The sequence below is a fragment of the Streptomyces sp. JLSY215 genome (assembly GCF_059682825.1).
This window is the reverse complement of sequence record NZ_CM185022.1, coordinates 5,211,430-5,269,100: the sequence shown is the minus strand read 5'-3', so window position 1 is coordinate 5,269,100 and position 57,671 is coordinate 5,211,430. Positions and strand designations below refer to the sequence as shown.

General features: G+C 72.6%; 48 protein-coding genes and 1 pseudogene (2 of these 49 only partly in view). 21 read left to right on the top strand and 28 right to left on the bottom strand.

Going from position 1 to position 57,671, the window contains the following annotated elements:
* On the top strand, window positions 1-572 hold the final stretch of the coding sequence (locus AC5677_RS23735) for a PspC domain-containing protein (RefSeq protein ID WP_497189936.1). The gene continues 865 nt to the left of window position 1, outside the view; only the last 572 of its 1,437 coding nucleotides appear in the window; the start codon falls outside the window, past its left edge; its stop codon occupies window positions 570-572.
* Entirely contained in the window at window positions 569-775 is a 207-nt protein-coding gene (locus tag AC5677_RS23730; RefSeq protein ID WP_497189935.1) for a hypothetical protein, read from the top strand. The genes AC5677_RS23735 and AC5677_RS23730 overlap by 4 nt, the downstream gene beginning before the upstream one ends.
* Before the next feature lie 68 nt (window positions 776-843).
* On the opposite strand, the gene AC5677_RS23725 is transcribed toward AC5677_RS23730, so the two are convergent.
* Entirely contained in the window at window positions 844-1,389 is a 546-nt protein-coding gene (locus AC5677_RS23725; RefSeq protein ID WP_497189934.1) for a TQO small subunit DoxD, read from the bottom strand.
* Between the two features lie 205 nt (window positions 1,390-1,594).
* Window positions 1,595-2,875 (bottom strand): hypothetical protein, encoded by a 1,281-nt coding sequence (locus AC5677_RS23720; RefSeq protein WP_497189933.1) that lies wholly within the window; start codon window positions 2,873-2,875, stop codon window positions 1,595-1,597.
* A gap of 298 nt (window positions 2,876-3,173) precedes the next feature.
* On the opposite strand from AC5677_RS23720, the gene AC5677_RS23715 reads away from it, so the two are divergent.
* Together AC5677_RS23715 and AC5677_RS23710 are read left to right on the top strand one after the other, a co-directional pair.
* Window positions 3,174-3,791: a hypothetical protein gene (locus AC5677_RS23715; RefSeq protein ID WP_497189932.1), complete on the top strand. Its 618-nt coding sequence runs from the start codon at window positions 3,174-3,176 to the stop codon at window positions 3,789-3,791.
* Window positions 3,792-3,800: 9 nt separating this feature from the next.
* Window positions 3,801-4,559 (top strand): bestrophin-like domain, encoded by a 759-nt coding sequence (locus AC5677_RS23710; RefSeq protein ID WP_497189931.1) that lies wholly within the window; start codon window positions 3,801-3,803, stop codon window positions 4,557-4,559.
* Window positions 4,560-4,695: 136 nt separating this feature from the next.
* Here AC5677_RS23710 and AC5677_RS23705 read toward each other — a convergent pair whose 3' ends face one another.
* Window positions 4,696-5,481, bottom strand: coding sequence for a class II aldolase/adducin family protein (locus AC5677_RS23705; RefSeq protein ID WP_497189930.1), 786 nt, complete (start codon window positions 5,479-5,481; stop codon window positions 4,696-4,698).
* A gap of 159 nt (window positions 5,482-5,640) precedes the next feature.
* Here AC5677_RS23705 and AC5677_RS23700 point away from each other — a divergent pair, with 159 nt between their 5' ends.
* Window positions 5,641-6,102 carry an SRPBCC family protein gene (locus AC5677_RS23700; protein ID WP_497189929.1) on the top strand — a complete coding sequence of 154 codons (462 nt, stop codon included), beginning with the start codon at window positions 5,641-5,643 and terminating at the stop codon, window positions 6,100-6,102.
* A gap of 12 nt (window positions 6,103-6,114) precedes the next feature.
* Here AC5677_RS23700 and AC5677_RS23695 read toward each other — a convergent pair whose 3' ends face one another.
* The 3 genes from AC5677_RS23695 to guaA form a co-directional block, all read right to left on the bottom strand.
* Window positions 6,115-7,023, bottom strand: a complete 909-nt coding sequence (locus AC5677_RS23695; protein ID WP_497189928.1) for a 2-hydroxy-3-oxopropionate reductase — start codon at window positions 7,021-7,023, stop codon at window positions 6,115-6,117.
* A gap of 70 nt (window positions 7,024-7,093) precedes the next feature.
* Complete coding sequence (locus AC5677_RS23690) at window positions 7,094-7,714, bottom strand: Uma2 family endonuclease (RefSeq protein ID WP_497189927.1); 621 nt, start codon at window positions 7,712-7,714, stop codon at window positions 7,094-7,096.
* Window positions 7,715-7,823: 109 nt separating this feature from the next.
* Window positions 7,824-9,407, bottom strand: a complete 1,584-nt coding sequence (gene guaA / locus AC5677_RS23685) for a glutamine-hydrolyzing GMP synthase (RefSeq protein WP_497189926.1) — start codon at window positions 9,405-9,407, stop codon at window positions 7,824-7,826.
* A gap of 243 nt (window positions 9,408-9,650) precedes the next feature.
* Here guaA and AC5677_RS23680 point away from each other — a divergent pair, with 243 nt between their 5' ends.
* Both AC5677_RS23680 and AC5677_RS23675 read left to right on the top strand, forming a co-directional pair.
* Window positions 9,651-9,956 (top strand): chorismate mutase, encoded by a 306-nt coding sequence (locus tag AC5677_RS23680; protein ID WP_497189925.1) that lies wholly within the window; start codon window positions 9,651-9,653, stop codon window positions 9,954-9,956.
* Window positions 9,957-10,886: 930 nt separating this feature from the next.
* Complete coding sequence (locus AC5677_RS23675; protein ID WP_497189924.1) at window positions 10,887-11,972, top strand: LAETG motif-containing sortase-dependent surface protein; 1,086 nt, start codon at window positions 10,887-10,889, stop codon at window positions 11,970-11,972.
* Window positions 11,973-12,060: 88 nt separating this feature from the next.
* Here AC5677_RS23675 and AC5677_RS23670 read toward each other — a convergent pair whose 3' ends face one another.
* The 3 genes from AC5677_RS23670 to AC5677_RS23660 all read right to left on the bottom strand — a co-directional run bounded on the left by AC5677_RS23670 (window position 12,061) and on the right by AC5677_RS23660 (window position 17,679).
* On the bottom strand, window positions 12,061-13,887 hold the full coding sequence (locus tag AC5677_RS23670) for a GMC oxidoreductase (protein ID WP_497189923.1): 1,827 nt from the start codon (window positions 13,885-13,887) through the stop codon (window positions 12,061-12,063).
* A 66-nt stretch (window positions 13,888-13,953) separates the two neighbouring features.
* Window positions 13,954-15,591: a succinic semialdehyde dehydrogenase gene (locus AC5677_RS23665; protein WP_497189922.1), complete on the bottom strand. Its 1,638-nt coding sequence runs from the start codon at window positions 15,589-15,591 to the stop codon at window positions 13,954-13,956.
* Window positions 15,592-15,762: 171 nt separating this feature from the next.
* Complete coding sequence (locus AC5677_RS23660; RefSeq protein ID WP_497189921.1) at window positions 15,763-17,679, bottom strand: serine/threonine-protein kinase; 1,917 nt, start codon at window positions 17,677-17,679, stop codon at window positions 15,763-15,765.
* 122 nt (window positions 17,680-17,801) lie between these two features.
* Here AC5677_RS23660 and kilB point away from each other — a divergent pair, with 122 nt between their 5' ends.
* The 4 genes from kilB (at window position 17,802) to AC5677_RS23640 (ending at window position 21,747) form a co-directional block, all read left to right on the top strand.
* On the top strand, window positions 17,802-18,272 hold the full coding sequence (gene kilB, locus AC5677_RS23655; protein WP_497189920.1) for a plasmid transfer protein KilB: 471 nt from the start codon (window positions 17,802-17,804) through the stop codon (window positions 18,270-18,272).
* A 169-nt stretch (window positions 18,273-18,441) separates the two neighbouring features.
* Window positions 18,442-19,473 carry a hypothetical protein gene (locus tag AC5677_RS23650; RefSeq protein ID WP_497189919.1) on the top strand — a complete coding sequence of 344 codons (1,032 nt, stop codon included), beginning with the start codon at window positions 18,442-18,444 and terminating at the stop codon, window positions 19,471-19,473.
* 403 nt (window positions 19,474-19,876) lie between these two features.
* Window positions 19,877-20,539, top strand: a complete 663-nt coding sequence (locus AC5677_RS23645) for a response regulator (protein ID WP_497189918.1) — start codon at window positions 19,877-19,879, stop codon at window positions 20,537-20,539.
* A gap of 35 nt (window positions 20,540-20,574) precedes the next feature.
* Window positions 20,575-21,747, top strand: a complete 1,173-nt coding sequence (locus AC5677_RS23640; RefSeq protein ID WP_497196730.1) for a sensor histidine kinase — start codon at window positions 20,575-20,577, stop codon at window positions 21,745-21,747.
* Window positions 21,748-21,795: 48 nt separating this feature from the next.
* Here AC5677_RS23640 and AC5677_RS23635 read toward each other — a convergent pair whose 3' ends face one another.
* Window positions 21,796-22,170, bottom strand: a complete 375-nt coding sequence (locus AC5677_RS23635) for an STAS domain-containing protein (RefSeq protein ID WP_030067429.1) — start codon at window positions 22,168-22,170, stop codon at window positions 21,796-21,798.
* 496 nt (window positions 22,171-22,666) lie between these two features.
* Here AC5677_RS23635 and AC5677_RS23630 point away from each other — a divergent pair.
* Together AC5677_RS23630 and AC5677_RS23625 are read left to right on the top strand one after the other, a co-directional pair.
* Window positions 22,667-23,203 (top strand): annotated as a pseudogene (locus AC5677_RS23630) (sigma-70 family RNA polymerase sigma factor); the annotation flags it as partial.
* Window positions 23,204-23,382: 179 nt separating this feature from the next.
* Window positions 23,383-24,723 (top strand): zf-HC2 domain-containing protein, encoded by a 1,341-nt coding sequence (locus AC5677_RS23625; RefSeq protein WP_497189917.1) that lies wholly within the window; start codon window positions 23,383-23,385, stop codon window positions 24,721-24,723.
* 28 nt (window positions 24,724-24,751) lie between these two features.
* On the opposite strand, the gene purU is transcribed toward AC5677_RS23625, so the two are convergent.
* On the bottom strand, window positions 24,752-25,645 hold the full coding sequence (gene purU / locus AC5677_RS23620) for a formyltetrahydrofolate deformylase (protein ID WP_497189916.1): 894 nt from the start codon (window positions 25,643-25,645) through the stop codon (window positions 24,752-24,754).
* A 32-nt stretch (window positions 25,646-25,677) separates the two neighbouring features.
* The gene (locus AC5677_RS23615) at window positions 25,678-26,136 is read right to left on the bottom strand and encodes an SCO4402 family protein (protein ID WP_497189915.1); all 459 of its coding nucleotides are present in this window, start codon (window positions 26,134-26,136) and stop codon (window positions 25,678-25,680) included.
* Window positions 26,137-26,307: 171 nt separating this feature from the next.
* On the opposite strand from AC5677_RS23615, the gene AC5677_RS23610 reads away from it, so the two are divergent.
* A complete protein-coding gene (locus AC5677_RS23610; RefSeq protein ID WP_497189914.1) occupies window positions 26,308-27,666 on the top strand; it encodes an ABC transporter substrate-binding protein in 1,359 nt (452 codons plus the stop codon).
* 65 nt (window positions 27,667-27,731) lie between these two features.
* Here the strand turns inward: AC5677_RS23610 and AC5677_RS23605 are convergent, their stop codons facing one another.
* Window positions 27,732-29,495, bottom strand: a complete 1,764-nt coding sequence (locus AC5677_RS23605; protein WP_497189913.1) for a hypothetical protein — start codon at window positions 29,493-29,495, stop codon at window positions 27,732-27,734.
* A 289-nt stretch (window positions 29,496-29,784) separates the two neighbouring features.
* Complete coding sequence (locus tag AC5677_RS23600; RefSeq protein ID WP_497189912.1) at window positions 29,785-31,179, bottom strand: NsdA family TPR-like regulatory protein; 1,395 nt, start codon at window positions 31,177-31,179, stop codon at window positions 29,785-29,787.
* A gap of 447 nt (window positions 31,180-31,626) precedes the next feature.
* Here AC5677_RS23600 and AC5677_RS23595 point away from each other — a divergent pair, with 447 nt between their 5' ends.
* The 3 genes from AC5677_RS23595 (at window position 31,627) to AC5677_RS23585 (ending at window position 34,979) form a co-directional block, all read left to right on the top strand.
* Entirely contained in the window at window positions 31,627-32,298 is a 672-nt protein-coding gene (locus AC5677_RS23595; RefSeq protein ID WP_497189911.1) for a bifunctional DNA primase/polymerase, read from the top strand.
* Between the two features lie 177 nt (window positions 32,299-32,475).
* Entirely contained in the window at window positions 32,476-33,345 is an 870-nt protein-coding gene (locus tag AC5677_RS23590) for an ABC transporter ATP-binding protein (protein WP_497189910.1), read from the top strand.
* A complete protein-coding gene (locus tag AC5677_RS23585; RefSeq protein ID WP_497189909.1) occupies window positions 33,342-34,979 on the top strand; it encodes a transporter in 1,638 nt (545 codons plus the stop codon). The genes AC5677_RS23590 and AC5677_RS23585 overlap by 4 nt, the downstream gene beginning before the upstream one ends.
* 61 nt (window positions 34,980-35,040) lie before the next feature.
* On the opposite strand, the gene AC5677_RS23580 is transcribed toward AC5677_RS23585, so the two are convergent.
* A complete protein-coding gene (locus AC5677_RS23580) occupies window positions 35,041-35,568 on the bottom strand; it encodes an LppU/SCO3897 family protein (RefSeq protein ID WP_497189908.1) in 528 nt (175 codons plus the stop codon).
* A gap of 346 nt (window positions 35,569-35,914) precedes the next feature.
* Here AC5677_RS23580 and AC5677_RS23575 point away from each other — a divergent pair, with 346 nt between their 5' ends.
* Together AC5677_RS23575 and AC5677_RS23570 are read left to right on the top strand one after the other, a co-directional pair.
* A complete protein-coding gene (locus tag AC5677_RS23575; RefSeq protein WP_497189907.1) occupies window positions 35,915-37,912 on the top strand; it encodes a hypothetical protein in 1,998 nt (665 codons plus the stop codon).
* Window positions 37,902-39,146, top strand: coding sequence for a hypothetical protein (locus AC5677_RS23570; RefSeq protein WP_497189906.1), 1,245 nt, complete (start codon window positions 37,902-37,904; stop codon window positions 39,144-39,146). Before AC5677_RS23575 ends, AC5677_RS23570 begins: the two co-directional genes overlap by 11 nt.
* 125 nt (window positions 39,147-39,271) lie before the next feature.
* On the opposite strand, the gene AC5677_RS23565 is transcribed toward AC5677_RS23570, so the two are convergent.
* The 3 genes from AC5677_RS23565 to AC5677_RS23555 form a co-directional block, all read right to left on the bottom strand.
* Window positions 39,272-41,722 (bottom strand): serine/threonine-protein kinase, encoded by a 2,451-nt coding sequence (locus tag AC5677_RS23565; protein ID WP_497189905.1) that lies wholly within the window; start codon window positions 41,720-41,722, stop codon window positions 39,272-39,274.
* 399 nt (window positions 41,723-42,121) lie between these two features.
* Window positions 42,122-42,994: an alpha/beta fold hydrolase gene (locus AC5677_RS23560; protein ID WP_497189904.1), complete on the bottom strand. Its 873-nt coding sequence runs from the start codon at window positions 42,992-42,994 to the stop codon at window positions 42,122-42,124.
* Window positions 42,995-43,549: 555 nt separating this feature from the next.
* Window positions 43,550-44,242 carry an iron-dependent transcriptional repressor DtxR gene (locus AC5677_RS23555; RefSeq protein ID WP_497189903.1) on the bottom strand — a complete coding sequence of 231 codons (693 nt, stop codon included), beginning with the start codon at window positions 44,240-44,242 and terminating at the stop codon, window positions 43,550-43,552.
* 200 nt (window positions 44,243-44,442) lie between these two features.
* On the opposite strand from AC5677_RS23555, the gene AC5677_RS23550 reads away from it, so the two are divergent.
* Window positions 44,443-45,210 carry an SIS domain-containing protein gene (locus AC5677_RS23550; protein ID WP_497189902.1) on the top strand — a complete coding sequence of 256 codons (768 nt, stop codon included), beginning with the start codon at window positions 44,443-44,445 and terminating at the stop codon, window positions 45,208-45,210.
* Window positions 45,211-45,274: 64 nt separating this feature from the next.
* Here AC5677_RS23550 and AC5677_RS23545 read toward each other — a convergent pair whose 3' ends face one another.
* The gene (locus tag AC5677_RS23545) at window positions 45,275-46,786 is read right to left on the bottom strand and encodes a PAS domain-containing protein (RefSeq protein ID WP_497189901.1); all 1,512 of its coding nucleotides are present in this window, start codon (window positions 46,784-46,786) and stop codon (window positions 45,275-45,277) included.
* 498 nt (window positions 46,787-47,284) lie between these two features.
* Window positions 47,285-47,980: a pyridoxamine 5'-phosphate oxidase gene (gene pdxH / locus AC5677_RS23540; protein ID WP_497189900.1), complete on the bottom strand. Its 696-nt coding sequence runs from the start codon at window positions 47,978-47,980 to the stop codon at window positions 47,285-47,287.
* Between the two features lie 460 nt (window positions 47,981-48,440).
* On the opposite strand from pdxH, the gene AC5677_RS23535 reads away from it, so the two are divergent.
* Window positions 48,441-49,541 (top strand): citrate synthase 2, encoded by a 1,101-nt coding sequence (locus AC5677_RS23535; RefSeq protein WP_497189899.1) that lies wholly within the window; start codon window positions 48,441-48,443, stop codon window positions 49,539-49,541.
* A 30-nt stretch (window positions 49,542-49,571) separates the two neighbouring features.
* Here the strand turns inward: AC5677_RS23535 and AC5677_RS23530 are convergent, their stop codons facing one another.
* The 8 genes from AC5677_RS23530 to AC5677_RS23495 all read right to left on the bottom strand — a co-directional run.
* Entirely contained in the window at window positions 49,572-50,168 is a 597-nt protein-coding gene (locus AC5677_RS23530; protein ID WP_497189898.1) for a hypothetical protein, read from the bottom strand.
* 172 nt (window positions 50,169-50,340) lie between these two features.
* Window positions 50,341-50,844, bottom strand: coding sequence for a hypothetical protein (locus AC5677_RS23525; protein ID WP_497189897.1), 504 nt, complete (start codon window positions 50,842-50,844; stop codon window positions 50,341-50,343).
* A gap of 235 nt (window positions 50,845-51,079) precedes the next feature.
* The gene (locus AC5677_RS23520) at window positions 51,080-51,703 is read right to left on the bottom strand and encodes a TetR/AcrR family transcriptional regulator (RefSeq protein WP_497189896.1); all 624 of its coding nucleotides are present in this window, start codon (window positions 51,701-51,703) and stop codon (window positions 51,080-51,082) included.
* A complete protein-coding gene (locus AC5677_RS23515) occupies window positions 51,691-52,473 on the bottom strand; it encodes an enoyl-CoA hydratase family protein (protein WP_497189895.1) in 783 nt (260 codons plus the stop codon). Before AC5677_RS23515 ends, AC5677_RS23520 begins: the two co-directional genes overlap by 13 nt.
* Window positions 52,474-52,576: 103 nt before the next feature.
* The gene (locus AC5677_RS23510; RefSeq protein ID WP_497189894.1) at window positions 52,577-53,752 is read right to left on the bottom strand and encodes an acyl-CoA dehydrogenase family protein; all 1,176 of its coding nucleotides are present in this window, start codon (window positions 53,750-53,752) and stop codon (window positions 52,577-52,579) included.
* A gap of 78 nt (window positions 53,753-53,830) precedes the next feature.
* The gene (locus tag AC5677_RS23505; RefSeq protein WP_497189893.1) at window positions 53,831-55,726 is read right to left on the bottom strand and encodes an acetyl/propionyl/methylcrotonyl-CoA carboxylase subunit alpha; all 1,896 of its coding nucleotides are present in this window, start codon (window positions 55,724-55,726) and stop codon (window positions 53,831-53,833) included.
* A 21-nt stretch (window positions 55,727-55,747) separates the two neighbouring features.
* Window positions 55,748-57,346: an acyl-CoA carboxylase subunit beta gene (locus AC5677_RS23500; RefSeq protein ID WP_497189892.1), complete on the bottom strand. Its 1,599-nt coding sequence runs from the start codon at window positions 57,344-57,346 to the stop codon at window positions 55,748-55,750.
* On the bottom strand, window positions 57,343-57,671 hold the 3' portion of the coding sequence (locus AC5677_RS23495) for an acyclic terpene utilization AtuA family protein (RefSeq protein WP_497189891.1). Its footprint extends 1,495 nt past the window's final position; only the last 329 of its 1,824 coding nucleotides appear in the window; the start codon falls outside the window, past its right edge; its stop codon occupies window positions 57,343-57,345. The genes AC5677_RS23500 and AC5677_RS23495 overlap by 4 nt, the downstream gene beginning before the upstream one ends.

Sequence of the window (57,671 nt, the reverse complement as noted above, 5' to 3'; positions counted from 1 at the left end):
TGGTCTTCGGGCTGGGGCTGGTGGCCAGCGCCTGGCTGGGCCGGACGGGCGGCGGCACGGTCTTCATGGTCGTCCTGACGTCCGCGCTGCTGGCGGGTGCCACCGTCCTGCCCGACACCATCACCGCCAACTGGCAGCACCGCACCTGGTCCCCCACCAGCCTCTCCGCCCTCCGGCCGCATTACGCGCTCGGCTCCGGCGACGGTGTGCTGGACCTCGGCGGGCTGCCGCTCAAGGACGGGCGTACGGTCCGCACCGGCGCGGAGGTCGGCGCCGGCCGCCTCCAGGTGACGCTGCCACAGGGCGTCACCACCACCGTCCATGTCTCACTCGGCATAGGCGATCTCCAGCTGCCCGGCGACGCGCCCAACGACGTGGACATCTCCGCCGCCGGCCAGGACCGGACGGTCACCCTGCCCGCCACCGGCCTGAAGAAGGGCGAGAAGCCGCGCGGCACACTGGATCTGACGCTCGAGGTCGGCGCCGGCCAGGTCGACATCCGCACCGCCCCGGCCAGCACACCGGCCGCCACCCCGCCGCCCGCGCCCACCCCCCAGGGAGCCGCCTCATGACGCGTCACCCCTTCGAACCCGCCCGTCTGATCGCGGGCGTGACCGCGATCGTCGTGGGCGCCGGCTACGGCCTCGACGCCGTCGGCGTCTGGCACGCTCCCGGCCCCTGGCTCTTCCTCGCCGTCCCCGCGGGCCTGTTCCTCTCCGGCGTCACCGCCGCCGTCTGGGCAACCACCCGCCGCCACAAGGCGGACAGCTCCTGACCCGGCGGCACTCGCCGGGTCACCGGCCCGGCGAGTGCCCTCCACGGCCATCCGGCCGCCGGCCCGGCTCAGCCGAACAACTGCGCCCCATGCCGGTTGCGCCGGTTCCGCAGCACCGCGTCCAGGGAGTACCGCGGCGCGCCCGCCATCACGAGCGGGATCCAGGCCATCAGATAGGCGAGGTCATTGCCGTAGTAGTAGGGGGTGGCCGACCAGCTCACCGTGAGCCACAGCGACAGCGATATCAGCGCGCCGCCGAACGCCGCCAGCCGCCCCAGCAGCCCGAAAAGCGTCCCGAGCCCCACCGCCAGCTCGCCGACGGCGATGGCATAGCCGAAGCCGACCGGGCTCTTCTGCGCCAGGTCCACCAGCACCGGCAGCGCCGCCGTGTCATGGACCTGGCTCAGCATCGCGCCGAGCGAGCCGGCCCCCCGGGCCGCCAGAAACCCGGAGTCCAGCAGCTTGTCGATCCCCGCATAGACGAAGGTGATGCCCAGGAAGAGCCGCAACGGGAGCAGCGCATGGCGGGCGAGCCGCCCCCGCACCCCGGTGGCGGGACCTCCTAGGCCCGTCCCCGCCAAATCGGCACCGACCGTACGATTCGCGTGCACCATGCCGTCCGCCTCTCCGTTGCCACCGGGCGCTGACGATTGTGCCCGCGCCCGCGCCTCATGGGGAGGTACGTACGCACCTTCGTATCGGGTTCAACCAGTCGACGTCCGTCCGACGGCCGGGCGACGTCCGTCCGACGGCCGGGCGACGCCCCACGCCCCGTCCCCCGTCCGCCCGAAGACCGCCCAAGGGCCGCCCGAAGGCCGCCTACTCCTGAACGTCGATCGGATACCCGGCCGTCTCCACGCCCGCGGCCGTGACCACCCGGACCTCCACCCGCCCCGGCTCCACGTCGACCGGTACCGGCACGGTCAGCACGCCGTCCGTCGGATTGGCGAACCCGCCGGCCACCGGCACCAGGGGCACCGGGACATGCACCGCGCCGATCCGTACGACGGTGCGGGCCAGCCGGTCCGGCGTCCCGGCGCCCGGCGGCACGAAGCCGGTGCCGCGGATCTCGATGTCATCGCCGGTACGGATCGGCGCGGCGAGATCGCCCAGCTCCCGGGACCGGACGACCGACAGGATGACCGGACGACCGCCGCTCACCGCGTTCCCGGCCAGATACGTGACCGCGGAGAGCAGGATCAGCCCCACCAGACCCCAGGGCAGATCCGGCAGTTGAGCGGGCCGCCGGGCCAGGCACACCAGCGCGTATCCGATCGCGACCCCGTTCACCAGCACGTACTGCGCATCGGGGAAGCTGCCGCGCCCCGCGTCGTCCGCCAGCAGATCGGCGGCCCGCGGCCGTTCCGCGGGAACCTTCTGCAGCCGCCCCGCCCGGACCCGTACGGTCACCAGGGCGTGCGCCAGCACCGCCACCGCGCAGCCGACGCACAGCGCCGCCAGCAGGGCGCCGGAGCGGGGCAGCCCAAGACCGTCGAGGAGGTGCCGCCGCCCACGGGAGCCCGCCGCCGCCAGCTGGACGGCCGCCATCAACACCCCGTACAGGACGACGGCCACCCACCCCGCCGCGACCGCCCGCGAGGTGGACAGCCGCCGGTCCGCGCCGATCAGCGGGGCCAGTGCGCCGCCCTGCGCGCGGTGCCACCAGGCCGCCGCGGTGAGGGCGAGCGCCAACGCGAGGGCCGCGATCAGCCCCGCCGTACGGGCCAGGGTCCAGCCCGTCCCGACGGCGGTCAGCGCCTGCCCGAGGAGCAGCGCCGCCACCGCGGCCCACACCACCAGCAGGGTCCGCCGCTGTACGGCCGCGAGCCAGGCGATGCCTTCGGCGGTGGCGCGCTCGGCCAGCTGCCGGGCGGAGAGGGTGAGTTCATCGGAGACCCACTGCCGGGCGGCCCCGGCGGAGTGGGCGAGCCCGGACGGTACGCCCCGCCCGGCGGCGAAGTCCTCGCGCAGCGCGACGAACGCGGCGACCGCCTGCCGATGCCCCACGCGGGCGCCGTGCGGGCACCGTCCGCACTGACAGGCGCCGCCGCCCTCCGGCTCGCCCGTTCCGGCCACCCTGCCCGCCGCCTCAACAGACACGTCCGCTACCGCCCCGCACCCTCGTCACCGTCATGGCCCCGGCCACGCCTCGCGCAAGCCATGGCCATCCTCAACTTGTCATTCCTGGACGGGAATTGTGCCCCGATGGCGGGGCAACCCGCCAAACGGCCAGTTGGCGCGGGGGACGTGGCCCGCCTCGAGGTTGACGCCGGTCGCACGGCGCCCCGATGGCACACTCGATCGCCAAGTACGCCCGCAAATGCGGCACTTACCACCTTCGGGGGAAACGACGCGGGATGACGGCTGATCCGCGCCCCGCCTGTGCAAGCTCTCCGGCGTGCGGGAAATAGAGAGATCACACCGGATCGCGGCGTGCCTGGCAGCCGCCGCCTTCACCGTGCCCGCCGGATTCGCCGTACTGGCGCTCCCGGCCCCCTCAGCCATCGCCCACGACCGCCCCACTCACCACAGCAACATCACCGGCCATCCCGGCTACCGCGAGGGCGACAACTGCGCCTACGCCGGGACGAGCCCGCCCGTCGACGTCCCGACCGGATTCCCGATGCCGCGCGGCTGGCACTTCCCCTGTACGTCGGCCACCCCGACGCCCCGGCCGCGTCCTCCGGCACCGGCCCCCCGGCCGCGCAGCACACCGCCGAAGCCGACGCCACCACCTCCGCCCCCACCACCGCCTTCGCCTCCGCCACCGCCTCCGCCGCCGCCCCGGCACATCGACCCGCCGTCCCCGAAGCCGACCCCCCGGAAGGCCCCGGTGCCTCCCCCGCCCCGGGTCGCCCTCCCCCACAGCCGCCCCCCGGTGACCCACAAGCCGCGCGCCGGACGCTCCCTGGTGACCAGGACCCTGCTGGTCACCGCCCCGGCCGTGCTGGCGGGTGCCGCTCTCCGTCCCCGTTCCAGCTCCTCGTCCGGTTCCGCCGGGCGCCGTTCCTCGTAGGAGGTTTCCATGTCGCAATGGCTGGTGCTGACCATCGCCATGGCCGCTGCCTGCGGCGTCGTCCTGGCCATCACGGTGCTGAGGCAGCGCCGGATCGGCGAGGACGACGACCCGTCCGAGACGCCCGATGTCATCGAGTACATGACGATGATGGTGGGGGTGGTCTATGCGATCGTCCTGGGTCTGGCCATCGCCGGTGTCTGGGAGGCCCGCAGCGCCGCCGAGGACACCGTACGGACCGAGGCGCAGGCCCTCCACGAGGTCAGCGCGCGGGCGGCGGCGTACCCGGCGCCGGTGCGGGACCGCATCCGCTCGGACGTCGACGCCTACGTCGGCTATGTCGTCCACAAGGAATGGCCGGTCATGGCCGAGCAGCAGCAGCTCACCTCGCGTGGTACGGCTCTGCTGGCGAAGGTCCGTGCCGATGTCATCGACTACCACCCCCGTGACGACTACGAGGGGCAGTCCTACCAGCCGCTCGTCGATCAGGTCGGGGTGGCCGACGACGCCCGCAACAGCCGTGCGGACGCCGCCGATTCGACGCTGCCGGGCGTGGTGTGGTTCGGGCTGATCGCCGGCGCGGCCATCACCATCGGTCTCATCTTCACGCTGCAGATCCGGCGTTCGACGCGTGAGCTGCTGATGGCCGGGCTCTTCAGCGCGCTGATCGCCTTCCTGCTGTTCCTCGTCTGGGACTTCGACGCCCCGTTCAGCCGGGGCATCTCCGCCGGGTCCCAGGCCTTCACCGACCTGTTCCCCCACCTGTGAGCCGCGGCCACCACCCCTAGCCGCCGCCCCTGAGCCGGGGGGGCCACCCTGACCCGCTGCCGCCCTCGTTCCGGTGCCCTACGAGCCGCTCCCCCGGCCCGTAGGGCACCCGCAGCGGCGGGCCGTGCCGGTCCGGCTAGTTGAAGAGGTCCGGCTCGCTCCGCGCGATCTGCTGATAGAGCGGCTGGTAGTTGATCCACGCCACCAGATCGTTGCCGAGCTGCTCGCGGGTGTGCACCGCGTTGTCGTGGTCGATCGGCACGGGCTTGCCGGCCGCCTTTGCGGTCAGCTGGACCTGGCAGGACCGCTCCATGGTGATGAACCACCAGGCCGCCGCGTCCACCGAGTCGCCGACCGTCAGCAGCCCGTGGTTGCGCAGGATGACGGCCTTGTGCGGCCCGAGCGCGGCCGCGATCCGGCGGCCCTCCTCCTCGTCCACCACGACGCCCGTGTAGTCGTCGAAGAGGGCATGGTCCTCGTAGAAGGCGCAGACGTCCTGGGTGATCGGCTCCAGCAGCTCACCGAGCGAGGACAGCGCCCGGCCGTACGTGGAGTGGCTGTGGGCCGCGGCGACCACGTCCGGGCGGGCCTGATGGACCTGGGAATGGATCGCGAACGCCGCCTGGTTGACGTGATAGCGGCCCTCGACGACCTTGCCCTCGTGGTTGACCAGAATCAGATCGCTCACGGTGATGTGCTTGAAGGACATCCCGAAGGGATTGACCCAGAAACAGTCGGTGAACTCCGGGTCCCGGGCGGTGATATGGCCCGCCACGCCCTCCTCGAAGCCGAAGCGCCCGAACAGGCGCAGCGCCGCGACCAAACGCTCCTTGCGGTACCGCCGCTCGTCGTCGACGCTCTCGTGCGTCGGCGGCATCGCGAACTGCAACATCTCGGTGGGTATGGGCATCGGTTCCGGCATCGCGGCTCTCCTCTGACGTACGGCTCACAGCACTCCCCCAAGGGCGGAAGCTACCCTCCGGTACGACAGAGGGCCAGGGCTGCGACGGGCATCCGCGCCCGGACGCGCAGGATGGCCGGCCGTACCGGAAGAGGAACATCCGCCACCGGAGGGGACACCATGAGGTCCATATCCATCAGCAGAGACATCGCCGCCACCCCGCAACGGCTCTTCGCCCTGCTCCGGGACCCGGCCCGGCATGCCGAACTGGACGGTTCCGGCATGCTGCGCGGCCGGCCCGACGGCCCGTCACCGCTGGGCGCCGGGGACCGGTTCAGCATGGCGATGCGGCAGAACGGGATCGCGTACCGCTCGGTGAACGTGGTGGTGGAGTACGAGACGGACCGGCTGATCGCCTGGGAGACATGGGGGGAGTTCCGCGGCCGGCGGGTCATCGGCGGCCAGCGCTGGCGGTACGAGCTGACGCCCGGCGACGCCGTCACCCATGTCACGCACACCTACGACTGGTCCCGCGCCCGTCTCCCCCGCCTGGTCATCGAACTCCCCGGCCTTCCCCGGCGGATGGGCCCGGCGATGGGCAGGACGCTGGACCGGCTGGCCGCCGCCGTGGAGCCGCGGTGACGGCCCGGTGGCTCAGTCCCGCCCGTAGCCGCTGAGCAGCTCCACGCCGCGCAGCAGCGCCGAGTGGTCGAGGCCGCCGTCGCCGCGGGCCACGGCGGAGGCGATGAGCTGGGCGGCGACGACACCGACCGGGAGCGGGGCGCCGACGGTGCGGGCGGCGTCGAGGGCGTTGCCCATGTCCTTGTGGTGCAGTTCCAGCTTGAAGCCCGGGGTGAATTCGCGGGCGAGGAGGTTGCCCTTCTTGCGGGCCAGGACGGTGGAACCGGCCAGTCCGCCGCCCAGCACCTCCAGCGCGGCGGCGAGGTCGACGCCGGACTTCTCCAGGAAGACGACGGCCTCGGCGAGCGCCTGCAGATTGACGGCGACGATCAGTTGGTTGGCGGCCTTGACGGTCTGCCCGGCTCCGTGCGGTCCGCAGTGCACCACGGTGTTGCCGACGGCCTCGAGGACCGGCAGGGCGGCATCGAAGTCGGCCCGGTCGCCGCCCACCATGATCGACAGCACGCCCTCGACGGCGCCCGCCTCGCCGCCCGACACGGGGGCGTCCAGCACCCGGATGCCCTTGTCGGCGGCGGCCTTGGCCAGATCGATGGAGGTCTGCGGGGTGATGGAGGAGTTGTCGATCAGCAGCGTGCCGGGCCGGGCGTTCTCCAGAATGCCGTCGGGCCCGTACGCGACGGCCTCGACCTGCGGGGACGCCGGAACCATGGTGACGACGACATCCGCGTCGCGCACCGCCTCCGCGATGGACGCCGCCTCCTTGCCACCGGCCGCGATCAGCGCGTCCGCCTTGCCGGGGCTGCGGTTCCAGCCGAGCACGGTGTGTCCGGCCCTGGCGAGGTTCACCGCCATCGGGCTGCCCATGATGCCGAGGCCGATGAAGCCGATGGTGCTCATTGCGCGCCTCACTGTCTTCCGCATGGCGGACTCAATCTGCCGTGATACGGAATCCATCCTCCGTCGCGGGGCGCATACCGTCAACCGGCGCCGGTCAGCGGCGCCGGTTGATCGCGGTGAGGTCGATGTCGATGGGGAAGGGGACGGGGACCTTGATGCGGTTGTGATGGATACCTGTCGGTGTGTACGCGTGAGTGGCTGGGTCAAGTTCGTAGACGTATACGACGGGGAGGCCGTTGTCGTTCTCCACCCTCCAGAAGTGGGGAACACCGGCGGAGGCGTACTTGCGAGGTTTGACGTCGCGGTCCCGCGCTTCGGAATCTTCCGACACGACCTCTACCGCCAGGATGACGTCCTCGGGCCGGAGCCAGGTCTCCTTCGGTCCGGTGTCCGCATCGAGTGGCACCACCAGGACATCGGGCTCCGGTCGATTGCGCTCGTCCAGCTTCACCGTGAACTCCCGGAAGACATCGAGTTCGTCCGGCGCCTGCTCCAGTAGCGCGGTCTCCAGTAGTCGCATGGCTCGCACGTGAAATTTGGTCTGCGGGCTCCTAAAGACGAGACTCCCGTCGATCAGCTCTGTGTGCGGAGGAAGGTCCGGAAGCCGGTCGAGGTCGTCCGCGGTCCAGCCGCCCGGCGGCGGGACGGGGTAGGTGTACCGCTCACCCTGCTCGTCAAGGTCGTACTCAGGTGCGGCGCCCACAATTGCTCCCATATGCCGGAGTCTCGCCTGTGCGGCCAGCGTACCCAGCGCAAACGACAACGCCGCCGCTCAAACGAATGAGCGACGGCGTTGTCATGGACATCAGCGGGAGATCAGACGATCACTCCCACTCGATCGTCCCCGGCGGCTTGCTGGTCACATCCAGCACCACGCGGTTCACGTCCGCGACCTCGTTCGTGATCCGGGTCGAGATGCGCGCCAGGACGTCGTACGGCATCCGCGTCCAGTCCGCCGTCATCGCGTCCTCCGAGGAGACCGGGCGCAGCACGATCGGGTGGCCATAGGTGCGGCCGTCACCCTGGACGCCGACCGAGCGGACGTCGGCGAGCAGGACCACCGGGCACTGCCAGATCTCGCGGTCGAGGCCGGCCGCGGTGAGCTCCTCGCGGGCGATGGCGTCGGCCTCGCGCAGCAGGTCCAGGCGGTCCTTGGTGACCTCGCCGACGATGCGGATGCCCAGGCCGGGGCCGGGGAACGGCTGGCGGTGGACGATCTCGTCGGGCAGGCCCAGCTCGGAGCCGACCATCCGGACCTCGTCCTTGAACAGCTGCCGCAGCGGCTCGACGAGCTCGAACTCGATGTCGTCCGGCAGGCCGCCGACGTTGTGGTGCGACTTGATGTTGGCCGTGCCCGTGCCGCCGCCGGACTCGACGATGTCCGGGTAGAGCGTGCCCTGGACCAGGAACGCGACCGGGTGGTCGTTCGGGGCCTCGGCGACGATCTCGGCCTGGGCCTGCTCGAAGACGCGGATGAACTCGCGGCCGATGATCTTCCGCTTGGTCTCGGGGTCGGAGACCCCGGCCAGCGCGTTCAGGAACCGCTCCTGGGCGTCGACGACCTTCAGCTGGACGCCGGTGGCGGCCACGAAGTCCTTCTCGACCTGCTCGGACTCGCCCTTGCGCATCAGACCGTGGTCGACGTAGACGCAGGTCAGCTGGTCGCCGATGGCCTTCTGCACGAGCGCCGCGGCCACCGCGGAGTCCACGCCGCCGGACAGCCCGCAGATCGCCCGCTTGCTGCCGACCTGCTCGCGGATGGCGGCGACCTGCTCCTCGACCACGTTGGTGGTGGTCCAGCTCGGTTCGATGCCCGCGCCGCGGTAGAGGAAGTGCTCCAGGACCTGCTGGCCGTGCGTGGAGTGCAGCACCTCGGGGTGGTACTGGACGCCGTAGAGCTTCTTCTCGTCGTTCTCGAAGGCGGCGACCGGGACCACGTCCGTGGACGCGGTGACCGTGAAGCCCTCGGGGGCGGCGGAGCAGGCGTCGCCGTGCGACATCCAGACGGACTGCTCGGCCGGGGTGCCCTCGAAGAGGGTCGAGCCGGGCTTGGAGACGGTCAGCGGGGTGCGGCCGTACTCGCGGGCACCGTTGTCGTCGACGGTGCCGCCGAGGGTGGTGGCCATCAGCTGGAAGCCGTAGCACATGCCGAAGACCGGGACACCGGATTCGAACAGCGAGCGGTCGAGGCTGGGGGCGCCTTCCGCGTAGACCGACGAGGGACCGCCGGAGAGGATGATCGCCTTCGGGTTCTTGGCGAGCATCTCGGCCACCGGCATGGTGGACGGCACGATCTCGCTGTAGACCCTGGCCTCGCGGACACGGCGGGCGATGAGCTGGGCGTACTGAGCGCCGAAGTCGACCACGAGGACGACGTCCGGGGCGGCGGCAGGGGGTCCTGATGACACTTCGCGGCCTTCCGGCGGTGGAACGAGGGGTTGGACTTTCGATTCTAACGGGCTCATACTTGGCGCCATGTCCAAGCAGCTGACCTTCGTCTTTACCTATGGCACCGGCCCGTCCGGCTGCCATGGTCGTGCTGCTTGATCGACTGACAAGCAACTTCCCAGGCGCCCCGGGCCGACAAGGCCCGGGGCGTCTGCGTTCGGGATCATGTCGGCTCCGGGGACACACCCCCAGGAGATACGGATATGAGCACCGAGACCGCCACCGCCGCCCCCGCCACCCCCGAGACCGGCGCCCGCACGCCCGAGGCCGCCGGGGTGATCACCGACGCGCGCACCCGGATCGACGATCTCGACGGCCGGATCATCGGCCTCGTACAGGAACGGATGGCCGTCTCGGCCGTCATCCAGCGCGAGCGCATCGCCTCCGGCGGCCGCCGGGTGAGCCTCGCCCGCGAGATGGAGATCCTGGCCCACTACCGCAACCAGCTCGGCAAGCCGGGCACCGCGCTGGCGATGACCCTGCTGGAGCTGTCCCGCGGCCAGATCTGAGACGGGCCGGAGACGAGTCCGGAGCGGGCCGGAGGCCGGACGGGACACAGGCAAGGCCGGGGCGTGGCCGGATTCTGTCGGTGGCGAGGGCGCGCGGTACCGGGGCGCGCGCCCGGCGCAGCGGGCGCATTTGAGTTCGGTATCCGACTCACCCGTACGGCGCGTGACCGGCCGCCGAGAGGCTTCGTTGTTCCCGGTGCCACGCCAGCCAGGCGCGGCCTGCAGGACTACGCGTAGACGCCGCCCCACGGGCGGAATGCCGGAGCGATGAGACGCCGGCCGCTTGCAGCGGTCCGCGTCGTGGGACCTCGCTCCGGTGCCGTGGCCGGTCAGCAGGGGACAGCAGCCCGGTCACATCCGATGGGGTGGTCGGTCCTGGGGACGCCCGGGACCGACCGCATCCGGTCGAAACGGTTGCGCCAGGTGAGGCGCATCCAGGACGATGCTCGACGTACCGCTTTCCGCGCCCGGTAGGGACTTCGGCATTGCCATTGGTCCCACCATCGCGCGGCCCGCACCATCCCGAAACACCCCGCACCACCCCATAGCCAGCGGCGCTCCCCCCCCCAGCGCCGCCCGTCGGTGCCGGCGCTGCCCTGACGCCGGCACCGAAAGCAAAGGGCCCCGTGGCCGTCCGCACCCCCCTCGCGGACGGCGTCCCGGGGCCCTTCGCTGTGCCCGCTCCGCGCGGCGGCCGGGCGGTGCCTGTGGGGCGGCCGGGGGCCTTCTGTGCGGCGCCTGAGTGTTGCCTGTGAGGCGCCTGTGGACTGTGTGACGGGCATCACTAGGTCAAATCTTGTTCGACGGACAACCTTTTTTGGCCATGGCCGGTCATGTACCTGCAATCGCACGGCCATACCGCGCCCCACCGCGACGGCCCGCACCCACTTGTGCCGCCCTTCGGCACTTTGGACCCGAGAGGTCTTCTCGATGAAGCTTCGCCGTGCCTTGACGGCTGCCGCTGCCACGGCCGTCATCGCCCCCGCCGCCCTGATGGCGGCCCCCGCCGCGTTCGCGACCGGTGCCGACACCGAGTCCAGCGCGAGCGCCGACCCGGCGCCGGCCACCCCCGGCCCGGAGCAGAGCGACGACACCACTCCGGTCGAGACCCCCGGCGCCGACGACGAGACCCCGGCCGACGACACCACCCAGCCCGGTGACGACACCAAGCCCGGTGAGGAGACCGGGAACGGTGGCCAGACCGGGAACGGTGACGAGGCGGAGCCCACCGCCTCGGCCACCCCGGGCGACGACACCAAGCCCAGCAGCACCCCCGAGCCCTCCACCTCGGCCAAGCCCACCGCGAAGCCGACCGACGAGCCCAGCGACGAGCCGACCTGCGCCGAGCAGTCGGACGAGATGGCGATCAGCACCGAGCTGCGCGGCCTGCCCAGCAAGGTCGTGGCCGGATCCGGCTGGAAGAACTTCACCTTCCGCGCCACCAACACCTCCGACAAGGCGATGAAGTCGGTCGACGCGTACGTCGCGCTGGCCGGCATCAGCTCCGGCAACTTCGACGACGTCTCGAAGCTGCTGACGGTGCAGTGGTACGACGAGGACGCCCGCTCCTGGGAGTCCATCACCGACGAGGACGGCTACTTCGCCTCCATCGACGGTCTGAAGCCCGGTGAGTACGCCGATGCCAAGCTGCGCCTGAAGGTCGACGCCAAGACCCCGGGCAGCTACGGCTTCGCGTTCACCATCGGCGCGTACCACAACGAGGACGACGTCTGCGGCTTCTCGGATGTCGCGGAGTACGACTTCGACATCCTGGTCGCGGGCAGCCACCCGGGCTCCGTGCCGCCGGCCAAGAGCAAGCCGGGCAAGAGCAAGGGCAACAAGCCCGCTCCGACGGCCGACCTGAAGCAGATCCCGGTCACCGGCAAGCTCGCCGAGACCGGTTCGTCCTCCGCGCTGCCGACCATCGCCCTCGTGGGCGGGGTCGCCATGGCCGTCGGTGCCGGGGCGGTCTTCGTCGTCCGTCGCCGCAGGACGGACGGTGCCGCGGCCGCGTAACGGCCGTCGCCCATGAGGAAGGGCCGCCCCCGCGAGGGAGCGGCCCTTCACCTCTTACCGCGTATGCGGAGGGCCCGGCGTACCGGCCCTACTTCTTCGGCGGGACCGTCGGGACGGGCACGAACGGCAGCTTCAGCGCGCCGAACGCCGCCTCGGGGACGGCGGGACGGACCGGCCGCACCGGCGCCAGCCGCTCGTACGGCCGGCCGGGCGCGGGGCGCGGGTCCGGCTCGCCCTTGTTCGGCCAGAGCGACATCGCGCGTTCGGCCTGCGCGGTGATCGTCAGGGACGGATTGACGCCGAGGTTGGCGGAGACCGCGGCGCCGTCGACCACCGAGATGCCCGGGTGACCGTAGAGCCGGTGGTACGGGTCGATGACGCCCTGATCCGCGTCCTCCCCGATCGGGCAGCCGCCCAGGAAGTGCGCGGTCAGCGGCGTGCCCATCAGCTCGCCGACGTTGCTGCCCGCGAAGCCGTTGATCTCCTCGGCGAGCAGGGTGGCCGCCTCGGTGGCCTCGGGGATCTGGTTGGGGTTCGGGGCGCCGTGGCCCTGGCGGGCGGTCAGCAGGCCCTTTCCGATGCCGCTCGGTTTGCGGTACGTCGTCAGGGAGTTGTCCAGCGACTGCATCACCAGGCCGATGATGGTCCGCTCGGACCAGCGGCGGTTGGAGAGGGAGCGCACGGCGAGCCAGGGGTGGCGGACGACGTTGCCCAGCCAGCCCGCGACGCGTCCGGTGGGGCGGTAGGGCACCTGGAGGATCGTCAAGCCGCCCATCGAGTTGGAGCCCTTGCCGTAGCGGACCGGCTCGATATGCGTGTTCTCGTTGGGGTGGATCGAGGACGTGATCGCCACGCCCTTGGTGAAGTCGACCCGGTCCGCGCCGTGCCGCTTCCGGTAGCGGCGGTCGTCGCTCTGCGCGCCCACCAGCGCCTCGGAGTTGGTGCGGGTCAGCGAGCCGAGCCGGCCGGAGACGTAGGGGAGCAGTCCGCCGTCCTTCATGCGGTGCAGCAGGGTCTGGGTGCCGTACGTACCGGCCGCGATGACCACCCGGCGGGCCGTGAAAGTGCGGCCGGTGCCCTTCTTCTTGTTGTCGGTCGGGAGCGTGCCGACGGCGAAGCCGCCGCGCGAGTCCTCGGTGACGGTGACGACGGAGGTCATGGAGTGGATGGCGGCGCCGGCCTTCTCGGCCAGGTAGAGGTAGTTCTCGTTGAGGGTGTTCTTGGCGCCGTGGCGGCAGCCGGTCATGCACTCACCGCATTCGGTGCAGGCCTTGCGGGAGGGACCCGCGCCGCCGAAGTACGGGTCCGCGGCCTCGGCTCCGGGCGTTGCCTTCGAGGCGCCGTCCGCATCGTCACCGTCCCCGAAGAACACCCCGACCGGCGCCATGCGGAAGGAGTCGCCGACGCCCATGGCCTCCGCGGTCGCCTTCAGATGGACGTCGGAGGGCGTCATCGTCGGGTTGAGCCGCACCCCCAGCATCCGCTGTGCCTGGTCGTAGTACGGCTTGAGCTCCGCCTGCCAGTCGGTGATGTCCTTCCACTGGGGGTCGTCGAAGAAGGGCTTCGGCGGGACGTAGAGGGTGTTGGCGTAGTTCAGCGAACCGCCACCGACCCCGGCGCCCGCCAGCACCATCACATTGCCCAGGAGATGGATGCGCTGGATGCCGTAGCAGCCGAGCGCCGGGGCCCACAGATAGTTCTTGAGGTCCCAGGAGTTCTTCGGGAGCGTCTCGCGGGTGAAGCGCCGGCCCGCCTCAAGCACGCCGACGCGGTAGCCCTTCTCGGTCAGGCGGAGCGCGGAGACGGACCCGCCGAAGCCGGAGCCGACGACGAGGACGTCGTAGTCGTACCCCTCGTCCGTCTCTCCCTCGTCCGTCTCCGGGGCCTGGTTTTGGGCAGAGTTCTCCTGGGGCACTGGCTCTCCCTGGGGTTTTGTGGTGTTACCGGAGCGGCGCCGGTGGCCGAGCGGCCCTGTGGTGGATCAGCGCAGCCGGAACGCCTTCATCGCGCGCAGGCTGCGGGTCATGAACTGCGCGTACTTCTCGTCGTTCATCCCGAAGGACGGCGCGAGCGGCATGATCCGCTGGTGGGCGACGGTCTGCGCCTCGGTGTACTTGAGGATGCCCTCGGAGCCGTGCCGGCGGCCGAGCCCGGAGTCGCCCATGCCGCCCATCGGGGACTGCACGCTGCCGTAGCCCGCGGCGTACGACTCGTTGACGTTGACCGTGCCGGTGCGCAGCCGGGCGGCGACCGCGCGGCCGCGACGGCCGTCCTTGGTCCAGACGCTGGAATTGAGGCCGTACGGGGTGGCGTTGGCGAGCGCGACCGCCTCGTCCTCGTCGCTGAAGCGGTAGATGGAGACGACCGGGCCGAAGGTCTCCTCGGCGCAGACGGCCATCGGGGCCGCGACGCCGTCCAGGATGGTGGGCTCGTAGAAGAGGGGGCCGATGTCCGGGCGGGGGCGGCCGCCCGCGACGAGCTCGGCGCCCTTGGCGACGGCCTCCTCGACATGCCGGGTGACGGTCTCCAGCTGCCGCTCGCCCACCAGGGAGCCCATGTCGGCCCCGTAGGCGAGGGCGCTGCCCAGGCGCATGGCCTTCGTGCGGGCGGCGAAGCGCTGGACGAAGTCGTCGGCGATGGACTCGTGGACGTAGAGCCGCTCGATGGAGATGCACAGCTGGCCGGCGGAGGAGAAGCAGCCGCGGACCGCGCCGGCGGCGGCCTTCTCCACGTCGGCGTCGTGCAGCACCAGCATGGCGTTCTTGCCGCCCAGTTCGAGGGAGCAGCCGACCAGGCGGGCCGCGGCGCCCTGGGCGACCTCGCGGCCCGTACGGGTGGAGCCGGTGAAGGAGACGTAGTCGGCGTGCTTGACGACCTCGGGGCCGACGACCGGGCCGTCACCGATGACGACCTGCCACACCTCCGGCGGGAGCCCGGCCTCGATGAGCTGTTCGCGGGCCCACAGGGCGGTCAGCGCGGTCTCGGTGTCGGGCTTCATGACGACGGCGTTGCCCGCGACGAAGGCCGGCAGCGCGTCGCCGACGGAGAGTTCGAAGGGGTAGTTCCAGGGGGCGATCTGGCCCACCACGCCGCGGGGCTGGCGGAGTTCGGTGACCTTGGTGAGGGTCGGCACGACGCCGGTGTGGCCCTTGGGCCGGAGGTACGCGGGCGCCTTGCGGCCGTAGTGGCGGGCGGCGACGGCGACCGCCTGGACCTCTTCGTGGGCGTGCAGGCGGGCCTTGCCGGTCTCCAGCTGGATGAGGTCGAGGACCTCGGCCTGGCGCCGCAGGACGAGGTCGTGGAAGCGGAGCAGGACGGCGGCGCGCTGCCGGACGGGGACCTTGGCCCAGCTCGCCTGGGCGGCGCGGGCGCGCTCGAAGGCGGTGGCGACGTCCTCGGGGGTGGACTCGGGCAGGTCCGCCAGCTTCTCGCCGGTGAACGGCGTGTGGTTGGCGGTCTTCCCGCTGCCGATCACGCCGCGGGTCAGGCGGGCGACGACCTCCGGGGTGACCACATCGGCGGCGGTGCGGGTGCCGGCGGCGGCGGGCGCCACGGGGTTCCCGGCGGATGCCGAAGCGGTGTCCGGGGTGGTGTCCTTGGTGTCCTGCGAGTCCGTCATGCGGGCGAGCGTATTCCTCCCCGGCCGCTTTGTGTACCCGGGAGTAACGGTTTTCACGCGGCGCCCACAATCACGCCAGTGATTACTGGCCGTAAAGGCTCTGGTCAGCGATGACGGGCCCGGACCACGAGGGTCCGGCCGCGCGTCCGGCCGGCGGGTGCGGCGGGGCGGTCAGCCGGTGAGCCGGAAGGCGTCCACCGCGGTGTCGAAATGCCGCTTGGCCTCGGCGCTCGAGCCGATCGGCGACGAGATCCAGACATCGATCATCTTGCCGCCCTCCTCCCAGCTCAGGTCGTAGGTGTAGCGCGACCCGGCGTCCGCGCGGCTGCCGTCCCACGCGAACTGCCAGAGCCCGGCCTTCAGGCCCTTGTGCGTGGTCTCGGTGACCTTCCCCTGGCGGTAACCCTTGTATTTGCCGGGCCCGTTCGCGTCGGCCGTCTCCATCGCGCCGATCGGCCCCGCCGGCACCGGTTTCTGCAGCTGGAAGCCGATCCGGAAGCGCCTGCCCTGGGAGACGTAGTAGACCCGGCCCTTCTCGTACGAGCGGGTGAAGCCGTCGGGTACCGCGGACTCGAAGCCGACCGGGTCGCGGACGAGGCGGTAACCGGTGGGGACCTTGGGGGCGTTGCCCCCGGAGGGCTTGGAGGTGACCGTGACGGTCGGACCGGAGCCGCCGGGCCTGGGGGTGCCCTTCGACGTCGCCCCCGACTGTGAGGCGTGCTGGGAAGCCTGCCGGGACGCACCGGGCGTGGCTCCCTTCCCCTGGTTGCCCCCGTCGGCGTTCTCGTTCATGACCAGGGCCGTGATGCCCGCGCCCGCGCCGCCGAGTACGGCCACGGCCAGCGCGACGAGAAGGACGGTCCGGGGGCGGCCGGTGTGCGGGCGGGCGGCGGCGGCCAGCGCCCGGTCGTCGAAGGCGTCGCGGAGCGGGCCGCCGGGGGCGCGGCCGCCCGTGCGGGCGCGGCCGGGGACGTTGCCGGGGGGCGTACGGGGCTCCGGGTGGCCGGAGTAGCCGGTGGGGGCGACGGGGGTGCTGCCGGGCAGCGACCGGCCGCCGCCGTCGAGGAAGTCCTCGTTGGGCGGGTGTTCGCTGGGGAGGTCGCCGCTGGGGCCGTCGTAGAAGGGGTCATGGGCGTCGGGGGCGGGGCGCCGGGGGTCGGCCGGGGCGGCCGGGGCGCTCGCGGCGGCCGCCTCGGCCGGGCCCGCGGAACGGCCGCGCCCCCATGGTCCGCGTTCGGGGGTGCGCTCCGGTGCCCGCCCCGTCCGCAGATACCCCCGGAGCAGCCGCTCCGTCTCCTCGGCGGCCATCCGGCGCTCCGGGGCCCGCTCCAGCAGTCCCTCGATGACGGCGAGCAGCGGACGGGCCGCCTCCGGGATCTCGATCTCGTCGTACACGACGGCATGCAGGACGCCGCCGATCGAGTCCCGGCGGAACGGCGATTCGCCGCTGAGCGTGGCGCACATGAGCACCCCGAGCGACCACAGGTCCGCCTCGGGCCCGGTGCCGCGCCCGGCCATCCGCTCCGGCGCGGTGTATTCGGGCGAGCCGACGAATCCGCCGGTCTCCGTCAGCGTCGTCACCCCCGGGACCTGAGCGATCCCGAAGTCGGTCAGCACGACCCTGTTGGTGGCCGATTCCATCAGTACGTTCGCGGGCTTGATGTCGCGGTGCAGCACCCCGCGGGCGTGCGCGGCCCGCAGCGCGCCGAGCAGCGCGACCGCGATCCGGGCCGCCTCGCGCGGGGCGAGCGGCCCGCCGGTGTAGAGCCGGTCGGCCAGCGACGGACCGTCCACCAGCTCCATCACGATCCACGGCCGGCCGTCCTGCTCCACCACGTCATGGACGACGATCACATTCGGGTGCTTGACCTGGGCGACGGTCCGCGCCTCGCGCATCGCCCGCTCGCGCTGCACCCGCGCCTCGGGGTCGGCGGTGGCCTCGTCCAGGTGCAGTTCCTTCACCGCGACCTGGCGGCCCAGCAGTTCGTCGGTGGCCCGCCAGACCGTGCCCATTCCGCCGCGGCCCAGCCGGATGTCCAAGCGATAGCGACCGCCTACGAGTTGGCCCTCGCCCCCGAAGATCCCCATAGGGCCATCTTGCCGCATGGCAACCGGGCCGGAAGGAGCGGTACCGGCCCTCTCCCGGCCGTGCCGGTCCGGCTTCCCGGGAAAGCGCCTGTGACCTGGTGACCCTGTGGTCGACTGCCACCATGGAGGCAGTTGTCGCAAGCATCGTGGCCGTCGTCGGCACCCTGCTGGGTTCCGCCATCACCCATCTCTTCCAGAGCCGGGCCGCCGACCGCAGCGAGCGTTTCGCCCGCTCGGAGCGGCTCCGCCAGGAACGGATCGACGCGTACTGCGCCTACGCGGGCGCGGTGCTGGACTACCGGCGGGCCCTCGTCCACCGCTGGTTCGTCCTGAACGACGAGAACCGCTGCGACGAGGACTCCCCCGAGCTGCGCGAGGAGATCTACAAGGCCCGCTATACGGCCCAAGAGGCCATGTTCCGGGCGCAGATGGTGACCGACGACCCGGAGATACTCGCCCGCAGCGAGCAGCTGATGGCGGATGTCACCGCACTCCACTGGGCCGAGGACCGCGACGCGCTGACCGCCGTGCGGGCCACCACGCGCCAGGGCATCCGCGACTTCATCGCGGCCACGTCACCGCGCGTGCGCTGACCGGCACGGCGGTCCCCGGCGCGGCCTCCCGGCCCTCCTCGTGCCCGCACGACACACGGGGTGGAACCTCCCCCGCCCCTGTGACCGTCCTTGACACAGTGAGGCCAGTGAGGCCGCCGAACGGGAACGGCGGCCGGACGGCGGCCGGTACGGCGGAACGGGGGCGGCCATGGTGATGCAGGACGGCGGAACGGTGGATGTCCGTCCGGGCACCGAGCCGGGCCGGGCCGCCCCGGAGCACAGCGGCGCCTATCTGGCGGCCGGACTGTGCCTGGCCCTCTACGGAAGCGCGCTGCTCGGCTGGATCCTCTACGGCATCGCGCAGGGCGACGGCACCGCCTGGGACTTCGTCGAGGGCCTGTTCAACCCCGGCGCCTCCCCGGGGGCCCAGGCGCTCGGCCCCTACGAATGGTCCTTCTCGGTCGCCTTCCTGGCCGTCGCGGGCCTGTCGCTGGCGCAGCGCCGGGCGGCCCGCAGCGCCGCGCTGCTCTGCGCCTTCCTCCTTCTGGCCGTCTCCCTCCGCGAGGGCGTCGGCCTGTTCCACGCCACCTACCGCGACCAGTACAGCAACGACCCCCTGGGCGGCTGGGCGCTGGCCACGCGCGGTCTGGGCCTGCTGACGGCGCTGGTCGTCCTGACCGTGCTGTTCCCGGCCACCGAACGGCCCGCCCGCTCCCGCGTCGCGCCCGCCCCCGACGGCCCGCAGGCCCGCCGGCGCCGCCTCTCCCGTATCTGCGGGGTGCTGTTCCTGATCACGGCCGTGATCCGCACGGGCTGGTGCGTATGGGGTCTGACGTCCGGCAGCACGGACATCGGCCGCTACCTGCGGGGCGTGGTCGACGGATCGGTGCCCGGCACCCTTGACCTGTCGGCGTCCGTCGAGTTCACGACGGTCGGCTCGGTCCTCGCCCTCGTGGTCCTCGGCGTGATCGCCTTCCGCGGGCGACGGGACATCCGGGGCGCGCTGCTGGTGTTCGCCGCCGTGGAGCTGTATCTCACCGTGCGGATGGTGGTCTTCCTGGCGGTGAAGGACTTCTTCAGCCTGTCCTTCGAGACGCCGGAGGGGGCGCTGTCGATGGCGACGACCGCGTATGCGCTGGCGGCGATGACGTCGGTGGTGGTGCTGGCCACGGGCCGGGGATCCGGCATGCACGACGGGATGTGGAGCCCGGTGGGCTCACGGGTCTCGACGTCCGAGTAGCTCGCGCTGCGTCTGGGGGCGGAGGGCGGCGTGCGCCCGCTCCGGGCGGCCGACGGGCGGCGGGACGGCGGGTGGCGGGATCGCGGGCGGCGGTGCGGGGGAGATCCCCCTCCGAACCGCCCCCGCACGCCACCGGCGGCCGCCGCGTGTGGGGGTCGCGGCGGCCGCCGATGTGAACTGCAACGCGTCCTGGGCTTGTGGCCTCTTCAGTGGTGCAGCATGTGAACAACTCTGCCCGTGGAGGCCACTCCGCGGCATCCTTCGCAGGTCGCGGGAGTACCCCCGCCGGTCGGCGGGGGTACGGGACCGTCTTGGGGCGGACCCCGGTGACAGGGGTACGGAGTCGCGCAGCGCCGGGTGGTTCCGTGGGCTCGGATGGGTGCGAAGGAGAAAGGGGCGGCCGGTGATCCGTGTCGCTGTGGTGGACGACGAGCGGCTCGTCAGGTCCGGGTTGCGGATGATTCTGGGGACCGCCCCGGATATCGATATGGTCGCGGACTGCGGTGGCGCGGAGGCCGTGGACACCGTGCTGGAGAGCGGGGCGGAAGTGGTCCTGCTCGATATCCGGATGCCCGATGTGGACGGGCTGACCGTGCTGCGCCGGCTACGGGCCGTCCCGGAACCTCCCGCGGTGGCGATGCTGACCACCTTCGACGCCCAGGAGTATCTGACCGCGGCGCTGCGCGAGGGCGCGGCCGGGTTCCTGCTCAAGGACTCCGACCCGGAACAGCTGGTACGTGCCGTACGGACGCTGGCGGCGGGCGGGAGCGTGCTGGATCCGGGGGTGACGCGGGCGGTGATCGGCGGCTATCTGACGGCCGAGGACCAGGCCGCGGCGGCGCGGGCGGTCAGCGGGCTCACCCCGCGCGAGTCGCAGGTGCTGGCGCTGCTCGGGGAGGGGCTGGGCAATGCCCAGATCGCGCAGCGGATGGGGCTGGCGCCCAGCACGGTCAAGGACCATGTGCGGGCGCTGCTGGGGAAATTGGGCGGGATCAATCGCGTACAGGCGGCGATCGTGGCCGACCGGGCGGGCCTGGTGGCGGGCGATCCGCGGGGGGCGTGGTGAGCGCGCCGGAGGGTCCGGGACGGGTCCGGGCGCGGATGCGGGCGCTGGCGCGCGGGCCGCTGGCGGGGCGGGTGCGGCGGATCGCTCCGGTGGTGGTGCCGTGCCTCCTGGCCATCGCGGACGCGGTGCTGGTCAACGGCTTTGAACTCGCCCTGGAGCTGGGCGTCTCGATGGTCGCCTCGGCGGCCCTGCTGCTGCGCCGGCGCTTTCCTCTTCTGGTGTTCCTGTTCACCCTGCCCGGTCTGTACATCGGCTACATCTGGTTCGCGCCGATGATCGGGCTGTACACGCTGGCCGCGCGCCGGCCCGGCCGGCTGCGCCTCGGCATCTGTGCGGTGCTGCTGATCGCCGCGCATTTCCTGCCGTATCCGATCTCGGATTTCGAGCCGACGCACTACCGGGAGAACACCCTGGTGCTGATCGATGCGTGCGTCACCTCTGCCGCGCCGATCACCATGGGGCTGCTGGTCCGTACCCGCCGGGAGCTGGCCGTCCGGGTCGAGGATCTGACGCGGAGTCTCCGGCGCGAGGACCGGCTGCTCGCGGACCGGGTGAAGACCACCGAACGGGCCCGGCTCGCCCGGGAGATGCACGATGTCGTGGCCCATCAGGTGAGCCTCATCAGCCTGCAGGCGGGGGCCGTGCAGGTGAGCACCGAAGACGAGGCGGCGCGGGCCGGGGCGCGGACGATCCGGGAGCTGTCCGTGCGGACGCTGGAGGAGCTGCGGCACATGGTGGGGGTGCTGCGGGCGGACGGCGGGGAGGCGGCGGAGGCCCACCGTCTGGCGCCGCAGCCGGATCTGGAGGAGCTGCCGCGGCTGATCGAGATGAGTGCGCTGGATGTGACGTACGAGGGGGACGCGGCGGCCGGGAAGGGCGGCACGAAGACGGTGGAGCGGGCGGCCTTCCGTACGGTCCAGGAGGCGCTGACCAATGTGCGCAAGCATGCGCCGGGGGCGCGGGTGCGGGTCCGGGTCGGGGCCGACGGCTCCGGGGAGGGCGAGCGCCTGTGCGTCGAGATACGGAACGGGCCGCCGGACGAGTCGGCCACGGCGCCCGCGCTGCCTGGTGGCGGGCACGGCCTGGTGGGGCTGCGCGAGCGGGCGCAGAGCCTCGGCGGGACGCTGGAGGCGCGGCACACGGCCGAGGGGGGGTTTGTGGTGCGGGCGGAGTTTCCGTACGGGGTGACGCCGGGCGGGGCGGCGTGACGCCGGGCGGGAAGGGCTGACGCCGGGCGGGGCGGCCACGCCCCGCCGTCAGGCCGACAGCGGTGCCGCCGCCTCGTCCACGGCCGTGTGCAGGTCCGGGTACACCTCGAAGAGCCGGCGGACGCCCAGCGCCGCCAGTACGCGGTTGACGTGGGAGCCGTCGACGGCCCCCTGGGCGGGGAGGATCAGCCGCAGTCGCCCCTGACAGGAGCGCATCAGTCGGCGGGCGGCGATCAATACGCCGACACCGCTGGAATCACAGAATCTGACCTCGGAGAGATCGAGCACCAGACTCCGCCGGCCGTCGGCCACCGCGTCGTGCACATGCTGGCGCACCGCGGGCGACGTGACCAGGTCCATTTCGCCGGAAACCTGCAGCACGGCCCACCGGCCCTGTTCGCCCTCTGCCACCTTCAACGACACGCGCTCGAAGCCTTTCGCTCGCTTTCGGACCGGATGCGCCCCGGATCAATCCGGAAGTCACCCTTCCCCGGCTCGACTGCCCGGCCTCTCTCCCCTGAAACTCTTCCGAATCCTTAGCGCAACAGGCCGTTCCTGCCCAAGGCTATGCCCAACGCCGGACGAGTTTTCCCCGGTATCCGGTCACACACGGGTAACACATCGGCCGATACGAGCACGAACGCTGCGCATCGATCAACTCACCGCCCCTTTTCGATCGGTTGCGACCGGGGGATACCACCCCATAGTGACAACTCCCCTACCATCCGCATCCCCCCAAGAACTTGGTTTGCGGCAAAGGAGCGTGCGTTGTCAGAGCCTCCCACTACATTCGATGTGAGCGCCGCGAGCGGAATGCCCACGGCCGGAACGACGGGAGCGGGAACGGCAGAAGCGGTATGGCGGGAGCGGTACCGGCAGAGGTGTGAGCACGGCGACGACGGACAGGGATAGGGGTCCGATGGGAAACGACACACCCCCGCGCTGGGACAGGCGGATGCAGCAGCGACTGGCCCGCGGCGAGGCGGCCGCGCTCGGCGAGCTCTACGACCGCTTCGCTTCCCTCGTGCACAGCCTCGCGCACCGCGTCCTGGACGACGAGGACGCCGCCGACCGCATCACCCGCGAGGTCTTCGGCTACATCTGGGAAAACCCCCAGTCCTACGACCCCAAACAGAGCTCGCTGCGCTCGTGGGTCGCCGCGGTCACCCGCCATCAGGCCGTCCAGCGGCTGCGTCAGACCGAGGCCGCCTCGGCGCGGGACTGCGGCGGGGACGCGCCCCCGCCCGCGGAGGTCGAGCGGAAGATCCGCGAGGCCTCCACGGCCGCCCGCGCCGACTACATCGTCACGTCCATGCCCGCACCGCTGCGCGAAGCCCTGGAGCTGGCGTACTTCCAGCGCCGGGACTACCGCCAGACCGCCGCGGACCTCGGCGTCACGGAGGACGAGGCCCGGCGCCGGCTCCGCCTGGGGCTCCAGCTGCTGTCCACCGCCCACAACCACCCCGCGCTGCTGCCGTCCGCGCCCCGGTCGCCCTCGCTGCCGCGCACCGCGTCCGCACCCCGCACGGCGCCCCGCCCACCCCACGGATCGCGCTCACCACATCCGCCGCAGCGCACTCACCCGGGCACCACCCCGGGGGACGCCCCGCCCGGCACGGGCCACGGTCGGCCGCTGTGAACGGCCCGGACGAGTGGGAGGGTCCCGACCGGCCCGGCGGTCCCGGTGAACGGCCGCGGATACCGGCACCGCGCGCCGCCGCCGAGGACCGCGGCCCGCTGCCGGACGCCCGGCCCGCGCCCGCGCCCGACCCCGAAGCGAAACCGGACCCGATGACCGACACCACCGACCCGGGCCCCGGCTCCGGGGACGCACCGCCCGAGCCGATCCCGCTCCCCGACCCGGCCGCCCCGCCGCACCGGGTCCTCAAGTCGCTGCTCGGCGCCTGGGCGCTGGCTGCCTGCAGCGCCGAGGAGACCGCCGCGGTGGAGACGCATCTCACCGACTGCGCCTCCTGCGCGGACGAGGCGCTGCGGCTGCGCCACGCCGTCGGCCTGCTGCATCCCGCCGACAGCCTCGACCTCGATCCGCTGCTGCGCTCCCGCGTCCTGGCGGGCTGCCTGGGGCGCCGCCCGGCCCGTATCCCCGTGCCGGACTGGGCGACGCCGTACGACGCGGAGACCGCGAAGCTCGATGCGCTGCTGCGCGACATGGGCGAGGCGGAGTGGCGCGCGCCGGTGCGGCTGCGCTGGTTCGAGGACGAGCGGGCGGTCGAGCGCTCGACCACCGTCGCCGGGGTCATCGGCCATCTGATGACGGTCGACGGCCTGGTGGCGACGGCTCTCGGCCTGCCCGACCCGCTCGGCGCCGACGCACCGCCAGGCACCCCGGGCCCGACGGTGCGTACGGAGGCCTACTGGCGGGCGGCGGGTGAGGAGCCGGGCCGGCTCGCCACGCACGGACCCTGGCGTGACCAGAGCTATGCGCTGATAAGGACGGTCTCGTTCGCCGACAGCGGCGTCGGCGAGCGCGCCGTCCCGTACGGCAGGCTCAGACTCCCGCTGTGCGATTCCTTCCTGGACCGCGCCTTCGGCTGCTGGGTGCATGCCGGCGATATCGCGGACGCGGTGGACTACCCGTACGAGCCCCCGGCCGCCGGGCATGTCCACCAGCTGGTCGACCTCGCCACGCGGCTGCTGCCCATGGCCCTGGCCGGCCGCCGCCGGGCCGGGCTCGCCGCGCCGCCGCGGCAGCTGGTCGAGGCGGGCGCCCCGGGCCGCACCCTCCATCTGGAGGTCGAAGGCAGCGGCGGCGGCCACTGGTACATACCGCTGGACTCCCCTGCCGCGCTGGGCGCGAAGGAGCACACGGTCGCGCATATCGCGCTGGACAGCGCCGAGTTCTGCCAGCTGGCCGCGGGGCATGTCTCGCCGGAGGAGGCGGCCGCGGGCCAGCACGGCGAGCGCGAGGCGATCCGCGACGTCCTCTTCGCGACGGCGTCGCTGTCCCGGCTGTGAGCCGCGGCCGGGCGGTCCGTCCGCGCGACTACGCGAAGACGACCGTCCGGCTGCCGTTCAGCAGCACCCGGTGCTCGCTGTGCCACTTCACCGCCCGCGCCAGCGCCTGGCACTCCACGTCCCGGCCGATCGCCACGAGCTGGTCCGGCGTGACCTCGTGCCCGACCCGCTCGACCTCCTGCTCGATGATCGGCCCCTCGTCGAGGTCGGCGGTCACGTAGTGGGCGGTGGCCCCGATGAGCTTCACACCGCGCGCATGCGCCTGGTGGTAGGGCTTGGCGCCCTTGAAGCTCGGCAGGAAGGAGTGATGGATGTTGATGATCCGCCCGGACAGTTCCTTGCACAGATCGTCCGAGAGCACCTGCATATAGCGCGCCAGCACCACCAGCTCGACCCGCTCCGCGCGCACCAGCTCCAGCAGCTGCGCCTCGGCCTCCGGCTTGCTGTCGCGGGTGACCGGGATGTGGTGGAAGGGGACGTCGTACGAGCCGACCAGCTCGGCGAAGTCGGTGTGGTTGGAGACCACGGCCGCGATCTCCACCGGCAGCGCGCCGATCCGGGAGCGGAAGAGCAGGTCGTTGAGGCAGTGCCCGAACTTGGACACCAGCAGGATGATCCGCATCTTCTCGCCGGCCCGGTGGATCTGCCATTCCATGTCGAAGGAGGCACCCACCGCCGCGAAGCTGGCCCGCAGCTTCTCCAGGCTCACCGAGGCGTCCGCGGCGAAGTGCACCCGCATGAAGAACAGCCCGGTGTCCTGGTCACCGAACTGCTGACTGTCCTCGATGTTGCAGCCGGTGATGAAGAGGTAGCTGGACACGGCGTGCACGATCCCCCGCTTGTCCGGGCAGGACAGCGTGAGGACGTACTGGTCGGTCAGGTCGGACAGGCCTGGCTGCTGGGTGGGCTGCGACTCGTTCATGACCTCATAGGGTCGCACACCTGCGGCGATGCTCAGGCCGGGGCGCCCGGGGCACCCGTCATGATTGCCAGAACCTCCAGCGAGTGCGGCGGCGTGTCGGGGTCCTCGCCGTCCGCCGTCGCGAGCCGGACATGCGCCTCCCGGGCCGCCCGTACGGCCTCCGGCCAGGCCTGATGCTGCATGTACGCGGCGGGCGGGGCGTCCGCGCCGACCTGGTGCATGATCCGCAGCACGTTCAGCACGGCGGCATCGACCAGCTGCGCCTCCTGCGCGTCGCGGAAGATCGTGCCGAGGTATTTGTCGGCGGACCAGTTGTCCAGCCAGGTGTCCTCGACGAGGCGGTAGACGGCGTCGGTGACATCTCCGTACCCGGGACGGCCGGCGAGCCAGGTCTCCTGCTGGAAGGCGGGGTCGGAGAGCATGTGCAGCGCGGAGCGCACATTGCTGCGCCAGCGCCACCACGGCATGTCATTGAGTGGCATACCGCCCATGGTGGTCGAGCGGCGGCCGCGACGGGAAGACTTCTCCGAACCTTGCACAGTATTCGATCGTACGTTCCTCAAGAATGATCTCCCGCAGCCCCCTGGAGTTCACCTCTACGTCACCGTTCGTTGCCACGGCGTCACTCATCCGTTGACGGCGAAACGGAAGGCTCATGCGTCATGACCGGACGGCGACGCTCCTCCCCCCGCCCCTACTCCCATGCTCCCGCGGTCGCCATCGCCTCGGCGGCGGCATGTGTGGCGGTCATCGCGTCGCTGCTCTCGGGCTGCGGTTCTCTCCCCGGGGCCTCGGGGGACTCCGGGGAGAAGCCGCCGATCACGGTCATGACCTGGGCTCCCGAGGGCACCAAGGCGACCAATATGCCGGGCATGCCGGCGATGGCGCAGGCGTACGCCCGGTGGGTCAACTCCCGGGGCGGCATCCGCGGCCACCACCTGAAGGTCCTCACCTGCAACGAGCACAACGACTCGGTGGCCGCCGCGCAGTGCGCGCAGCGCGCGGTGGACCACGGCGCGGTCGCGGTCATCGGTTCCTACAGCCAGTTCGGGCGGTCGTTCATGCCGCCGCTGGAGGTCAACGGCATCCCGTACATCGGCGGCTACGGCGCCTCCGACGAGGAGTTCGCCAGCCCGCTCTCGTACCCCGTCAACGGCGGCCAGGCGTCCCTTCTCGCCGGAAACGGGCGGCAGTTGGCGCGTACCTGCAAGCGCGTCGCCCTGGTGCGGCCGGACACCATCCAGGGTGACCAGATGCCGTCGCTGCTCAACTCGGGCCTGCACGACGGACATCGGCACCCGGCCAAGGACATCAAGGCGTCCGAGGACGGCACCGACTACTCGCCGCAGGTGACCCGCGCCCTGGACGACGTGGACGCGGACCCGGCGCGCTACGGCACGGCGGCGAACGGCGGCAAGGCGCCCGGGGCCTGCGTGACCGCCTCGCTCGGCGACCACACGGACGCCTTCTTCGACTCCTTCCGGCGGCTCCAGGAGGACAGCCCCCGGGTGCACATCGGCTCCGTGCTCGGCAGCGTCGGCCAGTCGCTGGTGAACCGGACGGGCGGCCCGTCGGGCCCGCTGGAAGGGGCGTACATCACCGGCTGGTACCCGGTGGCGAGCGATCACCGCTGGGACCCGATGCGCAGGGTCGTCGACGACTTCGCCTTCGGCGACAACCGCATCGACCCGGCCGACCAGGGCGTCCAGACTACGTGGATCGCCTACACGGTGCTGCGCGCGCTGATCGAGCAGCTCGACGACGCGGGCGTCGAGGACATCACCCCGCACGTCCTCCAGAGGACCCTCGACGAGGGCGACAAGGCCATCGACACCGGCGGCCTGACCCCGAAGCTGCGGTGGCGCGAGGACGACCAGCTCACCGTCCAGAACTTCCCGCGCATCGTGAACGGGATGGTGACCTATCAGGTCGTACGGAACGGGGAACTGGTCGCGGCGCAGGACGGGTTCGTGAACGTGGGCCGGACGCTGGAGCGGCGGGTCGTGGACGACGACAGCTGAGCGCGGGCCGTACACCGACAGGTGACGGGACCGGGGGGGCCTGAGCCCGCCGGTCCCGTCGGCCGTCACAGCGATTCGGGGCGGCGCTCGGTCAGGCCGTACTTCTTGGCGATCGGATTCCAGATCTGCGCCGCCCGCTGCTTTTCCTTGGTGGCCGCGTTGCTGGCCGCGCCGGCCTGGGCGGTGTGCCGGGTGCTGCGGGCCTTGCCCTTGTGGCAGCCCTTCTTGCCGCCGCCGACCTGGGCCGCCCAGGCCGCGAAGTGGTTGTCCGCGGCGGCCGAGGACTGCCAGGCCTTGGTCAGCGCGGCGGTCAGCTGCGCATTGTTCGGGATCTTGTCGACCGGGAGCTGCTTCAGCCGCGTCACCAGGTCGTTGCGCTGCCCGGCGGCGTCCCGCAGATCCTTGGCCGCGGCGCCGAGCTTGTCGCAGGACTTGATGCTCTGGACGGCGTTGACCACGGAGGACCGGCTGTTGCCGCTGTCACCGAGCAGCGCGTCCAGGCCCTTGGCCTGCGCCTCGGCCGGGTCCGCGGACGGCGTGGGCGACTCCTTCTCCTTGGCCGCCTTGGCGCTGCTGTGGCCGGTGTCCTTCTTCTTCGCCGAGTCGTCGTCGCCGGCGCCGCTCAGCATCCAGCCGACGCCGAGGCCGGCGCCCGCCAGGACGACCACGACGATGCCGATGATCGCGGCGGTGGGCAGGCCGCGGCGGCGGCCGCCCTGGTCGTCGTGGTCGTAGGACTGCTCGTAGCCCTGCTGGCCGTAACCCTGCTGGCCGTAGCCGCCCTGGCTCGGCCCGCCGTACGGCGACGGTCCCGGGTCCTCGAAACGCGGCAGCTGCGCGGTGGCGTCCGGCGCCCCGGCCGCTCCCGGCCCGTCGCGGAACAGCCCGTCGAATTCGGCGGGGGTGGGACGGTCACCGGGGCCACCGGGGCGTACCCCGTACGGCGCGCCGGGCGGCGGCGTCCCGGCACCGACCGGGGAGATCAGCTGGGTGGCCTCGGCGTCGCCCGCCGGGGCGGCGCCGGGCATCGGCTGGGACTGCGGCATCGGCTGCCCCTGGCCGCCCTGGGGCTGCGACGGCTTGATCACCCGCAGCATGGTCGTGGACTCGCCGGGCGACTCGGGCGGTGCGCCCGCCGCGGGCGGCAGCGGCGCGCCGGCCGCGGCTGCGGGGGTGATCAGTGCGGTGGCCTCGGCGTCGCCCGTGGTGGGCGGCAGCGGGGCACCGGCCTGAGGGGTCGCGCGCACCAGCTCGCCGGTCCGCTCGGGCTGCGGCTGCGGGGGCTGCTGGCGGTACGGCTCCGGGTGGGGCGGCTGCTGCTGCGGGTGGTACGGCTGGTGCTCGGGCTGCGGCTGGGCGGCCGGCGGCTGAGCGGGCTGCGGCTGCTGTCCGTAAGGACCGGGCTGCGGGGCCTGGGCCGGCTGGCCGTACGGCTGCGGCGCGGACATCTGCTGCGGCATCGACGGCGGCAGGGGCGGCGGCGAGGGCTGTCCCTGGGGCGGCGGCGGGAAGGCCTCGCCCTGCGGCGGGAGCGCCTGCTGGGGCATCGGGGGCTGACCGGCGGGCTGGGCCGGGGCCTGCGGCGCGTAGCCCTGGCCCGGGGCCTGGGGGTGGCCCGGCATCGGCGCCTGGCCGTATCCCGGCTGCTGGGCGGGCGGCTGAGCGGCCTGCTGGCCGGGCCCCCACGGCTGGCCCCAGGGCTGACCGGCCGGCGGCGCGGCCTGGTGGTCGGGCACCCACGGCTCACCGTTTGCGGGCAGCACTATGCCCTCTCGCGCGGGGCCGGCCGCAGAATTCTGCGGGTCGTTCCCCTGGCCGCTCTGCGTCACCGGGACTCCTACCATCGGGCAACCTACGAAACCGTCGGCTCACGCTACCGGGTCGCAGTTGCGTTCGACCACGAGCCCTGGTCACCGCCCCGGCCGCCCCTGGGACGCGCCCGTCGTGCCGGACCGCCCGCCCCGTCCGGCACCGAAGGACATTTCCGGCCTCTCCCCCTTCCGCCGCCATTCCGCCCGCTCTTCCGCCTCCTTCCTGTCGCCTTCCGTGCGCCGAGACGCCCTTACGCCGTTACGCGCGCACGCCATTACGTGTGCACGCCGACAGGCCCGTAGGCCGTTACGCCGCCGCGGCCCGCAGCTCCATCCGTGCGCTGAATTCCCGTACGACCGGTTCATCCCGATACGGCTCGAGGCGCAGCTGGAAATCCTCCAGGTACTCCGTGCCCCGGTCCGAGCGCAGCCCGCTGAGCAACTCCACGGCCTGGGTGCCCGTATGACAGGCCTGCTCGATCTCGCGCTGCTGCACCTGCGCGCCGGCCAGCAGCACCAGGCCGATGGCGCGGCGCCGCGCCCGGCCCTCCGGATGGCCCTGCAGCGCCTCCTGGGCCCGCTGGATGGCCGGGCCGGGCTGCCCCAGATCGCGGTGGCAGTGGGCGAGTTCATCGGCCAGGTACGCCTGGTCGAAGTGGCCGATCCAGGGCGGGTCGTCGCCCGCGTCGCTGGTGGCCTCGGCGCGTTCCATCGCCGCGAGCGCCCGGCCCGCCACCGTCTGGAAGGCCCGGCCGTCGCCCAGCAGGGCGTGCCCGCGCGCCTCCGCGGCGAAGAACATCGCCTCCGCCCGCGGCGTCACCTGCCCGCGCGCGCCCTCCTGCGCGGCCCGCGCGAGCTGGGCGATCTCCCGCGGATTGCCGAGCGAGGCGGCGAGATGGCTCATGCTCGCGGCCAGCACATAGCCGCCGTAGCCGCGGTCGCCGGCCGCCTGCGCCAGCCGCAGCGCCTGGATGTAGTAGCGCTGTGCCAGGCCCGGCTGCCCGGTGTCGACGGCCATATAGCCGCCCAGTTCCGTCAACCGGGCGACGGCGGCGAAGAGTTCGCGCCCCACGGACTCGCGGTACGAACCCGCCAGCAGCCCGGAGACGACGCTGTTCAGGTAGTGCACCACGACCGGCCGGACATGCCCCGCCCCGAAGCGGTGGTCGAGATCGCTGAGCGCCGCGGTCGTGGCCCGTACCGCCTCGACGTCCGCGGCCCCGACCCGGGCCCCGGCGCTCCGTGCCACCTGGGTGTCCGCCCCGGTGATCAGCCAGTCGCGGCTCGGCTCCACCAGGGCGGAGGCCGCCACCGTGGAGCCGCTGAGGAAGTCGCGCCGCCCGACATCGCTGCGCCACAGCTCGCAGACCTGCTCGATCGCGCCGAGCACCGTCGGGGAGAACTGGAGCCCCACCCCGGAGGCAAGGTTCTTGCCGTCGGCCATGCCGATCTCGTCGATGGTGACCGTGCGCCCCAGTTTCCGGCCCAGCGCCTCCGCGATGATGGCCGGGGCGCGGCCGCGCGGCTGCTGTCCGCGCAGCCATCTGGCCACGGAGGTCTTGTCGTACCGAAGGTCGAGTCCGTGCTCCGCGCCGCACATGTTGACGCGGCGGGCGAGTCCGGCGTTGGAGCAGGCGGCTTCCTGAATCAGCGCCTGCAGCCGCTCATTGGGCTGCCGAGCGACAAGTGGCCTGGCGGCCATGTTGTACCCCCTGTTCCTGCTGCGCGTTCACCGTCGAACGCCGTTCCCCGCGATCAATTCCCCGCACATATGCCAGATATCCGAGACATCGGGATATCCGGGCACATGCGATACGGGCGGTTCCGGATGGATCCTGGTGCGCGGTGCCGGTCCACGGGCGGTGCCGGAGCAGGCCCATGGGGGAATTGATCCCGCGAAGGGGAAGGACGCGCGGTGCCCGTGCTCGGATTCGCGACGCCGCCATGGCCCGGGGCCCTCCCGTGCGCACCGCGGTCGGTCGCGTGGGCGGCCTCTCCGCCCGTCAGCGAGGTGGCTACCCGCTCCCCGGACCACACCCCCATACGCGCCCCCGCCCATGCATCCATGCGCCCCGGGTACCAGGACGATGCGCCGGGGGTGTCCCCCATTCGGCCGTAACCCTTGGTGACAGCCGAAGTTGTCCTCAGCGTGGAAGAGACCATCGGAGTCACAGGAGCCCCGTCAGTTCCCCAACAGCGCGGCGAGCAGCTGATCGATGCCGCGGTGCGTTACGCGGAGGAGCGGCATTGGGATGTGTTCCCCGGCGCATGGCTGGAGCACGACGGTGAGACACCGCGCTGCTCGTGCGACGCCGACGACTGCACCGCGCCCGGTGCACACCCCACCGCGCCCGGCTGGGCCGGACTGGCCAGCGGCAGCGCGTCCGCCGTCCGCCGGATGTGGAGCAAGCAGCCGCGCGCCTCGATCCTGCTGCCGACCGGCCGCGCGTTCGAGGCGCTCGACGTGCCCGAGACCGCGGGCTGTCTGGCGCTGGCCCGTATGGAGCGGATGGAGCTGCCGCTCGGCCCGGTCACCCGCACCCCGGACCGCCGCATGCTCTTCCTCGTCCTGCCCGGCGCCTCGGCGAAGGTGCCGGACCGGGTACGGAGTCTGGGCTGGCCGCCGGCCGCGCTCGACCTGATCTGCCGCGGCGAGGGCGAGTACATCGCCGCGCCGCCGACCCGTATGGCACCCCACGGCTGCGTGCAGTGGGTGCGCCGCCCCACCGCCACCAACCGCTGGCTGCCGGACGCGGAGGAGCTGATCAGCCCGCTGGCGTACGCGTGCGGGCGGGACGCGGCGGCGGGCCGGGCCCGCTGAGGGGCCCGGCCGGCGCGGCCGGGCCCCGGTCCGGTACGCCCCTGAATGTCGGCACGGCGGCCCGCCGACGCCGGATGCGCCGCCCGGACCGGCGATGTCGGTGGTCACCCGTATCGTGGAAGCCATCGGACGGGGGCCAGGACCGGGCCCCTGCGGGGACGTCGGAGGGCGGGGCCGGTGGCCAAGGAACCGGAGCAGAGCGAGCCTGTCGGGGCTGATGACGGCGAGGGGCGGGCCGCCGGGCCGGCCGGGGGCGCAGGCGATGCCGCGGACGAGGGCACGCCCGCCGTACGTATCCAGGGCCTGTGGAAGAAGTTCGGCGAACAGGTCGCCGTCTCCGGCATCGACCTGACCCTCCCCGCGGGCCGCTTCATCGGTCTGGTCGGCCCCAATGGCGCGGGCAAGACCACCACCCTGTCCATGGTGACGGGGCTGCTGCGGCCGGATGCCGGGCAGGTCGAGATCGGCGGGCACGACGTCTGGCGCGACCCGGTATCCGTCAAGTCCCGGATCGGCGTGCTGCCCGAGGGGCTGCGGCTGTTCGAGCGGCTGTCCGGCCGCGAACTCCTCGCCTATATAGGGCGGTTGCGCGGCCTTCCCGGCGACGAGGTCGACAAGCGGGCCGGCCAGCTGCTGGAGGTGCTCGACCTCTCCGGCGCCCAGAACAAACTCGTCGTCGACTACTCCACCGGTATGCGCAAGAAGATCGGCCTGGCCGCCGCGCTCCTGCACAACCCCGAAATCCTCTTCCTCGACGAGCCCTTCGAGGGCGTCGACCCGGTGTCGGCGCAGACCATCCGCGGTGTGCTGGAGCGCTACACCGCCTCCGGCGCGACGGTCGTCTTCTCCAGCCATGTGATGGAGCTGGTGGAGTCGCTGTGCGACTGGGTCGCGGTGATGGCGGCCGGCCGGATCCGCGCGGACGGTCCGCTCGCCCAGGTGCGCGGCGATGCGTCGTCCCTCCAGGACGCCTTCCTCGAGCTCGTCGGCGCCCATGACCGCGGCGCGGGCCAGAATCTGGACTGGCTGGGCGGCGGCGCCCGATGACCACCGCACCGGCCACCACACCGCCCGCCGCCGCGGCCCCGCCCTCCCTGACCGGCGTCGTCGTACGGCTGAAGCTGTCGCTGCTGCGCAACGGCCTGCGCCAGTCGACGGGCCGCACCCTCGCCTATGTCGCCTCGATCGTCGTGGGCCTGCTGTGCGCGGCCGGCGCCGTCCTCGGCCTGATCGCCCTGCGCGGCAACGCCCACGCCGGTGCCCTGGCCGTACTCCTCACCGGGATCCTCACCCTCGGCTGGGCGGTGATGCCGCTGTTCTTCCCCACCGGTGACGAGACCCTGGACCCGACCCGGCTGGTCATGCTGCCGCTGCGGCCGCGCCCCCTGATCGTTTCGCTTCTGGTGGCCTCGCTGATCGGCATCGGGCCGGTCTTCACCCTGGCGCTGGTGGTCGGTTCCGTGGTCGCGGTCGCCCATGGAGCGGCCGCCGCGCTCACCGGCGCAGCGGCCGTCGTCCTGGTGGTGCTGGTGTGCGTGTCCCTGGCGCGCGCGGTCGCCACCGCGTCGGTGCGCCTCCTGACCAGCCGCCGCGGCCGCGATCTCGCCGTACTGAGCGGCCTGTTCATCGCGATCGGCGCACAGGGCGTCAACATCGCCGCCCAGAAGCTGGGCCGCCCGGACGGCCTGGCCGTACTGGAACCGCTGGGCGATGTGCTGCGCTGGGTGCCGCCGGCCTCCGCGATCAGCGCCGTGGAGGACGCGGGCCAGGGGGCGTACGGCCGGGCGGCGGCGGGCCTGGCGCTCACCGCACTGGCGCTGTGCCTCCTCCTGTGGTGGTGGCAGCGCACCCTGACGACGCTGATGACGTCGCCCGACTCCTCCACCCTCCAGGCCATCGAGAAGGACAGCGCCCGGGGGGCGGGTGCCGGGGAGCGCGGGCTCGCCCGCGTACTGCCGGACGGCCGGACGGGCACGGTCATGCTCCGTACGCTGCGCTACGCCTGGCGCGACCCGAAGTCCAAGATGGGCTGGGCGACGGCGCTCGGCGTCGGCCTCCTGGTCCCGATCGTGTCGTCCCTCCAAGGCAACGGCAGCATCTACACCGCCTTCTCGGCGTCCGCCCTGCTCGGCATGCAGATGTACAACCAGTTCGGCCAGGACACCTCGGCGTTCTGGATGGTCGCCTCGACGATCGCCACGCCGCGGGACGCCTACGAGGAGCTACGGGGCCGCGCGCTGAGCCTGACGTTGGTGGCCGTCCCGTACGTCACCCTGGTCGTCATCGGCACCGCGGCCCTCATCGGCCCCTGGTCGGACTTCCTCGAGGTGTACGGCCTCTCGCTGGCCGTGCTGGGGGCGTTGCTGGCCACCGGTGCGCTGTCCTCGGCGGTCTTCCCGTACTCCATCCCCTCCGAGGGCAACAAGAACGTCGCACCGGGCCAGGGCGCCATCGCCTGGTTCAGCCTCTTCGGCGGCGTCCTGATGGGCGCCGTACTGTGCGCGCCGCTGCTGGGGCTCACGATCTGGCTGCATGTGGCGGGGCTGCACGACCTGTTGTGGGTGCTGCTGCCGGTCGGTGCGGCCTACGGGGTCGGCGTGGCGCAGCTGGGGCTGCGGGTGGCGGCACCTCGGGTGGCGGGCCGGCTGCCGGAGATTCTTGGGGCGGTGAGCAAGGGCTGAGGCCCTTGTGGTGACGGCCGCCGCCCGGGGTCCGGGCGGCGGCCGAAGGGCCGGCCAGCGGTCAGACCTTGGTGAAGCACCACGTGGTGGTGGGCCGGTGGTCGTACGAGTAGACGATGCTGCGCGAGTACTGCGGCCCGCACTTCTCATGACCGCCGATCACCTCGCCCGTCTTGTACTGGGCGTCCGTGGAGTCACAGCCGACGATGGTCATCTCCATGTCGTTGCCGGAGCCAGTGATCTTGACGCAGTCGCCGACCTTCGGGTTGTGCTTCTTGTCGTAGGCCTCGGCCGAGGCGGACGCCTTGGCCTCCTTCGCAGCCTTGCCGCCGTTGGGATTGGTGTTGTAGTCCCACACGTACCAGGCCCCGCCGCCGAAGACCGCCAGGACCACGGCGAAGCTGATCAGCCGGTGCTTCAGAGTCGGCTGCGGCCGCTGCGGACGCTGCGGGCCGCGCGGGGGCTGCGGCTGGCCGTACTGCGGGGGCTGCTGATACCCGTACGGCTGCTGGCCGTAGGGCTGCTGCGGCTGCTGCTGGTACCCGTACGGCTGCTGCGGCTGGTTCGGGTAAGGCGGCGGTGCGGACAAGGCTTTGCTCCCCCATGGATGGCTGTTGACTGACTGTCGGTTGACTGCGCGGACGACGGTCCAGGCGCTGTTGACCGGTGCAGGTTACCTTCCGGCTCCTGCACCCGGGTTGGGCAGTCCCGGTGCGCGGTATCACGGCCCGACGCCTCAGGAGCGCGCCCAAGTTGCGGGCGGTGGACGGGCCGAGCCCTGGTCGGGCGGGCCGCACGAGCCGGGACGAGGGGCCGCACGAGCCGGAACGAGGGCCGCCGCCCGGCTTTGCCGGGAAGTTATCCACAGGCCGCACCGCGCTGCCGACCGCGGCGGTAGCGTCATGGGAACGAACGAGCGAGGGGTGGTGAGGGCGGTGCGGCGTGCCGGAATGGTGCTGGTCATGGGGTGGCTGGCGGTGCTGTTCGCCGCCGGTGTGGGGCAGGCGGTGCCCGCGAGTGGGGGCGATGCCCCGACCCGGACCGCTTATCTCGCCGAGCGGCTGCGCGAAGATCCGCTCTACATCAGCGATCAGCTGCCGCGCTCGGTGCCGCGCTCCGCGGCCCCCGAATTCGCCAGGGAGGTCCGGAGGCTGGGCGTCCCGACGTATGTCCTCGTCCTGCCGAGCTCCGCCGATATGGGCACGGACGGGCTGCTCCCCGGAGTGCACGACCGGTTGGGGCGCAAGGGGCTGTACATCTCGCTGGACGAAATGGGCCTGACGGATGTGCAGGCGTACGGCGTGAGCGTGCCGGGCGCCCAGGACGCCCGCTGGGCGACGATGTACGAGGTCCCCTACGACGCCACGCCCCGCGAGGAGTTCCGGCACTTCATCGATGTGCTCACGTCGGGTCAGGCGGCTCGGCGCGCCAAGGAGGCCCGGGACCAGTACGGCGGCGCGTATCCGAAGGACGAACCAGCGGATTGGCACACCACCGCGACCGACCGCGACAACCAGAGCTTCGCGACCGGCATCGCGGTCACCGGCGTCCCGCTGTTCGCCTTGCTGGTCACGGTCTTTGTGCGGCGCCGCCACCGGATCCGCCTCGCCCTGGCCACGACGCCCCCGGCCTCCGTATCCCTCGGCAAGCCGAAGAGCGGCGTCCCGCTCCCCGGCCCCCGCCCCCGGCTGCTTCCCCTCACGGCTGCCGCCCTGGCCCTCTCCGGGCTGCTCGCCTTCGGCGCCTCGCGGATCTTCGACGACACCATCAGCGGCGACGGCACGTTCCCGACGGCCGCCGATCTGCGGGCCCGTATCGACCGGGTGGCCGATGGCCTGCGCCGGGATCCGCTCTACGTCGACCCCGAGAGCCCGCCGGTGCTGGACGCCGCCACCCGCGCCCGCCTCCGTCACCGGCTCGGCGCGCTGCACATCCCGGTGGTGATCGCCGCCGTCCCCACGTCGACGGACGACGAATCCGCCGGCGACACCGGCCTCCTGGCCAAGTCGCTGCACGACCGGCTGCACCGCGACCTCGTGATCGTGCTGGCAAACCCGGGGACCGGCGGCATCGAGGCCGTCAGCTACGGCGCCCGCGTCGACAACATGTATCTCCTCGACCGGCCGAACGACCTCTCCTACAGCGGCTCCGCCGGCCATCTCGGCACCCGCCTCGACAAGCTGCTCACGTATATCGCCAAGACCCCGCGGGCGCAGGCAGGCGATGAACCGCTCGCGCCATCGCCCGCGCCGGACCCGAAGCGGGACCAGGCGCTGCCCGGCCTCTTCACCGGGGACTTCATGCCCGGTCTGTTCATCGGCGCGTTGGCCGGTGGGCTGCTCTTCGGCCTGGTGACGGCGGTCGCCGCGACCGTCCGGCTCATACGGCGGCCGCGCGGACGCCGGGCGGGCGCGCCCGACAGGCCCGCACAGCGCTGGCTGCGGGAGACCGCCGCCAAGGAGCTCGACGCCCTCAGCGACGTGGTCGATCCCACCGCCGCGCTGTCCGAGGAGCCCCAACGCCGGGCGTGGGAATGCCTGGACGCCGCCGTGATGCTGCTCGACGGCGACAGCGACGCGCGGATCGACCCCGATGCCGCCCCGGCCGACCTCGCCTGCGCGATCGTGCTGGCCCGCGCCGGACTCGCCGTGCTGGAGGACCCGCACGCCCCGCAGAACGTCTGCCATCGCAACCCCCTGCACGGCCCCGCCCGGCAGGTCCGTCCCGCGGGCCGCGCGGGGCGCGGGCACCCGGTGTGCGAGGCATGTCGGGCAACGCCCGGCCCGGTGCTTCGGCTGGGTCCCACCGCCTCCGCCGGTCGCGGCTCCTTCGTCCCCTACCCCACTCTTCCCGGACCGCTGGCCACGCTGGGCGACGGCGCCGGAATAGATCAACTCACCCGCGAAATACGGGAGCACTACGGTGTCCACTGACCCCCGCCGCCCGGTGCGGACCGCCCTCGCGCTCACCGCGTCGTCCCTCGCGCTGCTGCTGTGCGCCGCCTCGCCCGGCGCTGCCGCCGAGAGCCCCGGGCAGAAGATCGCCAACGCCCTGCACACCTCGCCCGTCTATGTCGACCCCTCCCTCGCCACCGCGGTCGACGCCGCCCAGCAGCGGAAACTGGTCAGCCAGATCCGGGGGAGCCGGCTGCCGATCCGTGTCGCCCTGGTGCCGCTGGTCGAGGGCGACAGCTGGGGCGGCGACCCGCAGCAGCTCGCCCAGGTGATCCACGACCGGATGGGGAACGACCCCGGCATCCTGATCACGCTCGGCAAGTACCACGACGACATCGCGGCCACCGAATGGCCGTCCGACGCCCACCAGGCGCAGGACGCCGCCGCCGCGGTCTTCTTCCAGGACGATATGGAAGGCGCCGGCCTGTTCCGGCGCGTCGCCCGCGCGATCGACATCATCAAGGCCGGGGACGGCAAGGCGGAGTACGAGAAGGCCACCGCCGACCTCAACGACCGGACCGCGGAACGCAAGCAGCCGTCGGCTTCCCCGCTCCCCCGGATCCTTGCCCTCACCATCGGCCCGCTGCTGCTGCTCGCGGCCGTCGGGCTGCTGCTGCGCCGCCGTTCGCGGCTGCGTGGCGAGCTCGCCACGCCGTTCGCGCTGCCGCGCTCCGTCTTCGCCGCCGCCCGTGACGCCGACGAGGCCGGGCTCCGCGAGCGCGCCGCCGAAGAGGTCGTACGGCTCGGCGGGGAGGCCCGAGCCGCGCAGGACGACCCGGCGGCCATCGAGCGCGCCCTGGATGCCTACGCCGCGGCGGGCACGGTGCTGGACCGGGCCCGCGGAATCCCGGATCTGGCGGGCGTGTTCGCCCTGATCGCCGAGGGCCGCGCGGCCCTCTCCGGGACTCCCGGCACGCTTCCGCTGTGCTTCTTCCACCCACTGCACGGCCCCGCCGCCCGCCGCATACCCTGGCGGCCGCTCGGCCGTCGCGAGCAGCTGCGGGTGGCCGCGTGCGACACCTGCATACGGGCCATCCGCACCCGCCGCGCCCCGGAGGTCCTCACCGACCGTCGGGACGGCCGCCCGGTCCCGTACTTCGAGGTCCCCGCCGAGGAGAGTCTCTGGGCGGCCACCGGCTACGGCTCGCTGCTGACCGGCGACTCCCTCGCCACCCGCGTCCAGCGAGGGGAATTCACCCGCACGTTGACGTAGGCGACGCGGGTGGCGAGGGTGGCGCCGTGGGCGAGGGTTCGCGCGGACGGTGCGGCCGTTGTGCGGCTGTGCAGCCGGGCGGGCGGCGCCCCTGTGCGATCCGGAGCGCGCCCAAGGGCGTGGTCTCACACCGCCGGCAGGCCGTACACCTCATCGCCATGGGTGACCAGCAGCCGCCGCCCCGAGGCGGTGACATGCCACTGCTCCATGTTCCCGGTGTTGTCGTTGTAGTGCCAACGGACCTTGCCGGTCTCGGGGTTGATGGCGAAGATGCCGCCCTCGTCGTCGTACGACGCGCCGTAGAGGGTGCCGCCGACGAGGACGAACTCCCTGGGCGCCCGGCGCGCGCCGGGATCCTCGCACAGCCACAGCTTCTTGCCGCGTACGGGGTCGACGGCCCAGACGCCACCGCTGTGGTCGGCGGCGTAGAGCACGCCCCCGACGACCATGGGCTGGTAGAAGCTGCGACGGCCCTCGGAGGACAGCGACCAGTCGGCCTTGCCGCTGTCGACGTGCACCGCGCGCAGCCGGTCGCCGCCCAGGAAGATCCGCTTGGCGTGTACGGCCGGGCTCCAGGCGATGTCGTCGCCGATCTTCTGCGTCCACAGCTGGCGGCCGGTCGCCGTATCGCGCACCGTGACATTGCGGCGGCCGTCGGTGTAGACGAGCCGGCCGGCCGCCGCGACGCCTTCGAGGTCGTAGTCCTTGGTGCCCTTGTCGCGCGGCTTCCGCCACTCCGCCTTGCCGGTACGGGTGTTGATGGCGGCGATGGCCGTGCGGTCGTCCCTGATGTTCTCGGTGCGTACCGAGGCGATGACGTAGATCCGCTCTTCGTCGGCGGCGAGGATGTGCTCGACCGTCAGATTGCCGCCCAGCCTGCTGCGCCAGGCCTCCTTGCCGGTGTCCGGGTCGAGGCCGATGACATCGCCGTCGTACTCCGTGCTGACGAGGTAGAGCCTGCCGCCCGCGAAGATCAGCGGGGCGCCCGGGGAGACGACGCCCCTACGCGTCCATTTCGCCTTGCCGGTGACGGCGTGCCGGGCGACCAGCGGATCGCCGCTGATCAGCAGCAGGCCGTGGTGCGCCAGCAGCGGCTGGTCGCTGCTGAGGCTGTCCGTTTCGGCGGTGCGGTGCCACAGGACCTGCGGGGCCGTACCGGGAGGGGGCGTACGGAATTTCTCCCGGTCGGCGCCGCCGGGGGCCTTCCCGTCGCCGCCCCGCGCCCCGTGCCCCGCGCCCTTCTCCTTGCCCCCGAAGACCCAGAGCCCGGCCCCGCCGACGGCCGCGACACCGACCGCGGCGCCCGCGGCCAGCCCGAGGAAGCGGCGGCGGGAGGGAGCGGCGGCGGGGGAAGCGGCGGTGACTCCGGGCGTATCCGCCACGGTGGCGCCCGCCCCGACGGAGCCCGCCCCCACGGCCGGCACACCGCCGCCCGTCTGCCCCGCGCCCGTCCCGGGCGTCCCCGCCGTGGGCGCTCCGGCTCCCGGCGCTCCGGCACCCGGCGTTCCCGTCCCCGGTGTGCCCGTCTGCGGCGCTCCCGTCGCCGGCGCTCCCGAGAGCACATACGTCGGGGCGGTCCCGAACCCGCCCTGCGCGGCGGCCGGGGCCGGTGCCGGCGTCCCGGGCGTCGCGGGGGTGCCGGGCCCGGCGACGACGGGCGTGCCCCACTCCGGCGTTTCCAGGTCCAGGATGCGCGCCGCATGGGTGGCGATGGTCGAAGCGACCGCCCCCGGCAGCCAGTTGGCGAACACCGCGCCCGTCCCCTGCGGCGCCAGCGCCTCCAGTACCTGCTGGGGCGTGGGCCTCTCCCCCGGTTCCCGGTGGAGGCAGGCCGCGACGAGACCGTGCAGCTGCTCGGGCACGCCGGTCAGGTCCGGCTCGCCGTGCACGACCTGGTAGAGGACGGCAGCCGGGGTCGTGTCCGTATAGGCCGTGTGGCCGGTGGCGGCGTAGGCCAGGACCGCGCCGAGCGCGAAGACGTCGCCGGCGGTGCCGACCTCCTGGCCGAGCGCCTGCTCCGGCGGGATATAGCCCGGCGAACCGACGACGACGCCGGTCTGGGTCATCCGGTCGCCGTCGACGGCCCGTGCGATACCGAAGTCGATCACCCGGGGGCCGTCGGCGGCCATCAGCACATTGGACGGCTTGAGATCGCGGTGCACCAGGCCGACGGAGTGGATCTCGGTGAGGGCCGCGGCCAGGCCCGCACCGAGGGCGCGCACGCTGTGTTCGGGCAGCGCCCCGTGGCCGTCGACCACTTCGGTCAGCGACGGGCCGAGTACGAAGGCGGTGGCGAGCCAGGGCAGCGCGGCATCGGTGTCGGCGTCGACGACGGGTGCCGTGTAGCGGCCGGACACGGCCCGCGCGATCTCGACCTCCTGGCGGAACCGCTCCCGGAACCCGGCGTCCTGCGCCAGATCCGGCCGTACGACCTTGACCGCGACCGTGCGCCCGCCGGCCGACCGCGCCAGATACACCCGGCCCATGCCACCGGCGCCGATCCGGCCCAACAGGCGGTACGGGCCCAGGGATTGCGGGTCGTCCGGAAGCAGCGGGTCCATCTCGGTCTCCCCCATCGAGCAAACGTGGCACGACGCGCCGCAGGCACTGGGCCAGGCTGCGGGCCACCGTGCCGGGACAGTGCATCGTAACGTCGCGCCTTTTCCCGCCACTTGCCGATGTCCCACCGAAGGCCCGCTCCGTGCCGTCAGGGCGCCGCGGGCCGTGGGCCGTGGGCCGAGCGCTTCGGCAAGGCCGGAAGGGACCTTTCTCCCTCCACTCACGGCAGTTCGCGGTGACCAGGGGAATCACCGACGCGCCGCGCAGCACCGCGCACCGCGCACCGTAACGCTGACAGTCGTCACCCAGCGGTCATCACGCCGCCGTCGTCACGGCAACGGCGGCGGTAGCGGTAGCGGTAGCGGTAGCGGTAGCGGGAACAGGCCCAAGGGAAGCCTCGAATCGCCGCCCCCGGCTCAGATCGGCGCCGTGGTCGTACGAAGGAACGGCTCGATGGCGCGGCACCAGGCGTCGGGCTGTTCCCAGGGGAGCAGATGTCCCGCGTCGGAGATTTCGGCGTATTCGCCGCGCGGCAGCACCCGGACCATTTCCTGGGCCTCGGCGCGGCCCAGCTCGGCGTCCAGGCCGCGGATGACCAGGGCCGGGCACTGCACCTGTGCCAGCTCTTCCCAGTGCGCGTCGTACACCCAGGTCTCGCGCGCCCGGAGCATCTGGCGGCGCGAGAAGACCGGGCGCCAGCCGTCGGCCCGCTCCGCCATCACCTCGGCGAAGAACTCACCGCGGGCCGGCCGGGGCCGCTCCAGTGTCGGGTCGTCCTCGCCGAACCACTTACGGACATCCGCGAGCGTCGCGAACGGCACCGGCCAGGAACGGAACCACTCCGCCCACTCGTGCTGGGACGCCGCGCCCAGCGCCGAGGCCCGCATATCGCAGATGACCAGCGCGCTCACCAGATCCGGCCGCCGGGCCGCCACCTGCCACGCCGTCAGGGCCCCCATGGCATGGCCGATGAGGGCAACCGGAGCCAGCTCGAGCTGCTCGATGGCCGCGATGGCGTCATCGACGTAGGACTCGCGGTCGTACGGCCCGTCCCCGGGCTTCTCGCTGCGGCCGTGTCCGCGCTGGTCCAGCCCGATGGCGCGATGCCGCGCGCTCAGCCGGCGCGCGGTGTCCGCCCAGTGGGCCGCGCGCCCCATCAGGCCGTGGAGCATCAGCACGCTCGGGCCGCGCCCGGCCCGCTCCGCCCCACCGCTCTTGGGCGGGTCGGTGAATTCCCAGGCCGCGAGCCGAACACCGCCGGCCCCTGTCACATCGATGCGTCGCACCATGTGCCCCGGCACCCCCAATCGTCCTTGGCCAGCCCGACATCCACACTATCGAACCCTTATTCGAACACGCCGTTCTCGCACCCAATACCCCTCGTTCGAGTGACCTCGCCCAAGGATTGACCGCGCCCGCCACGGGGAGACATGTGCCGGGAGGCGGGCCCTACCGGGAAGGGGGCCCGTGGGGAAAGACCCTGAGAGCTCGGGGCTCCGGGTCTTTGCGGGGGGACATGGGGAGGCAGGGCCCCGGCTGCTCGCAGCGCCGGGGCCCTGACCGTCCTCCGGCACGGTCCTCAGACGCACCCGAGCCCCCTCCCCACCCCTGGAGAGCCGACACCCCACGCCTGCGCAACCCGCCGCGTGCCGACATATGCCACTGCGTGAGCGCCAGCGTGGCACGACACCGCCCACATCGCACGGGTTCCCACAAGTTCGTTCAATGCACAAACAGTTGACGAGCCTGCCGGGCGGCGCATCGGCGCAGCTCAGCAGGCTCGCGGGGAAATGAAAAGAATCCTTCAAAAAGCAGCCGGGAACGGACGCCGGCGCCGGCTCACCTCAGCGCTTGGCGACGAACACATGCGTGGCGATGTCCGCATGCAGCTCGGCGGCCTCGCCGCTGCTGCCGACCAGCACACCGGCCGGCGACTCCGTCACGCTCACCACGGCGCCCGGCTGCACACCGGCGCGCCGCAGGGTGTACATCAGCTGCGCATCGGCCTGGATCGGCTCGCCGATGCGGCGCACCACGGCGGTCTTGCCGTCCGCCCCGGCGTCCAGATCCATCAGGCTCACCATGCCGGCGTCCAGGAACGGATCGGCCTCGGCCTTCTCGCCCAGCTCCTCCAGGCCCGGGATGGGGTTGCCGTACGGCGACTCCGTCGGATGCCGCAGCAGCTCCACGACGCGGCGCTCGACCGCCTCGCTCATCACGTGCTCCCAGCGGCACGCCTCGGCGTGCACCTGCTCCCACTCCAGCCCGATGACGTCGACGAGCAGGCACTCGGCGAGGCGGTGCTTGCGCATCACCCGCGTCGCCAGGCGCCGGCCCTCTTCCGTCAGCTCCAGATGGCGGTCGCCCGCGACCGTCAGCAGGCCGTCTCGCTCCATACGCGCCACGGTCTGGCTGACCGTCGGGCCGCTCTGTTCGAGCCGCTCCGCGATGCGGGCGCGCATGGGGACCACACCTTCCTCTTCCAGCTCGAGGATGGTGCGGAGATACATCTCCGTGGTGTCGATCAGTCCGGACATGCGTGCCCCTCGATGTGTCGTGCGGTGGCCCTGGACTCAATTCTGACGCATCCCACCGACAACGGTGCCTCCTCGTCCGTACACCGGACGCCGTGCGCGGAGTTGCGCCCGTATTGACAGGCCACTGGTCCAGACCGCAACGTGATCCGCGCCATCACTGATCCACACTTCCACGAGACCCGACGAGAGGGCCCGCGGCGATGCCTGAGAACGACCGGAGTGACCACCTGGCCGGGGAGTACTTCGACGCCGCGATCGAGCTGCTGCGGCAGGTACGGGACACGGCCGGCGACCGGATCACCGCCGCCGGACGGCTGATCGCCGACACCGTCGAGGCGGGCGGCCGGGTGTTCTCCTTCGGCGCCGGGCACTCCTCGCTCCCCGCCCAGGACACCGTCTACCGGGCGGGCGGCCTGGCCATCATGAACCTGCTGTCCGTCCCCGGGGTCGTCGGCGTGGACGTACGGCCCGCGACGCTCGGCAGCGCCCTGGAGCGGGTCGACGGGCTCGCCGCGGCCGTCCTGGACACCAGCCCGCTGACGGCCGGCGATGTACTGGTGATCATCTCGCTGTCCGGGCGCAATGCGCTGCCCGTGGAGATGGCGATGAACGCGCGGGCCCTCGGCATCAAGGTCATCGGCGTGACGTCGGTGGCCTACGCGACGCAGACCTCGTCCCGGCACGCCTCGGGCAGCTACCTCAAGGACCACTGCGACATCGTCCTGGACAGCGCCATCGCGGTCGGGGACGCCGAGCTGACCGCACCGGGCATCGACGCGCCGTTCGCCCCCGCCTCCACCGTCGTCACCAGCGCGATCATGCAGGCCATGGTGGCGACGGCCGCCGGGACGCTCGCCGAGCGGGGCACCGAACCGCCGCTGCTGCGCTCCGGGAACGTCGACGGCGGGCACGACTGGAACGCCCAGGTGATGAACCGGTACGCGGACCGGATCTTCTACCGGCACTGACATCTTCCACGGGCGCTGTCCCATTAGGCACTCACCGGCCGGAACGGCGCCGCCCGGGCCGCGCTCAGCCGCCCGCCGCCCCCGCGAGGTCCAGCGCCGCCGCGATCCGCGCCGCGACCTCCTCCGCGTAGTCCGCGTCCGCGCGGTCGAACGGGCGGCGCGAGGGCGCCCGCAGAAACGTCGCGACGCCCAGCGTGCGGCCGCGGCTGCGCAGCACCACGCACAGCCCGTGCACCGTGCCGTCCGGCCATTTACGGGCGGCCGCCCAGCCCTCGGACGCCTCCGGGCCGGCGCTGGTGCGGACCGAGCCCCGGCGGTCGTACGCCTGCGCCGCGGGGTGAGCCGGCGGGTACGCCATCGGGATGCCCGTCCCCGGCAGCGCCTCGGTGGGCCCCGGCTCCCCGGCCGGCGAGGCCAGCGCCCGCACCAGGCGCGGCGCCCGCCCGGCCCTGGTGGCGGCCTCCATGCCACCGCCCCCGTGTCCGTAGCCGTGGCCGTCCCGGGCCCACTCCTCGCCCACGTCGGCGGCCTCGGCCTCGTCTTCGTAGGCGTCCTGGTCCACGACTCCGTACGGCGCCGGCGCGGGCGCGGGAGCGAGATCCACCAGGCCGTGATCGGCGAACCCGGCCAGGGCGAAGTCCAGGTGGACGGCGGCGGCCTCGGACGGGTCCGGGCACTCCGCGGCGGCCCGGCCGGCGCGGTGCAGCTGGTGGGCGCGGAAGCGCAGCAGGGAGCCGTCCTGTTCGGCCCGCTTGGCATCCGTCACGTCCTGGAAGATCCAGGCGACGCCGAGCGGCACCGGCTCCTCGGCCAGCGGCGAGGCGAGCCGTACGAAGCCGCTGCGCCAGCACCGGCGCGGCCGGGCGGTCTCCTCGGAGCGCAGCGTCACCCACAGCTCGGCGGCGGCCGGCGGCGCGCCCTCGGCGAGTACGTGCTGCAGCGCGCCCTCCAGCTCCTCCACGCCCTGTGTCAGCAGATCGCCCAGCGGACAGCCCAGCAGGGCCGTGCGCCCCACCCCCAGGGCGCGGGCGGCGTGGGCATTCAGGACGGCGAGCCGCAGATCGGCGTCCACCAGGGCCACGCCCCAGGAACCGTCGTCGAAGAGCGCCTCGCTGAGCGCGATGGACCGCTCCAGGTCGAGCTGGGCATGCACCTCGCTGAAGGCGCAGTAGACCCCGTCCGCCCGGCCGCCGGGCCCGCGCACCGCCGAGGTCTGGGTGCGGACGAGGACGCGCCGGCCGTCCTTGGTCAGCAGCGCGAACTCCTGCACCTGGCGGCCCGGGGACCGCATCGCGGCGGCGAGCGACGCCTGGATCTCGTCGGCGTCCTCCTTGCGGGCCGCCCAGCCGGCCAGGCCGGTGCGGCCGACCGCTTCGGCCGCCGTCCAGCCCAGGATGCGCTCGGCCTCGCGGTTCCAGTGGGTGACCGCACCGTCCGCCCCGAAGGCGGCGAGGGCGGCATCCATGCCGTCCAGGAGGGCGGCGAGCAGCCCGGCGGAAGAGGCCGCGGAGGCAGATGGGGCGGAGGAGGCGGAGGATGACGCGGACGAGGCAGAAGAAGCTGACGAAGCAGTCACTGGCACCCCTTTAAGAACACCGCCGCACGTGCCGCACCTCGCCTTATTCAACTGGAACGTGACCCAGCACACACCCGATTCACGGAAATCGTTGCGTGCGGGAAATTCGGTTGTACGGGGCTGGACGGCTGCCTAACGTGTGGTGCACACGAGAAGGGAGGTGGTTCGGCAAATGATCAAGAACCGGACGCGTGAGGTGGCTGCGGGCTAGCGGCCCGTCGCTTCACCGAAGTGCAGCGCCGGACCGGCGCATACTGCAGATGCGCAGCCGGCCAATCCCAAGCAGTCACCCGACCCGCGGGCTGTCGGTTCGTCCGACCGACCCTTCGCGCCACCGAGCGCGGAGGAGGCAGCCCGCGGGTCGTCTGCGTTTGCGCGGTCTGTGTTTACCCGGTCTGCGTTTGCGCGGCGGTCACGGGGCGTGGGCGCCGGCCACGGGGCGTGCACTGGCCCCGCGGGGCCGTACCCGCCCCGCCGGGCGGTACCCGGGCCGCGCCGTCAGGGCGCCAGCCGCTCCACCCGCCAGCCGCCGGTGGTTCCCTCGTGGACGTACCGCAGCCGGTCGTGCAGCCGGTTGTGCCGCCCCTGCCAGAACTCCACCGCCTCGGCGACGACCCGGTAGCCGCCCCAGTGCGGCGGCGCCGGGACCTGCTCGCCCTCCGGGTAGCGGGCCGCCAACTCCTCGTAGGCGTGCTCCAGTTCCGTGCGCGAGCCGACGACCGCGGACTGGTCGCTGGCCCAGGCGCCCAGCTGGGAGCCGTGCGGGCGGGTGCGGAAGTAGGCGGCGGTCTCGTCCCGGCCGATGCGTTCCGCGGTGCCGTTCACGATCACCTGGCGGGCGAGCGGGTGCCAGGGGAACAGCAGCGAGACATAGGGGTTTTCGGCCAGTTCGCGGCCTTTGCGGCTGGTGTAGTTGGTGTAGAAGACAAAGCCGCGGGTGTCGAATGCCTTCAGGAGGACGGTCCTTGAGCTCGGCCGGCCGTCGGGGTCCGCCGTCGAGACGACCATTGCGTTCGGCTCGTGCAGGCCGGCCGCGACCGCTTCCTTGAACCAGCGCGCGAATTGGTCGTACGGACTGGCCGCGAGGTCGGCTTCGGTGAGCCCCTCGGCGCGGTAGTGCGCGCGCATGGGCGAGGGGTCGGGGGTCTCGTAATAGGGCGCGTCGGCAGGGTGCACGGCCTCATCTTGCAACATCCGGTCCGCCCGGGGCAGCCGAGAGGGGCGGAAGTCTGCCCGCCGTCGACCGGACGTAACCCTCCCGTCAGCGAATCGACCAGTGTGCCGGATGTCACGGTGCGCCGCAGGTGACGAACCCGCCAAAATCATGGGCCTGCCCTCTGTGGCCTGCCGACATCGGGAGCTATCGTGTCCGGCCTGAAGGGACGCAGCGCCGCGCCCTGAAGAGACCTGGCACCACCGCACCACACCCACGCATCACACCGACGCACCACATCGCACCGTGCCCGCCCACGGCCCGACCCACCGTGAGCGGAACCCTCGCGTGACCCATGCCCTGGCGGGGCATCACCGGGGTGGCCGGTACGGACCGCGAGCTGCCCGAGCAGCCGCGTAACCGCACCGGAGCCCGCACCAGAGCCGACCGCACGGCATCCGGTCCCGACCGTCTGCCGTCCCATTCATGAGGAGCCGCCTGATGTCCGATTTCGTACCCGGACTTGAGGGAGTCGTCGCGTTCGAGACGGAGATCGCCGAACCGGACAAGGAAGGCGGCGCGCTGCGCTATCGCGGCGTCGACATCGAGGACCTCGTGGGGCAGGTGTCCTTCGGGAACGTCTGGGGGCTGCTGGTCGACGGGGCGTTCAACCCCGGCCTGCCGCCGGCCGAGCCGTTCCCGATTCCGGTGCACTCGGGTGACATCCGGGTCGATGTGCAGTCCGCGCTGGCCATGCTCGCGCCCGTATGGGGCCTGAAACCGCTGCTGGACATCGACGAGAAGACGGCCCGCGACAATCTGGCGCGGGCGGCCGTCATGGCGCTGTCCTACGTCGCCCAGTCGGCGCGCGGGCAGGGCCTGCCGATGGTGCCGCAGAAGGAGATCGACAAGGCGGAGACCGTCGTGGAGCGCTTCATGAAGCGCTGGCGCGGCGAGCCCGACCCCAAGCACGTCAAGGCCGTCGACGCCTACTGGACCTCGGCCGCCGAGCACGGCATGAACGCCTCCACCTTCACCGCCCGCGTCATCGCCTCGACCGGCGCCGATGTGGCGGCCGCGCTCTCCGGTGCGGTCGGCGCGATGTCCGGACCGCTGCACGGCGGCGCGCCCTCCCGCGTCCTGGGCATGATCGAGGAGATCGAGCGGACCGGCGACGCCACCGCCTACGTCAAGAACGCCCTGGACCGCGGCGAGCGCCTGATGGGCTTCGGCCACCGCGTCTACCGCGCCGAGGACCCGCGCGCCCGTGTGCTGCGGCGGACGGCCAAGGAGCTGGGCGCCCCGCGCTTCGAGGTCGCCGAGGCCCTGGAGAAGGCCGCGCTGGAGGAGCTGCACAACCGCCGCCCGGACCGGGTGCTGGCCACCAACGTCGAATTCTGGGCCGCCATCACCCTGGACTTCGCCGAGGTCCCGGCGCACATGTTCACCTCGATGTTCACCTGCGCCCGGACGGCCGGCTGGAGCGCCCACATCCTGGAGCAGAAGCGCACCGGCCGCCTCGTACGCCCCTCCGCGCGCTACGTCGGCCCGGCGTCCCGCAGTCCGCGCGAGATCGTCGGCTACGACGACATCGCCCGCTGAGCCGGACGCCCGTGGGGCCGGGGGCGGCTCTCAGAGCTTGCCCTCGAGCTCCACGGTGCGGTGGCCGCCGAGGCGGCGGGTGAGCTCGGCGACGAAATCGGCCCGCAGTGCGTTCCAGTTCCAGAACACGAAGCCGAGCCGGCCGAAGGCGAAGTAGTCGTCCTGCCATATCCACTGGTGTACGGGGGCCGAGGCGGCGCACGACGGGCAGCGCACCGGCGCGGGGACCTCGGTCTCCGCCCAGGTGTGCACGGCTTCGGCGAACGGCTCCCAGGTGGTCTCGTCGAGGTCCTCGTAGCCGTGCAGATACCAGTCCTCGGGCAGGAACCTGACCTGCGCCGAGCAGTGCGGGCAGGCCGCGGCCTCGGGATCGCCCTGGCCGGCGTCGAAGACCGTCCGGCCGATGTGGACCGCCAGGCCGAGCGCCCCGTCCATATCGCCGTGCACCACCTCTTCGGCCCGCGGGCCCGGGGCGTATCCGCCGCCCTCGACGCCGAACACGCAGTCGCTGCGCTCCGCCGCCACGATGCCCTCGGCCACCAGCCAGCCCAGCACCTCGGCCGCCAGCCGCGCGGCGTCCTCCGCGGTGGCGTCGACATCCACGACCGTCCGGAAGTAGTCGCCCATGGCCCCTGCTTTCGCTCGTGCGATCGCGTTCGTTCCCGTCACGAAAAACGGTAAGGGCGACCACTGACAATCCCCGCGGCCCGGCCGCGACGGCGGAGCGGATCCGTGCGGACGGCCTCCGTGCGGACGGCCTCCGTGTGGACGGCCGCCGCGCGGATCCGCTGCCGGGGCGTCAGTCGTCGAGGTCCTCCGAATAGTCGGTCGTGACGCAGCCGTCGGCCTCGGCGTCGTCGGTCATACGGCCTGCCGGCGCCTTGAAGTCCGGGGCGCAGTTGAGGAACAGCAGTCCGGACTCGAGGAGCTTTCGCCGCTGGTCGTCGCTGCTCGGGTCGACGGCGAAGTCGTCGCCGATCATGAGATCGTCCTGCTCGCCCTTGTCCGCCTTGACGGCGGTCTGGAACGCCTCCATGTCCTCGGTGGTGAGGAAGTCGACGTCACCGCCGCCGTCCGCCGGATCGTCGCACTCGCCGCCGCCGTTGACGCCCGACATCCCCATGGCCGCCAGCTGCTGCACCTCGCGGGGCGAGGCGTAGTCGATGCCGTCGCAGTTGAGCGTCGACTTGAGGAACTGCCCGGCGCCCTCGGGCGAATCCGCGGCGGGCAGACCACCGCAGGCGGAGACCGACGCCAGGGCGAAGAAGGTTCCGACGACGGCAAGTGTTCGGTGGAATCGCATGACGTTCCTTTGCAGATGTGGCTTCGCGCCGCGCGCGCCGACCGGATGCGGGCACGGCCCGGCCGCAGGGGTGAAGAAAGCCATCTGCTCTCCCCCGTTCCCCCCACCATGATCAATTGACCGGGACATGGTAAGGGGAACGAGGGGGTGAGGGAGGGAAGTTTCTTGACTTGCCTATTACCTGTGCATTGCCACGGCGTACGTGTGCACTGCCACGGCGCGGGCCGGGCGGGCGCTACCCGTTCAGCACCCCGTCAAGGATCTTCGCCCACTGCTCCACCACCCGGTCCCGCCGCCCCGAGTCGTCCGTCAGCAGATTGGCGAGCCCCAGCCCGCGGGCCATGTCCAGCAGCCCCTGCACGGTTTCGCGGACGCCCGGTACCGTTTCGTCGGCCTCCAGGAGGGCCACCGCCGTACGGTGTGCCTCGCGGCCGACCCGCGCCTCCAGGGCCGTGACCTTCTCGCGGAGTTGCTCCTCGTCGGAGGCGGCCACCCACAGGTGCAGTGCGGCCTTGAACAGCGGGCCGGTGTACAGGGCGACGATTTCCTCGACGATGATCCAGGTGCGGGCGATCGAGCCGGCGGGCGGCAGGTTGTGGGCGACCGCCTTCAGGGCGCCCTGGCGCTTTTCCGCGACGTGTTCGACGGCGGCGGTGAAGAGGTCCTCCCGGGTGCGGAAGTGGTGCTGGGCCGCGCCGCGCGACACCCCCGCCCGCTCGGCGACCACGGAGACCGTACTGCCGCTCCAGCCGCGCTCCGCCAGGCAGGAGACGGCCGCCTCCAGGAGCCTGAGCCGGGTGGCGCGGCTGCGTTCCTGCTGGGGCTGCTTGGGGCCGCGGGCCGGGGTCAGCGCGCCCATGCCGGGGCCCGTCGCTCCAGGAAGGCGGTCATGCCCTCGCGCGCCTCGGCGGAGCCGAAGAGCCGCGCGGACTGCTCGGCGAGCGCCTGCGTATCGCGGTCGAAGGCGCGCAGCACCTCGGCCGTCACCAGCTTCTTCGACTCGGCCAGGCCCTGCGGTGAGCCCTTGCGCAGCCCCTCCAGTACGGGCGCGAGCCCGGCGTCCGCGTCGTCCGCCGCCAGCGTCACCAGTCCGATCCGGGCCGCCTCCGCGGCACCGAACTTCTCCCCGGTGAGGTAGTAGCGGCCCGCCGCACGCGGGTCCAGCCGCGGCAGCAGCGGCATGGAGATCACGGCGGGTGCGAGCCCCAGCCGGGCCTCGGTGAAGGCGAACGTGGCCTGCGGCCCCGCCACCGAGATGTCGCAGGCGCCGAGCAGCCCCAGCCCCCCGGCCCGGACATGACCGGTGACCCGGGCGACGACCGGCCGGGGCAGCTCCACGATGGCGCGCAGCAGCCGGACCAGCCCCAGCGGCCCGTCCGTCGCCGCGCCGGACGTGGCCTCGGACAGGTCCGCGCCGGCGCAGAAGGTGCCGCCGGTGTGGGCGAGCACCACGGCTCGGGTGCCGTCGTCGGCCGCGGCGTCCGCGAGGCCCTGGTGGAGTTCGGCCACCAGGCGGGCGGAGAGCGCGTTGCGGTTGTGCGGCGAGTTCAGGGTGAGGGTGGTGATGCCGCGCTCCTGGGAGCGCGTCACGAGGGGTGCGCCGGTCGTGGCGGACGAGGTGTCGGTCATCGGGCCGTCGGGCTCCTTTCCCTGGCGCGGGGTGCGCGCCGCAGCATCGTGCCGGTGGCGGCGCGCGGCGCGCCGTCCGTCGCCTCAGACTGCCGTACGGCGCTCAGTACGACTTCGGCAGCCCCAGCGACTGGTGCGAGACGAAGTTGAGGATCATCTCCCGGCTGACCGGGGCGATCCGCGCCACCCGGGCGGCCGTGATCATCGACGCCAGGCCGTACTCCTGGGTGAGGCCGTTGCCGCCGAGGGTGTGGACGGCCTGGTCGACGGAGTGCACCGCCGCCTCGGCCGCCGCGTACTTGGCCATGTTGGCGGCCTCGCCGGCGGCCATGTCGTCGCCCGCGTCGTAGAGGTGCGCCGCCTTCTGCATCATCAGCCGGGCGAGTTCCAGCTCGATATGGGCCTGTGCCAGCGGGTGCGCGAGGGCCTGGTGGGTGCCGATGGGCTCCTTCCAGACCTGGCGGGTGCGGGCGTAGTCGACGGCGCGGTCGAGGGCGTAGCGGCCCATGCCGAGGGCGAAGGCGGCGGTCATGATGCGCTCGGGGTTGAGGCCGGCGAAGAGCTGGAGGAGCCCGGCGTCCTCGTCGCCGACCAGCGCGTCGGCGGGCAGCCGCACCTCGTCCAGGGTCAGCTCGAACTGCTTCTCCGGGGCGGCCAGTTCCATGGAGATCGGGCGGCGGCCGAAGCCGGGGGCCTCGCGCGGGACGATGAAGAGGCAGGGCTTGAGGCGGCCGGTGCGGGCGTCCTCCGTCCGGCCGACGATCAGCGTCGCCTCGGCGATGTCGACGCCGGAGATGAAGACCTTGCGCCCGTTGAGGATCCAGTCCGTCCCCTCCTGCCGGGCGGTGGTGGTGATGCGGTGGGAGTTGGATCCGGCGTCGGGCTCGGTGATGCCGAACGCCATCTTGCGGGAGCCGTCGGCCAGTCCCGGCAGCCAGGTCCGCTTCTGCTCGTCGGTGCCGAACCGCGCGATGACCGTGCCGCAGATGGCGGGCGAGACCACGAGCATCAGCAGCGGGCAGCCCGCCGCCCCCAGCTCTTCGAGGACGAGGGACAGTTCGGCGATGCCGCGGCCTCCGCCGCCGTACTCCTCGGGGAGGTTGACGCCGAGGTAGCCGAGCTCGGCGGCCTCCGTCCACAGCTCGTCGGTGTGCTTGCCCTCGGCGACGACCCGGGCGAAGTACTCGCGGCCGTAGCGCTTGCCGAGCGCGGCGACGGCGGCCCGCAGGTCGCGGTGTTCCTCGGTCTCGATCACAGGGCTGCTCGTGCCATGGCTCATGACGGCTCCTTGTGTGGCGTGGGTGAGGGTCGTACGGGAGGTGCGGGTCGTACGGGAGGGGAACGCGTGCGGCGCCGCTCAGTCCGCGACGACGGCGAGCAGCGCGCCCATCTCGACCTGCTGCCCGGTGCGGGCGGGCAGGGCGGTGAGGGTGCCGGGGGCCGGTGCGGTGATCTTGTGTTCCATCTTCATGGCCTCCAGCCACAGCAGTGGCTGCCCGGCCTCGACCCGGTCCCCCTCGGCGAGCCCGTCCGCGATGCGTACGACGGTGCCGGGCATCGGGGCGAGGAGGGAGCCGGGTTCGGTGCGGGCGGCGGGGTCGGGGAAGCGGGGCAGGGCGGTGAGGGTGCGGGCGCCCAGGGCCGAGTCGACGTGGATCCGGTCGCCGTAGCGGGAGACGGTGAACGTCCGTCGCAGACCGTCGGTTTCGAGGACCGCTTCGTCCGGTGCGAGGGCGATGAGGCGTACGCCGGGGAAGTCCTCGGCGACCAGGCCGTCGCGCCCGAGCCGGTAGCGGATCTCGTACTCGGTGCCGGCGCAGGCGTAGGTCTTGGACTGCGGCCCGGACGGGACGTTGCGGAAGCCCCCGAAGCGGGAGCGGCCGTGCGCGTCGGTGAGGGCGGCGGCGAGGGCGAAGACCCCGGTGCCGGCCGGTGTGTCCTCGGTCAGGGCGGCGAGGTGGCGGTCGTAGAAGCCGGTGTCCAGTCCGGTGGCGTCGGCGAACTCCGGGTGCCGCAGGGACCGTACGAGCAGCTCGCGGTTGGTGACGGGGCCGTGGACGCGGGCGCGTTCGAGGGCTCCGGCCAGTTTGCGTACGGCCTCGTCGCGGGTCGGGGCCCAGGCGATGACCTTGGCGAGCATGGGGTCGTAGTGGACGGTGACGGTGTCGCCGTCGGTCACGCCGGAGTCGAGGCGTACGCCGTCGGGCAGCGCCAGCCGGTGCACGGTGCCGGTTCCCGGGCGCCAGCCGGCCGCCGGGTCCTCGGCATAGAGGCGGGCCTCCACGGCGTGTCCGGAGGCGGTGGGCTCCGTGGCGTCCAGCGCCCGGCCCTCGGCCACCCTGATCTGGAGGGCGACGAGGTCGAGGCCGTAGATCTCCTCGGTGACCGGGTGTTCCACCTGGAGGCGGGTGTTCATCTCCAGGAAGTACGCCCGTCCGTCGGCCGGGACCAGGAACTCCACGGTTCCGGCGCCCCGGTAGTCGATGGCGCGGGCCGCCTGGGCCGCGGCCCGGTGCAGGGTCTCGCGCAGCGCGTCGGACAGGCCGGGGGCCGGGGCCTCTTCGATGACCTTCTGGTGGCGTCGCTGGAGGGAGCAGTCGCGGGTGCCGAGCGTCCAGACCGTCCCGTGGTCGTCCGCGAGGATCTGCACCTCGATATGGCGGCCGCCGAGGATGTACGGCTCGACGAAGACCTCGCCGTCGCCGAAGGCCGCGGCCGCCTCGTCCTCGGCGGCCTTCAACTCGGCCGGCAGGTCGGCCAGTTCGGTGACCACGCGCATGCCCCGGCCGCCGCCGCCCGCCGCCGCCTTCACCAGCAGCGGCAGATCGGCCTCGGTGGCCGCCGCCGGGTCGACCGGCGCGAGCAGCGGCACCCCGGCCGCCGCCATCAGTTCCTTGGCCCGGGTCTTGGACGCCATCGCCTCGATCGCGGCGGGCGGCGGCCCGATCCAGGTCAGGCCGGCAGCGGCCACGGCGGCCGCGAAGGCCGCGTTCTCGGAGAGGAACCCGTAGCCGGGGTGGACGGCATCGGCGCCCGCCGCCAGCGCGGCCCGCACGATCGGCTCGGCGCGGAGGTAGGTGTCGGCGGGGGCGTCGCCGGGGAGTCGTACGGCGGCGTCCGCCTCGCGGACGTGCGGCGCGCCGGCATCCGCGTCCGAGTGCACGGCGACGGTGGAAATACCCAGCTCACGGCAGGTGCGGAAGACCCGCCGGGCGATCTCGCCACGGTTGGCGACCAGTACGGAACGGATCACTTCTGCCTCACCACTCACATCTCACATCCGGAAGACGCCGAAGCCGCCCCGCGCGCCCTCGACCGGCGCGGTGTGCAGGGCGGACAGACACAGGCCGAGGACGGTGCGGGTGTCGCGCGGGTCGATGACGCCGTCGTCGTACAGCCGCCCGGACAGGAACATCGGCAGCGACTCCGACTCGATCTGCTGCTCCACCATCGCGCGCAGCCCGGCGTCGGCCTCCTCGTCATACGGCTGCCCCTTGGCCGCGGCCGAGGCGCGGGCGACGATCGACAGCACGCCCGCCAGCTGCTGCGGGCCCATCACGGCGGACTTGGCGCTCGGCCAGGAGAAGAGGAAACGGGGGTCGTAGGCCCGGCCGCACATGCCGTAGTGCCCGGCGCCGTACGAGGCGCCCATGAGGACGGACAGATGCGGGACCGTGGAATTCGACACCGCGTTGATCATCATCGCGCCGTGCTTGATGATGCCGCCCTGCTCGTACTCCTTGCCGACCATATAGCCGGTGGTGTTGTGGAGAAAGAGCAGCGGAATATCCCGTTGGTTCGCCAACTGGATGAATTGTGCGGCCTTTTGGGATTCGGCGCTGAACAGCACGCCCTGGGCATTCGCGAGAATGCCGACCGGATAGCCGTGCAGCTCGGCCCAGCCGGTGGCCAGGCTCGGCCCGTACAGCGGCTTGAACTCGTCGAAGTCGGAGCCGTCGACGATCCGGGCGATGACCTCGCGGGGGTCGAACGGTGCCTTGAGATCGCCGGGGACGATGCCCAGCAGCTCGTCCGCGTCGTACGCGGGCGGCGCGGCCGGCGCCGGATCGGTCCCCGCCTTGCGCCAGTTGAGGCGGGCGACCACCCGGCGCGCCTGCCGCAGCGCATCCGGTTCGTCCAGCGCGAAGTAGTCCGCGAGGCCGGAGGTACGGGCGTGCATCTCGGCGCCGCCCAGCGATTCGTCGTCGCTCTCCTCGCCGGTCGCCATTTTCACCAGCGGCGGCCCGCCGAGGAATACCTTGGCCCGTTCCTTGACCATGATGACGTGGTCGGACATTCCCGGGACGTAGGCGCCGCCCGCCGTCGAATTTCCGAAGACGACGGCCACGGTGGGAATTCCGGCCGCCGACAGCCGGGTGAGGTCCTTGAACAGCGCCCCGCCCGGGATGAAGATCTCCTTCTGGCTGGGCAGATCCGCGCCGCCCGATTCGACCAGCGAGACCACCGGCAGCCGGTTGGCGTACGCGATCTCGTTGGCCCGCAGCGCCTTCTTGAGCGTCCAGGGGTTGCTGGCGCCGCCCCGTACGGTCGGGTCGTTCGCCGTGATCAGGCACTCCACGCCCTCGATCACCCCGATACCGGTGACCAGGGACGCCCCGACGGTGTAGTCGCTGCCCCAGGCGGCGAGCGGGGACAGTTCGAGGAAGGGCGTATCGGGGTCCAGGAGGAGTTCGATGCGTTCGCGGGCGAGGAGTTTGCCGCGCCCCCGGTGGCGGGCGACGTACTTCTCGCCGCCGCCCGCGACCGCCTTGCCGTGGGCGGCCTCGACCTCCGCCAGTTTCGCGAGCATCGCCGTACGACGCTCCGCGTAGTCGGCGCTCGTCGCGTCGAGGGCGGTTTTGAGCACGGTCACAGCAACACCTCCGGTATCTCCATGTGCCGCGTGCGCAGCCACTCCCCCAGGGCCTTGGCCTGCGGATCGAACCGGGCCTGGGACGCGACGCCCTCGCCGAGCAGTCCGTCGATGACGAAGTTCAGGGCGCGCAGGTGCGGCAGCAGGTGGCGGTCGATCGGCAGATCGGCGCATTCGGGGAGGAGTGCGCGCAGCCGGTCGGTGGTCAGGGCGTGGGCCAGCCAGCGCCACGCCTGCTCGCTACGGGCCCAGACGCCGATGTTCGCCGCGCCGCCCTTGTCGCCGCTGCGGGCGCCGGCGATCAGACCGAGGGGGGCGCTGCGGG

Coding starts and splice junctions, on each gene's coding strand:
- AC5677_RS23730 (WP_497189935.1), top strand. CDS start 569: ATGACGCGTCACCCCTTCGAACCCGCCCGTCTGATCGCGGGCGTGACC.
- AC5677_RS23725 (WP_497189934.1), bottom strand. CDS start 1,389: ATGGTGCACGCGAATCGTACGGTCGGTGCCGATTTGGCGGGGACGGGC.
- AC5677_RS23710 (WP_497189931.1), top strand. CDS start 3,801: ATGTCGCAATGGCTGGTGCTGACCATCGCCATGGCCGCTGCCTGCGGC.
- AC5677_RS23705 (WP_497189930.1), bottom strand. CDS start 5,481: ATGCCGGAACCGATGCCCATACCCACCGAGATGTTGCAGTTCGCGATG.
- AC5677_RS23700 (WP_497189929.1), top strand. CDS start 5,641: ATGAGGTCCATATCCATCAGCAGAGACATCGCCGCCACCCCGCAACGG.
- AC5677_RS23695 (WP_497189928.1), bottom strand. CDS start 7,023: ATGCGGAAGACAGTGAGGCGCGCAATGAGCACCATCGGCTTCATCGGC.
- AC5677_RS23690 (WP_497189927.1), bottom strand. CDS start 7,714: ATGGGAGCAATTGTGGGCGCCGCACCTGAGTACGACCTTGACGAGCAG.
- AC5677_RS23680 (WP_497189925.1), top strand. CDS start 9,651: ATGAGCACCGAGACCGCCACCGCCGCCCCCGCCACCCCCGAGACCGGC.
- AC5677_RS23675 (WP_497189924.1), top strand. CDS start 10,887: ATGAAGCTTCGCCGTGCCTTGACGGCTGCCGCTGCCACGGCCGTCATC.
- AC5677_RS23665 (WP_497189922.1), bottom strand. CDS start 15,591: ATGACGGACTCGCAGGACACCAAGGACACCACCCCGGACACCGCTTCG.
- AC5677_RS23660 (WP_497189921.1), bottom strand. CDS start 17,679: ATGGGGATCTTCGGGGGCGAGGGCCAACTCGTAGGCGGTCGCTATCGC.
- kilB (WP_497189920.1), top strand. CDS start 17,802: ATGGAGGCAGTTGTCGCAAGCATCGTGGCCGTCGTCGGCACCCTGCTG.
- AC5677_RS23650 (WP_497189919.1), top strand. CDS start 18,442: ATGGTGATGCAGGACGGCGGAACGGTGGATGTCCGTCCGGGCACCGAG.
- AC5677_RS23640 (WP_497196730.1), top strand. CDS start 20,575: ATGCGGGCGCTGGCGCGCGGGCCGCTGGCGGGGCGGGTGCGGCGGATC.
- purU (WP_497189916.1), bottom strand. CDS start 25,645: ATGAACGAGTCGCAGCCCACCCAGCAGCCAGGCCTGTCCGACCTGACC.
- AC5677_RS23615 (WP_497189915.1), bottom strand. CDS start 26,136: ATGGGCGGTATGCCACTCAATGACATGCCGTGGTGGCGCTGGCGCAGC.
- AC5677_RS23610 (WP_497189914.1), top strand. CDS start 26,308: ATGACCGGACGGCGACGCTCCTCCCCCCGCCCCTACTCCCATGCTCCC.
- AC5677_RS23600 (WP_497189912.1), bottom strand. CDS start 31,179: ATGGCCGCCAGGCCACTTGTCGCTCGGCAGCCCAATGAGCGGCTGCAG.
- AC5677_RS23585 (WP_497189909.1), top strand. CDS start 33,342: ATGACCACCGCACCGGCCACCACACCGCCCGCCGCCGCGGCCCCGCCC.
- AC5677_RS23565 (WP_497189905.1), bottom strand. CDS start 41,722: ATGGGGGAGACCGAGATGGACCCGCTGCTTCCGGACGACCCGCAATCC.
- AC5677_RS23560 (WP_497189904.1), bottom strand. CDS start 42,994: ATGGTGCGACGCATCGATGTGACAGGGGCCGGCGGTGTTCGGCTCGCG.
- AC5677_RS23555 (WP_497189903.1), bottom strand. CDS start 44,242: ATGTCCGGACTGATCGACACCACGGAGATGTATCTCCGCACCATCCTC.
- AC5677_RS23550 (WP_497189902.1), top strand. CDS start 44,443: ATGCCTGAGAACGACCGGAGTGACCACCTGGCCGGGGAGTACTTCGAC.
- pdxH (WP_497189900.1), bottom strand. CDS start 47,980: ATGTTGCAAGATGAGGCCGTGCACCCTGCCGACGCGCCCTATTACGAG.
- AC5677_RS23535 (WP_497189899.1), top strand. CDS start 48,441: ATGTCCGATTTCGTACCCGGACTTGAGGGAGTCGTCGCGTTCGAGACG.
- AC5677_RS23530 (WP_497189898.1), bottom strand. CDS start 50,168: ATGGGCGACTACTTCCGGACGGTCGTGGATGTCGACGCCACCGCGGAG.
- AC5677_RS23525 (WP_497189897.1), bottom strand. CDS start 50,844: ATGCGATTCCACCGAACACTTGCCGTCGTCGGAACCTTCTTCGCCCTG.
- AC5677_RS23520 (WP_497189896.1), bottom strand. CDS start 51,703: ATGGGCGCGCTGACCCCGGCCCGCGGCCCCAAGCAGCCCCAGCAGGAA.
- AC5677_RS23515 (WP_497189895.1), bottom strand. CDS start 52,473: ATGACCGACACCTCGTCCGCCACGACCGGCGCACCCCTCGTGACGCGC.
- AC5677_RS23510 (WP_497189894.1), bottom strand. CDS start 53,752: ATGAGCCATGGCACGAGCAGCCCTGTGATCGAGACCGAGGAACACCGC.